We start from the raw sequence: 57,671 nt of genomic DNA on the forward strand, positions 1-57,671 counted from the left end.
GAAATTGTCCGTCTCAATCAAGATGAGCGGGTGGACGGGATTTTAATTCAATTACCCTTACCCAAGCATTTAGATGCGGTTTCCCTTCTCTACCAAATTGACCCGAAAAAAGATGCTGATGGCTTACATCCTCTCAATTTAGGCGGTTTAGTGCGGGGTGAGGACTGTATCCGCAGTTGTACTCCTGCGGGGGTCATGGCACTGCTGAAAGAATATAATATTCCCATAGCCGGTAAGCACGCGGTGGTACTGGGTCGCAGTATTCTAGTGGGGAAACCTTTAGCTTTAATGTTATTGGAGGAAAACGCTACGGTAACTATTGCTCACTCGCGCACAGAAAATCTGGCAGAAATAACCAGAAGTGCCGATATTTTAGTACCTGCGGTCGGTAAAGCCAATTTAATCACTAAAGATATGGTAAAACCTGGTGCGGTGGTGGTAGATGTGGGGATTAATCGTGTCGCTGACCGTTTGGTGGGAGATGTGGACTATGCTGGGGTTTTAGAAGTAGCTAGTTATCTTACTCCTGTCCCCGGGGGTGTCGGTCCGATGACGGTGGCAATGTTATTAAAAAATACCTTGTTAAGTTACGAACGCAAGTTATAAATCCGCAGCTACCAGCTATCAGCTATTCAGTGATTCGGCTCTCTTGGGTTCGGTGGGTAAAATCTATTCTAAAATACAGTCTTGCTGGCGAGTGCGTGGAACGAACCACAAAGACACAAAGGACACAAAGATTGATCGCTTCTATATAAGTTAAACTTATCACACAAAGAATAAGAGGGCCGTAATTCTACCGATACAATCCTTGATTTTTTTTTAACTATGTTGGTAGAATTTTGCAAAACTGAATAAACTAGGAGCTTTTCGGTCATGATCTTTATTATCCCGATTATTCTTGGCGCGGCGGCCTTAGTTACTGCTGGTGTGGGTGTTAGTGCGGGTGCTAATGGTGTCTCCAAGCTACAAAAGGCCGAAAAAATTGGCAAAAGTGCCGAACAAAGATATAAAAAAGCCAACAAATCCCTAGAAAAAAAGTTTCAAGCTACCCAAAAATTCGCGGAAGAATACGGTCAACTGCAAATTAATGTCAAAATCAACACTATCGGCAGATTTATTAAGTTTATTAGCAGAATTGATCAAAGAATCGGTCAAAGACTTGGTCAAAATTCTTCCCAATCCCATCAACGCTTCTTAGAAGGGTTTGAGGGATTTTCTGCCGAACAATTCAAGGAATATAAAGCAGAAGTGTTAGACGCGCAAAGTTTGGCTGTGGGGGGTTTAAAAGTAGTGGGAGTCGCTTCGGCAGCCAGTCAGGGAACCCTAGGATTAATTGGTCTTTTCGGTACTGCTAGTACAGGAACAGCAATTAGTGGACTTAGTGGGGTAGCGGCTTGGAATGCTACCTTAGCATGGTTAGGAGGTGGTTCTTTAGCTGCCGGTGGTGGTGGTATGGCCCTGGGAACAGTGGTTTTAGGAGGTATTACCGTCGGACCTGCTTTAATGATTGGTGGTTTTGTCTTAGGAGGAGAAGGGAAAAAGGCCCTAACTAAAGCTATCGAATACGCCAAGGAAGTGGATAATAAAATAGCTCAGTTAGATAAAAGTAAGAGTTTTTTAGGACAAGTTCAGCGCAGAATTAAGGAGTTACAATACCTCGTTAATAGTCTGAATAGTAGAGCTATTCAGAGTTTAACTGAACTGGAGTCACGAGCTAATTTTAATCCCCATCTAGAGGAAGATGTGGCCAAGTTTCGGGAGGTACTACTTTTAATTAAAGCTTCATCGGAAATCATGAAACTACCCATCCTAGACAAAAAGGGAAAATTAACCAAAGCAACGGAAAATCTCGGAGAAAAGTACCGCCTTCTCTTAGAAAACTAATAATTATTCTTGAAAATCTATGAATGTTATCAACTGGTGGATTGATATTTATCCTCTGGTGATAATCAAAAACTTTCCTTGATTTTAGAAGAAATTACTATCTTATTTTGCTCTATTTCTTTGAGAAATTTCATTCAATTATCGACGGGAAAAGCCGCGTTAAAGGATGCTAATCACTGTTGGGAATTTTAATTAATTATCTGTTAATATCTAATACTAAATCTGGTTAGTAAAAACTGATTATTTATTCTCCCTTTTGCCTGAGTGCCTGTCCTGATATGTAGCCTATACTCGACGGATTTAGTATTACTTATATCAAGACAAAAAAAGGTGGGACTTGCCCACCTTTGTCACTAAACTATTGTCCTTGCTCCACTGCTGCCACCATCAATAAAGTCTTGAGGACAGAATCAGGATTAAGACTGATGGAATCGATGCCTAATTCCACTAAAAATTGAGCAAATTCGGGGTAATCACTGGGAGCTTGACCACAGATACCGATTTTGCGATTATGGGCTTTAGCGGTTTCAATGGCCATTTTCACCATGCGTTTAACTCCCTCATTCCGTTCATCAAAAAGATGGGCAACTAGGGCAGAATCCCGATCTAATCCTAAGGTTAATTGGGTCAAATCATTAGAACCGATCGAAAATCCGTCAAACACCTGAGCAAATTGGTCGGCAAGAATTACATTACTTGGTAACTCACACATCACATAAACTTGCAAACCATTAACCCCGCGTTCGAGACCATTTTTCGCCATTTCTTCGAGGACTCTCATCCCTTCTTCGGGGGTACGACAGAAAGGAATCATCGGAATCACATTAGTTAATCCCATTTCTTCCCGGACCATTTTCAGCGCCCGACATTCCAAAGCGAAAGCCTCGCGATAATTAGGATCAGTATAACGGGAAGCGCCGCGCCAACCGATCATCGGGTTTTCTTCCTTGGGTTCAAAGGGTTTGCCCCCCAATAAATTAGCGTATTCATTGGATTTAAAATCAGACATCCGCACAATTACATCTTTGGGGTAAAATGCGGCTGCAATCATGGCAATTCCCCGGGCCAATTTATCGACGAAAAATTGGGGTTTATCCTCGTAGTGTTTGGTTAATTCGGCGATTTGGTCTTTTACGTCTCCTTCTTCCAATTCGTGGAATTTCAGCAAGGCGCTGGGGTGGGCCTGAATATGGTTAGCGATAATGAATTCTAGACGGGCTAAACCGACCCCTTGGGCAGGAATATCGGCAAAAGCGAAGGCTTTTTCGGGATTACCGATATTCATGAGGATTTTTGTCCGAGTTTGGGGCAAATTGTCCAGAGGAGTTTCGAGAATTTCAAAGGGTAGCAATCCGAGGTAAACTTTCCCTTCATCCCCCTCCGCACAGCAAACGGTGACTTCCTGACCGGTTTTAATCGTTTCCGTGGCATTATTGCAACCCACGATCGCCGGAATGCCCATTTCTCGTGCGATAATAGCGGCATGGCAAGTACGACCACCCTGATTAGTAACGATCGCGCTTGCTTGTTTCATAATCGGTTCCCAGTCGGGATCCGTGCGATTGGTGACGAGAACTTCTCCCGGTTTAAAGTTGTTGATTTTATCTACACTGAGGATGACTCTGGCTTTTCCTTGACCGATTGCCGCACCTACACTCCGTCCCACCGCTAAAACTTGACTTCTTTGCTTAATCTCGTAGGATTTAAGGATATTAGCGGCTTTTTGCGATTGTACGGTTTCTGGACGGGCCTGAACGATAAAGAGTTCTCCCGTGATCCCATCTTTTGCCCATTCGATGTCCATGGGGGTGTAAGTTCCGCGCACTTGCGAGTAATGTTCCTCGATTTGGGCTGTCCAACGGGCTAAAGTAAGGATTTCTTGGTCACTAATGCAGAATTGATCCTGTTCTAGCTTGTTAACTCGGATATTCTTGGTTAGACGCGATCCTCCGTCATCGTAGATCATCTTGATGGCTTTACTGCCGAGGCGTTTGTCGAGGATGGGTTTGTAACCGTTTTTAAGAGTGGGTTTAAAAACCAGATATTCGTCGGGGTTAACAGCGCCTTGCACGACATTTTCCCCTAAACCGTAGGCTGCCGTGATTAAAGCGGCATTTTTGAACCCTGTTTCCGTATCGATGGAGAACATCACCCCGGAGGTGGCTAGATCTGAACGCACCATTTTTTGGACACCGACGGAAAGGGCGACGGCAAAGTGATCGAAACCGTTATGATGACGGTAGGAAATAGCGCGATCGGTGAATAAAGAGGCAAAACATTTATGGCAAGCTTCTAAAACTCCCCTCACCCCTTGCACGTTGAGATAGGTTTCCTGTTGTCCGGCAAAACTCGCTTCTGGTAAGTCTTCGGCAGTGGCGCTCGATCGAACGGCCACATCGATGAAATGATAGAGATCATCGCCATAACGTTCACAGAGTCGGCGATAGGCAATAGCGATCGCATGACTTAAATCATCGGGGAACGGTGTATTTAAGATTAATGTGCGTGCTTGTTTACCTTTTTCTTGCAGGTTCTGCACATCGTTTTCGTCTAAATCTTGGAAAATTTGTCTTAATTGTGCGTCTAGTCCGGCTTTTTCGACAAAGTGACGGTAAGCGTAAGCGGTGGTGGCGAATCCTGTGGGGACATTAATCCCTTTCGGGGTTAATTGTTGGATCATTTCGCCTAATGAGGAGTTTTTCCCACCGACTAATCCCACATCTTTGCTGTCTACTTCTTCAAACCACAGAATTAATGCTTGTTCTCTAGAGGTTCTCGCAACATCTTGTAATAGCATCATCAGTATTTTTACCTCTGTACTTTATACTTTCAGTTTAGCGAGATACCATCTTCAAAAATCCTTGAGTTTGATATTTATTTACAAAACTATATAATAGCAAACTCAGCCACGATCACTCTATCTCTAAATGGGTTAATTGTCTAGGTACTTAACACAAAAATTAATAAACTAATCAGGAGTCTCAACAGTAACTTTCCTCAATGATAGCCTTAGTTATCTCAAAATAGTTACAGCAGTTATCTCAATGGTGAGATAGGAAGTTTTCGTTTTGGGGAGTCGGTCGTCGCGGGTTTTTTGAAGAAAGTCGGGTAAATTTTCAGGATAATTTATGGTGAGTTGTAAAGTCATATCTCGTGCTATATTTATCTCATTTTTCTAGGTTGGATTTCACCTAGTTTAGCTCCATCCAACCTAGATTTATTTATAGTTGTGTAATGGTGACATCAACAGTTTTAACCGTAGTTCCCAAACTGGATAAAGGAGGTTGAATTTCCTGTTCATTTCCCACCACAAGAGTCACAATTTGATTCGGTTGTAGATATTGTTGGGCCACTCGTTGAATATCGGCAATTGTCACCCCTTTTACCGCTTGTTGATAACGGAAGATAAAATCTTGGGGATAACCATAGTATTCATAGGTCATCAATCGCGATAAATTTTGAGCGGGTTTCTCAAACTTAAAAACAAAAGAATTGAGAATAGCATTTTTAGCATCTTCTAATTCTTTTGCGGTAACGGGTTGATTGCGAAGGCGCTCGATTTCGCCTAAAATTGCCTTAATAAAAGGTACGGTAGCATCCGTGCGAGTTTGACCTCCGGCAATAAATAAACCGGGATAATCATAACGACTATTCCAGATACCATAGACAGAATAAGCTAATCCTTGACGGGAACGCACTTCATTAAATAAACGACCACCAAAACCGCTTAAAATCTCATTTAATACCGTTAAAGCGGGATAGTCTGGACTATCCAAACGACCCCCAAGATGACCTAATAAAACGCTACTCTGGGTTAATTGGGGTTGATTGACAACAAAGACACCTTGAAGATTTTTTTGGGTTGCCGAAGGGGTGACAATTTTAGGGGTAGTGGCGGGATTTTTCCAATCGCTAAAAGTCTTATTGATTAATGCTTTCATCGACTGAGAATCAAAATCACCGACAATTCCTAAAATTATTTGGTCGGGACGGACATAGGTACGATAAAAATCAATTAAATCCTGACGGTCAATATTAGCTAAAGTGCTATATTCTACAGTACGAGCGTAGGGGCTATTATCACCATAGACTAGCTTTTTAAACTCCCGACTAGCAATATCACTGGGATCATCATTACGTCGGGCAATCGCCCCTTTTTCCTGAACTTTGGCTAATTCTACCCTCTGACTTTCAAAAGCTGGGGAACGCAAAACCTCGGCAAAGAGATTAAAAACTGCTTCTAAATCTTCACTAAGAGCGTTAAAACTAGCAGTTCCAGCATTAAGATCGATCGAGGTTTCTACGAGGGCTGCTCTTTGTTCTAATAATTGATTTAAGACATTAGAAGAATGTTTGTCTGTGCCACCACTACGCAGCACGGTTCCAGTAATATCGGCTAATCCGACTTTTTCCCCCGGTTCTAATCTTCCTCCCGTCCGAATCATCGCCGTACCACTCACTAAAGGCAAGCTCCGATCCTCCACTAAATAAACCACCATACCATTATCTAGTTGATAGCGCTCGTATTGGGGAACTGTAACTTCAGGAAGGGGAGGAAAAGTTAAATCGGTAAAATGTCGCGGGGTTTGGGCAATTGCCGGGGAACGAAAAGCTAGGACACCTATCAGGGTGATCAGGATTAAACCTAGCCATTGTAAGCGTTTTTTCATGATTTGAGTGAAAATTATCGAGAGGAATAGATAAGAGGGAGCAAAAGGCAAACCTGGCCGCTTTTTGCTTTTTACGGTAGTCCTCAAGAAGTAATGATGATAGAATAGTCGCTAAAAATCAAGTGTCTCTCCGCTATGCCTAATTGTCCAAAATTCCCTACGGATCGGGGGGGATCTAGTATTTTATCCATCACTATAATTCCTCTTTGGATTTATCATTACTTGTTTAGCACTACCAATTTCCATCAGATTCTTGAGTATTTTCGTTCCCCCTACAAACCCATTCTAAACTAGGGGTCGGCATTGCTGCTCTGGCAGCGCCCTGAGCATTCAAACTCTCGAACTTGTTTTTATAGGGACTCGAACCATCGACGCGCTGATATTCTGGGATTCTCGTAGGCCATGACCCTAACTTATTTGTCACTATAAGTCAAGCTCAACCTCTTACTTATTGCCAAAAAAGCTTGATTTATTTTTTTCTGTTGGACGTTGCTCAATCAAGCGGTGCGGTTAGCGTCGTCTGGGGCTTGATATTGTTTTGTTTTAGCCTTAACCTTAAACTCTAGGACAAACATTGACGCTAAAATTTCAAAAATAGACCCATATATAGCGTTTTTCAGTCTGCTGAGGTACAAAAGTTATGGGTTTTAGGCAAAAGGCAAGAGGCAAAAGGCAAAAGGGAAGAAAATAGGTGTACCTCACTAGCTTAGGAAACGCTATATATAGTTAAAGCCGTCCGACCCTAAGCTTTCATGACGGGGCTTTAAACCCAGATTTTCGGTAAAATCTCTAAGCTTTTAAGTGAACAGAAAATCTCCAGACGGCAAATGTTTGCACAAACGAACCTCCTTGAGGTATGGCCAGGGGCAGTAGAAGCTGATGGGCAAATCGCCATTTCGGGCGATTACCGACCTGAACAAGGAAATTACAGATTTTTTCAAGCTAGGATCAAAGATTTTGTATCGAAAAATACAAAAACGGTCAAAGTGACTGTTTAGGATGGATTTTTTGAGAAGCTTAAGAACTGATCCATACATCAAAGGAGTTTTCCATGCCCGAAACGCCACAAGAAGTCTTGAAAATGATTCAGGACAACAATATTAAGATTATTGACCTGAAATTTATTGATATGCCTGGTATCTGGCAACATTGCTCGTTCTACTACGATCAAATCGATGAAAGCTCTTTCAGCGATGGTGTTGCCTTCGATGGTTCCAGTATTCGCGGTTGGAAAGCAATTAACGAGTCTGATATGGCCATGGTTCCCGATCCCACCACTGCTTGGATCGATCCCTTCTACAAGGAACCCACCCTAAGCATGATCTGTAGCATCAAAGAACCGAGAACCGGTGAATGGTATAGCCGCGATCCTCGCTCTATTGCTCAGAAAGCGATCGATTATCTTAGCACTACCGGTTTAGGTGATACCGTATTTTTTGGACCGGAAGCAGAATTTTTCCTCTTTGATAGCGCTCGTTTCGATCAAACCGCCAACTCCGGCTATTACTACATGGATAGTGTCGAAGGTCGTTGGAATAGCGGTAAAGACGAAAAAGACGGAAATCTTGCCTATAAACCCGCCTACAAACAGGGTTATTTTCCCGTTAGTCCCACCGATACCTCTCAAGACATTCGCACGGAAATGCTCTTAACCATGGCCGACTGCGGAGTTCCCATTGAAAAACATCACCATGAAGTCGCTACCGGTGGTCAAAACGAGTTAGGGATTAAATTCTCTACCCTAGTACGGGCCGCCGACTACTTGATGACCTATAAATACTGCATCAAGAACGTGGCTAAGAAATACGGTAAAACCGTCACCTTTATGCCTAAACCCATCTTTGGTGATAACGGTTCTGGGATGCACGTTCACCAGTCTATCTGGAAAGATGGTCAACCCCTGTTCGCTGGGGATAAATACGCCGGACTTAGCCAAATGGCACTGTACTACATCGGTGGTTTGCTTAGACACGCTCCCGCGCTCTTAGCTTTAACTAACCCCACCACCAACTCTTACAAGCGTCTCGTCCCCGGTTTTGAGGCCCCTGTAAACCTAGCCTACTCCCAAGGTAATCGCTCCGCTTCGATTCGGATTCCTTTATCGGGAAGCAACCCGAAAGCCAAACGTTTAGAATTCCGTTGTCCTGATGCGACTTCTAACCCCTACCTCGCTTTTGCCGCCATGCTCTGTGCCGGTATCGATGGGATTAAAAATCAAATCGACCCCGGGGAACCCCTTGATGTGGATATCTACGAACTAAGTCCCGAAGAATTGTCAAAAATACCCTCTACCCCCGGTTCTCTAGAAGCAGCTCTAGAAAGTCTCGAAAAAGATCACGCTTTCTTGACCGATTCTGGTGTTTTTACCGAAGACTTTATCCAAAACTGGATCACCTACAAACTCGATAACGAAGTTAACCCGATGCGCTTACGTCCTCACCCCTACGAGTTCTCTCTCTACTACGATGTCTAAGGTTTGATTGACTAATCATTAATCCTAGGGTGGGCTTTTGTCTGCCCTTTTTTTCGGAATCAGCAAGGGAGTGGGGAGCGGGGGAGATGGGATAATAAATAAAAGCTGAATCCTGAATACTGAATAGTGACTCCTGAATACTGAATACTGAGTAACTGCCCAATCAAACAACAATCTTAAGCTTTATCCCCTCAGTCCTCAACAGTGATACAATTGCCGTCATAGCTAGGGGTGTCTGGGATAATCAGGCTGAGAAAGACCCTTAGAACCTGAGACTGGGTAATTCCAGCGTAGGGAAGCTGTTTACAGAGGAAATAAAATTATGAGACAAGAATGGGTTGCCCCCCGGCGCGGACAGGCAAATGTATCGCAAATGCACTACGCCCGTCAGGGGATAATTACCGAAGAGATGACGTATGTGGCAAAACGGGAAAATCTCTCTCCCGAATTGATTCGCAGCGAAATCGCCCGAGGAAGACTGATTATTCCCGCTAATATCAATCACCTCAACCTCGAACCCATGGCGATCGGTATTGCTTCTAAGTGTAAAGTTAATGCTAATATCGGGGCTTCCCCTAACTCCTCGAATATTAACGAAGAACTGGAAAAATTACACCTAGCAGTGAAATACGGCGCCGATACGGTGATGGATCTCTCCACCGGGGGCGGTAATTTGGACGAAATTCGCACCGCGATTATCAATGCTTCTCCTGTCCCCATCGGTACTGTACCCATCTATCAAGCGGTGGAAAGCGTTCATGGCAATATTGAAAAACTCACCGCCGAAGATTTCCTCCACATTATCGAAAAACACGCCCAGCAAGGGGTAGACTACATGACGATTCACGCGGGAATCCTCATCGAACACCTGCCTTTAGTTAAAACTCGTCTGACCGGGATTGTCTCCCGGGGCGGTGGTATTATTGCTAAGTGGATGTTACACCACCACAAGCAAAATCCTCTCTACACCCATTTCGACGAAATTATCGAGATTTTCAAGCGTTATGACGTTTCTTTTAGTCTCGGTGATTCCCTACGTCCCGGTTGTACCCACGATGCTTCCGATGCAGCCCAATTAGCGGAATTGAAAACCCTCGGCCAACTGACGCGCCGCGCTTGGGAACACGATGTACAGGTGATGGTCGAAGGACCGGGCCATGTTCCCATGGACCAAATTGAGTTTAATGTGAAAAAACAGATGGAGGAGTGTAGCGAAGCACCTTTCTATGTTCTTGGTCCCCTTGTCACTGATATTGCCCCAGGGTACGATCATATCACTTCGGCGATCGGGGCGGCTCTGGCCGGTTGGTACGGGACGGCGATGTTATGTTATGTCACTCCGAAAGAACATCTCGGTTTACCCAACGCTGAAGATGTGCGAAATGGCTTAATTGCCTACAAAATAGCGGCTCATGCGGCAGATATCGCCCGTCATCGTCCGGGAGCGCGGGATCGTGATGACGAACTCTCCATCGCTCGTTATAATTTTGATTGGAATCGTCAATTTCAGTTATCCTTGGATCCCGATCGCGCTAAGGAATACCACGATGAGACTTTACCCGCAGATATTTATAAGACTGCGGAGTTTTGTTCGATGTGTGGACCGAAATTCTGTCCGATGCAAACTAAAGTCGATGCCGATGCGATTACGGAATTAGAGAAGTTTCTCGCTAGTCAGAATCAAGACAATTTAACCCCGGTTTAAAGGGGAGTTATTGGGAGGGCTGATTTGATTTCAGCCCTATTCCTAGGATAGAAGTCAAAATTATGGGAATAACCGCCGATTTTTTGACTAATTGACCCGTTTTTCTAGATATTGACCGATCATCAATTCTTGACCAGCGCGAGAGATAATCGTTTGTCGGGTGCGATATTGTTGACCGATGAGTTTAATTTCTTCTTCAAAGACAGAACCGGCGTATTCTGTTCTCAGACAGAGAGTAGAGGGGTTAGGAAAGGTATAAATAGCGCTAACGGGTTTATCCGTCGCAAATCCCCGATCGCGATAGAGAATATTATCTAAAATACCGAATATAGTGGAACCGTTGGAGGGTTTTTTACTCTGGGGACGGAGATAATTACTTTGCCAAGTCACTTCCGTGCCACCTAATAAGGTTGTATCTTCCAGATTATGTAAACGGGCAAGTTGAATTAATGGTTCGCTGCCTTGGGGTAAATATTTAATCTCGATGGCGCTGATAACTTCTTGGGGTTCCGTTTCTTGGGTGAGGGTGTAATAACGTCTCTGGGATTGCCAGCGTCCTTCTGTCTGCTTAAAAAAGGCTAAAGCCGAGGTTTCCAGCGATAATTGGGCGGTTTGAATTAATGTCATAGAAATAAAACCTTTCCTGTTTTTTGGTAGAGCAGATTTGTTATCCTTTGTCAAGAGTTTGCCAGAGAACTGTTACACATCTTAATACAATTATAACCTTGCCTGGAAATTAAGTGGTAGGGGTGTTGAGGGAAATAATTCGGTAAAAGTCGCATAGATACAGCAGTTACAGGGAAAAAACGGGATAAGATTGCTAAAACCTGTGAGCTTATCCTAGTTACTTCCATTTACCCTTATCTATCGATTAATTCTGTCAAATTGGCTACAGTGAGTACGAGGTTCTTCCTCCAACCCCTTTTTTACCTGTTACTTTTCATCCGATCTGCCCAGTCTTGCTATTGTTAAAAATATAGAACCTCCGAACCAGGTCTCAACTCCGTGCAGTTAAAACAAGTCATCATCGCTCACAAGGCCAACCATCCCCAAAGTAAAGCATGGGCGGAAAAATGCGCTAAACAATTAGAAGCCCGTCAGTGTAAAGTTTTAATGGGACCCAGTGGCTTTAAAGATAATCCCTATCCGGTATTTTTAGCCTCAGCATCGGGAAAAATCGACCTAGCCATCGTTTTAGGCGGAGATGGAACCACTTTGGCCGCCACTCGCTATTTAGCTCACGAAGACATTCCAATTTTAGCGGTGAATGTCGGCGGCCATCTGGGATTTTTAACGGAACCTTTTGAGGTTTTCCAAGATACAGAGACGGTCTGGGAGCGTTTACAATCGGACCACTATGCGGTACAACAACGGATGATGTTAACGGCCAGAATCTATGAAGGGGATAAAAGAAACCCAGAGGCAGTGAGCGAGGCATTTTATGCCCTGAATGAGATGTGTGTGAAACCCGCTAGTATCGATAGGATGCCCACCTCGATCCTGGAAATCGAAGTGGACGGGGAAATAGTAGATCAGTACCAAGGAGACGGCCTATTAGTGGCCACTCCCACGGGGTCCACCTGTTACACCGCTTCCGCTAATGGCCCGATTATACACCCCGGCATGGAAGCGATCGCTGTCACCCCGATTTGTCCCTTGAGTCTCTCCAGTCGGCCGATTGTCATTCCCCCGGCATCTCTGGTCAGTATTTGGCCCCTGGGAGACTACGAATTAAATACTAAACTCTGGATGGATGGCGCTTTAGCCACTTCCATTTGGCCCGGGCAATGGGTGGGAGTTACTAAAGCTGAAAAATTCGCCCAATTTATTATCCTGCGGGAAAGTTATTCTTTTTATCAGACTCTACAGGAAAAATTGCAATGGGCCGGGGCGAGAATTCATTATGATGGCAATCGTCATAATTAGGACTGGCTCAAGAGCTTCTGGGAGTGGTGTCTGGGGGATGATTGAGTATATCTTCTAAAATTGGTCATTACTTCCGATTTTATCAGTCAATCTAGGCTTTTGGGGGGTAGAACCCCCCAAACCCAGAAGCGCATTTGCTGATTGTCGGTATTTCTGCAAGAGAGGGTCAAAAGTTGTCAAAATATTTGACAAAGTTGCCACTTTATGGTAAGAAATTGGGTCATTATTATCCCTTAAATTTTAAATTTCATCCCATCCAGTTAAGCCAGAAGACATAACATAACTGGTAACGGTTGCTTCAAAAAAGTTAGCTTTGGTGTGGCCTTCTTTTTTGGTATCGGAGAAGCGTTCCAGATGGGTATAGGGACTTTTTTTATACTTTTCTTCCCTGTATAAAGGCTCAAGTCCGATCGCTTTTAGTCGAATATTAGCGAGGTATTTGGTGTACTGTTCGGTACTGTATTCGGTAATACCTAAAATGTCGTTGCCAACAATGTGATTTGTCCAGCGACATTCGTGTTTAACGGCACTATCGAACATCTCATAAATCTGTTCAACAGAATGGGGAAAAATTGCCATGGCTTCGGGGATAAGTTTTTGATACAAACGGACGTGACTTAATTCGTCCCGGTTGATCATTTTGAAAACGTCAGCACTACCGGACATTAGCTGTCGAGAAGCGAGATTATAGAAGAAGATAAAGCCGTTATAAAAATACAAACTCTCCAGTAAATAGTCGGCAAGAAGAGCGATAAAATAGCTTTCAGTAGTTTGTTTGTCGATGTATTGCTGGTAGAGACTAGCGATAAATTCACAGCGATCCTTGAGAACTTTATCGGTACGCCAAAAGTCGTAAACTTCACCTCTGCGATCCGATGGAATAATCGTTTCAATTAAGTATTGATAACTTTGATTGTGCATGGCTTCTTGGGAAATTTGTTCCGCCATACAAAGACTAATTTCTGGCGCAGTGACGCTACCTTTTAGGTGGGGAATATTACAGGTTTGTACGGAATCAAGAAAAGTTAGATAGGACAAAATACCATCATAAGCATATCTTTCTTCATCGGTAAGATGCCCGTATTCAGTCACGTCTTGAGTGATATCTAAGCGTTGGGGGATCCAGAAATTTTCCCGCATTTGTTGATATAAACCAACCGCCCAGGTGTAGCGGACATCGTTTAATTGCATCAGGTTGGTGGTGTTACCAAACCAGATTGAACGGTTTTCGATCGCATCATCTCCCGACGGATTGAAGATCGGGGAAATGGGCATCGAATGGCAAGAATTAACTAAATGTAAGGACATGATTACTTGGATATTATGGCACTTTTAGGTTATAATAGGTTTTCGGTAAAAAGTCAAATGGTTTGATTAGGAATAAATTCAAAATCTAGGGCTTCTGCCAAAGTAAATGGGCAATCGTTCGGGAATTTATCGAGGTTTATCCCTGTTTCAATAGCGGCTTTTTTTCTGGCTTTGTTATAGCATTTTTTAAAAATTTCTTCTGTTAAAAAAATCTTAAGACTAGGGCTAGTTTCTAAATCTTCTTCGATTCTTTCGCGATGCTCAAAAAGGGTTAATTCCCAGCTTCTGCTTTGTTTTTCTGGCTCTTGTAAGTATTTTAGTAAATGCCATAAAATCACGGTCAGATTGCTTTTTAATGCTTTCTGTTGACTGATAGACATAGATTTGATTTCTTCAATTAAATTCTCTAAATCTAAATCGGAAAACTGGCGATTTTCCAGTAAATTAATTGTTTTCTCTAACCAGAGATAGTAATCTTTTTCGTATAAGTTCTTTTCCATAATTATCCCCATTATTTTGATATTTCAGGAAACCAATCCTCATTTAAAGCCTGTTCTATAGTGCAAATTGGAGCTAAACCGACCAAATTTTCAGCCATTCCAGATAGATCCAGAAATAATTTACGAGCATTTTGATAACAGGGGGAGAAAATTTCCAATAAATAGGGCTTTAAACTGGGACTGTCTTCAATAATTTGTTGAATTCGTAGGCGAAAGTTACGGATTTCATTTTTCCATCCTCTTTGATTATATTCTAATTCCGACTGCCAGTAAGCTAGTTTCAGCAAATGTTCTAATAACCGAGTTAAATAACTTTCTAAACTTCGTTTCTCACTTTTCCCCATACTACTAATTTCATCAATTAAATTTTCTAAATCCAACTCAGAAAATTGACGATTTTCTAGTAAAGATATAGTTTTCTCTATCCAGAGATAGTAATCCTGTTCGTATAAATCACTCTTCATTGCTTAATCCTCTCCGAGAAACTCAGGAAACCAATTTTCATCTAAAATTTGGTTGATTGATCCAATAGGTGTAGCACTTAAAAGTCTTTTATCGATGCCAGAACCTTCGACAAATAGATGGCAAGCATCCTCGTAACATTGATCGAGAATCTCGGTGAGATAAGATACTAAGTTTGTATTATAAGTTCCATCCTTTTTGTTGCTAATAATTCTTTTTATTTGAATGCGAAAATTTAAAATCTCACGTCGCCACTTGTTTTTATTGTAATCGCGCTTAGATTGCCAATAAGTTAATTTAAGTAAATGCTCCAAGAGTTTAGTTAGTAAACTCTCTAACTTCTGACGTTCTCTTCTGGACATATCTTTTATTTCTTCAATTAAATTTTCTAAATCCAACTCAGAAAATTGACGATTTTCTAGTAAAGATATGGTTTTATCTAACCAGAGATAGTAATCCTGTTCGTATAAAGTCTTATCCATAGCTGTGATTAGGTGATGAATAAGACTTATCTTAACCTTAATTAGCGCAACTAGAACAACTATCGTCAGACTCTCGAAAATTGTCCTTTTGTACGGTACGGACATAATAAATCGCTTTACACCCCAATTCCCACGCCATGATTAGAGTATCAAAGATATCCTTGGCTGTGAGACAACGGTTGGGTTCTGCGGGAAAATAAACCCCTTCATTGAGGTTGAATAATAACTCCATAGAAATCCCCGTATCGATCCATTCTTGCATAGTAGCGATCGCTTTGACCACTTGTTGCTGTTCGAGGTTTTTATTCTCTGGATAAAACCAGAAAGCTTCTTCAATAAAAGGCGGTGCGATGGGAACAGTTCCCTTTGCCCATTTATCGTAGAAAAAGCGACTATAAACCGGCAAAACACTAGCGGTACATCCCTGTACCAAACTAGAGGAAGTATTAGGAGCAATGGCGGTAATATGGGAATTACGGATGCCAAATCGTTGAATATCTTCGGCTAATTGTTGCCATCTTTGCGGTTGCACCGCGTTATTTAAAAACCATGCCACTGGTTTTGCCCCGATTAATTTGCCTTGACTCCATTCGCTACCCAAGAAAGCTTGATAAGCGCCGCGTTCTTTGGCTAATTCCATCGAGGAATAGGTACACCAATAGCCAATTTCTTCAAATAAATTACTAATTTCTGACAGGTTATTGTAGGATAATTTCCGTTTAGCTAACCAGTCAGCCAATCCCATCGCCCCTACCCCAATAGTGCGATATTTATCGTTGTGGCTTTTAGCATTATCAAAGGGAGGATTAGTAATATCGATAGTATTGTCGAGAATTCTGACAGCGATTTGACAATTAGACTCGATTTCTTCCCTGTCGATGTTGGCTAAATTAAGGCTAACTAAATTACAGCAATGAGCAGTTTTATCGGGGGTGACATTGCTAAAAGATTCGGTGCATTGTCCTGTGAGAATGCCGTTAAACATTCCCAGATGACGCTTGGGTTCTGTAAAACAGTAGGTGTCATCTCGACGACAGGTTAACTCTACCGATTCAATGCGGATAAACTGAGTGGCCGAACGTTGGGGTTCTTTTAACGTCCATTGTAAGCGATGGGTTTTAAGTCCCAATTGACCAAGTTGAAATAGTCCGACAGAATTAATCAGTAAACGATATTTTGGTTGACAGAGATATTCTTGATAATTTCCCTTTCCATTTGGCATCAATTTATAGCCACCGTCATCCATAGCAGTAACTTTGGAATCAACTCCTAAAGTCTGTAACATTAGGCGAATATCGAGCAAAAATTGCCGGTTAACAGAAGCAATCTGGAGAGACTCGTTAGAACCATTGCGGGCAACTGTTCCATCGGCATCAAGTAAACCAGCTAACCATTCTAAACGAGATTTAATTGTGTAACCATTGAGAGGAACTGTAAATTTACTGGGAATATCTAACGGGAGTTTACAGACGATCCGATCTTGTTTACTGTCATGATAGACCGCTAGGGTATCGGTTTCTTTTCTCCAAAAAGTACCTTTTTCAATAGAGCCATTTCCCCGATATTTGTTACGAATAGCCAATAAGGGAAGTAACTCTTTTTTAACTCCGTATAGGTCAACTTCTGGTATTCCATTGTTTCCGTAACTCCCATCTCCAGAAAAGAATCCTGCGGTGTAGGCGTAGGGAAAGTCAAGATCATTTTCTGACTGGATGAGAGGCAGCTGGTATTTAATTAATTTATCCCCTTGTTTGAGGTCTTTTGCCTCCACAATTTCCACGGTTCCCTTGTAGTTTTTCTGAACGTAAAACTTATGGTAGTAAGTACATTCCAAGTTCTCTCCGTTAGAGAAATTGACCTTTAATAAAGGCTGGTTTTCTCCAGTCTTTTTAACTAATACTTCTGACCACTCCAATCCATTCCAGACATTAACATATTCTCCCACCAAATCAGCGATTGCTATTTGTCCTCGATCCGTGAGAATTTTTGTTTCTCCCGCAACGCATAAATTTACACCGGGGATATAGCCATCGTGTTTATTAGGATTAGCTCGATTGATGGTATCTTTGAAGGCAATGTAGGGCATTCCTGTTTCCACTTGGGAACGCATGATACTTTTAAATAAGTCCCGGGCATTGATTTTTTTATAGAGGACAATCTCTCTATCTAAATTAGCCTCTACTAAACGATAAGCCTCTTCAAATTCTTCCCCCCATAGTTCCGCTAATTCTATACCTAATTTAGTGCGAACTTCGTAGGGATCTACTAATGTCCACTCGGCTTTAGTTATCACCCGACGCATGAATTCATCGGTGATAACTAATTGGGGAAAAATATCATAAGCTTTGCGTCTTTGATCACCGTTTTCTGTCTGCATTTCCAGAAATTCTGGCACGTCTAAATGCCAGATGTCAACACCGATGGTAACAGCCCCGGCGCGTCTTCCCCCCTGATTGACTGCAATAGCTGTATCGTTGAGTAATTTAATCCAAGGAATAATCCCACCAGAAGCATTAGCTTTGCCCATTACCCAGCTACCAGTGGCGCGAATTCTACTCACATTCACCCCGACACCGCCACCATTTTTGGAGATGCGGGCAGCATTAGTAATCTCGCTGAAAATACTTTCTAAACTGTCGTCAATGGAGAGGATAAAACAACTGGTTAGGGAACCTTTGGGAGTGCGTAAATTGGCTAAAATTGGGGTGGCAAGAGAGATTTTTCTTTGGGCAATCGCTTGATAAAATTTCTTCGCCCAGGGTAGTCTATTAGCCGGTTCTTCCACAATGGCAAGCAGTAAGGAACAGGTTAATAATGCCTCTTGGGGTAACTCATTTTTGAGTAAATAACGGCTAGTGATTAACAATGCGCCAGCGTAATCATAATCGATATCCCAATCGGGATTAATCCAAGAACCAGCTTCTTTTAATTCTGCCTCGGAATAGATGAGAATCCTTTCGTCGTATAGGCGATTTTTAACTTGAGTTTTGACGGTTTTCTCGTAATTTCCGTACTGATAACCCCGGGCTACTAAGGTATCTTTCCAAAGACTCCAAATATGCAATCTTCCCGCCACATAACGCCAATCCGGTTCCTCTGGACTACACATTTCTAGGGCGCAATTGATTAAATTATCCTGTATTTCCCTAGTGGTAATCCCATCCCGCAGGCGTGTGGTTAAACCCGCTTCTAAGGCGATTGAATTGACTTTTTTACCTTCACAAGCCCACTCTACCACGTCGCGAATTTTGCCGATATTTAAGCTTGTGGTGGAACCATCACGCCGAATCACTTTAATTCCATGGCTGCCCATATTAGCTAAAGGGGTAGAACGAAAGGGTATTACTTCGTTATTTTTGTGAATGGAAACAGCAGTAGTCAAGGGCTTCGATTGCATAATTGGGAAATTGCGGCGTTAAAAAAACTTGACAAATTAATCTATTTGTACTAGAGTATTCTATCAGATTTTCTAGGAAAACACAACATCTAGCGTGTTAAATAATTTTATAACTCTATATGTAGTAGAGCGAGGATTGTTTTGTTCCCCAAAACAGTGTTTTGGATGACATTTTCCGCAAAAAATTCTCGATTTTCCTGGGAAGAAAGATAGTTCCTTTGTATGCTTGACAAAAAGCTTGTTTTTTGATAACAAAAACAGATTGACAAAATATTTCCGATCCCATTGTGCTTGACTACTGAGGAGGTTGTGGTGAGACTTTATTTGTTCTTAACTTTTCGATAATTTAAGACAAGAGTGGATTAAAAGTCAAATTTCCTCTGAGAACCTCTGAGAGAGTAAATTTTCTCTTTTCGCTATTTAGTGTCTTACCGCTAGAATAATAGGACAAAAACGCTATATATAGCGTCTAGCCAGTAGAGGACAAGGATGAAATATTTAGAAGAATGGCGTGGTAGCGGGGTGGACGCGGAGTTAATTGATCTCAATGTCACTGGTTTAGCGGGGTTATCTCCCAGTGAATACCTACTCTACTCCCAAGAATTACCGCGACGCAATGATGGCAGGGTTAGGGATAGTATTCTCAAGCGTTATGAACATACCAGTCAAGGCGGTTGGTGGTGTTCAGGAATTGACTTATTAACGGGTAATTATGACACTTGGGGCTGTTTTAAGCCCGATTTTCCCCGTTTAAGCTTCGATAAGGCTAAACCGATTAAGTACGAACATCCTCCCCAAACCCCTACGGGAGTCTTTGCTTTGCGGGTTCCCCTGAAAATTTGGCAAAGGATAGCCCAGTCTATCAATGTTAATATTTTACCTGAAGAAGTGGATAATAAGCAAGAGGATCTCGGTTTTTGGTCGTGGGTAATTAAACATCCAGAGATACCTATTTGTCTTACGGAAGGGGCAAAAAAAGCGGGGGCTTTACTAACAGCAGGTTATGTAACAATTGCCTTACCCGGGATTCACAATGGTTATCGTACTCCCAAGGACGAATTAGGTAGGAGAATCGGCAAATCTCATTTAATTCCGCAGCTAGAAAAATTAGCTAACTCTGGACGAAAGATTTATCTAGTTTTTGATCAAGAAACTAAACCGAAAACCCAACAAGCGGTTAATTTAGCTTTACGGAGAATGGGTTATCTATTCAGTCAGGCTAACTGTGAGGTAAAGGTAGTTGCTTGGGATGCTGCTGACGGTAAAGGGGTGGATGATTTACTAATCAATCGAGGAGAAGATTACTTTCAACAAGTCTATCAAAAAGCTACTTCTTGGGAGATTTGGAAAGCAACGAATTTAAATAGTTTAACTCTCCCACCTCATCTAGAGTTAAATAGCCGTTACTTGCCAGATATTTCTATCCCTACATCAGCGCAGTTAGTGGCGATTCAATCGGCTAAAGGTACGGGTAAAACTGAGTTTTTAGCCAAGATAGTTAAACAAGCTATTGCCAATCAACAAAAAGTTTTAGTTATCGGTCATCGGGTTAAACTGGTAGAGGAGTTATGTCAACGCTTTGGTTTAAACTATATCAGCAAAATTAGGGATAATCCTGCGGCACAAATTTACGGTTATGGTTTATGTATTGACTCTCTCCATCCCCAATCACAAGCTAAATTTCAAGCGGAAGATTGGCAAGGCTCTATTATTATTATCGATGAGATCGAACAAGTTCTATGGCATGGTTTAAATGGGGATACTTGTAAAACTAATCGTGTAGCAATTTTAAAGTCTTTAAAGTCTCTGCTGCAAACTGTGGTCAGCAGTGGGGGAAAAGTCCTAGTTGCCGATGCTGATTTAAGTGATATTTCCCTAGATTATTTAACTTCTTTAGCTGCAATTAAATTAGAAACTTTCTTGATTAGTAACGAGTGGAAACCTAGTTATCAGGAAGCTTGGCGAGTTTATAACTACTCTGATAATACTCCTCACCAGCTAATTAAGCATCTAGTAAAACATATTAAAGAGGGAGGAAAACCTTTTGTTTGTCTATCAGCACAAAAGTTAACCAGTAAATGGGGTACAATTACCCTAGAATCCTATCTCAAAAAACAATTTCCCCACAAGAAAGTTCTGCGAATAGATTCAGAGTCATTGCAAGATTCTAGTCACGCTGCCTATCAAGCGATTGGCAATTTAAATCAGTTGTTACTTAACTATGATATAGTTCTAGCTAGTCCCGCGATCGAAACGGGAATTAGTATTGATATTCAGCAGCACTTTTCCTCGGTTTGGTGTATAGCACAGGGAATTCAAACTCCCACTTCTATCGCTCAATTTTTAGGGAGAATTAGAGAGAATATTCCTCGTTATATTTGGTCAGCAGTGTACGGATTTAATCAGGTGGGTAATGGTTCCACTTCTATCCCCAAACTTCTCACCTCTGGACACCGATTAACCGAGGTTAATATTCGCTTACTACACCAATCAGATTTAGAATCTCTAGAGGATTTAGATACAAGTTTTCAAGCGGAATCTCTCCTCTGCTGGGCTAAAATGGCCGTGCGAGTCAATGCTTATATGCTTAATTATCGTCAGTCAATTCTAGGGATTTTACAAGCAGAAGGTCATAGAATTAAAGAACGAAATCAGGAAGAAGAACTAGACATAACTAATCAGTTAACGGCAGCAATTGAGGAGATTATGGAACATAATTATCGTTCTGAATGCGATGCGATTGCCAACGCAGCTGAGATAACGGAATCAGAGTGTCGTCTGCTAAAAAAACAGTTAGTTAAGTCAGTAAAAGAAAGGAGAATTATTAGAAAATATGACCTATATAAACGCTATGGAATCCCCGTCACACCGCAATTAGTGATTAAAGATGACCAAGGATGGTATCAAGAACTACGTCTACATTACTTTTTGACAATCGGGCGACAATTTTTGTGTGATCGAGATGCTTTAATTGCGCGTAAACTGATAGAATCAGGTCACGGAAGTTTATTTATTCCCGATTTTAATAGCAGTCAATTAGGAGTGATTATCGGGACGTTAGAATTGTTGGGAATTCCCGTATTATTAGCTAACCCTGAGAGAGAATTAAATAATCATGATGCCGATTTACAAAAAATGGCGGAAATCGCCATTAAAAACCGTAACGAGATTAAAACTATCACCAAGATTAACCTCTCTAATACTTCCCGTCCTCTGACGATTATTCGTAATTTTTTAAACTTGTTAGGTTATCAATTAACCAGCAAGGGCAGCCAGAGAATTGCTAAAAAATACCTAAAAGTTTATCAGATTGTTGCACCTTATGATGGGAGAGAACAAGTGTTTCAACAATGGTTATTTAGAGACGAAAAATGTGCGGGAAGTTCTGAGATTTGGTATGAATAAGGTTCTTAAGTACCTAAGCAAAATTAATTACACATATCTAACCACCTCTTGCCTCTTGCCTCTTGCCTATCTTCACTAGGAAATTAATTTTGCACGACTACTTAGGGACTTCTTATACAAATAATTAGGGTTTCCTGAATAAATCTAAAAACCTTGTTGGATAAGGTTTTTAGACTTTTTTCCCCCCAAAAAGTGCCGACCATTGGAGTGATCGGGGAAAAATTCAGTTACTTTTTCTCTGAAAATTAGGTAGTTGACCACCTGAAAATGGGTAAAACCCCACACCCTACCCCCACGAAAAACTTTTTCAGCAGACCCTAATTAATTAGAAGAAGTCTCTAGGTTATTTTTCGGGACATTCAAAACAGGATTTTGGTCAAAGAAACCCCAAGACATAATCTTAAAACCAGCCGGATGTACGGTCATAATTGGCCATTCTTCGGGACGAGGAATATGGGTAACACCGTAGGTGTACCAGATAACTAAATCCTCATTGTCGAGAGATTCATTATCAGCAGTATATTGCGGTAAACCTCGGCCTTTTTTGCCTTGATTGGGATAATCTCCCGCTGCATAAAGCTCGTTCGCTTTGTAACGAGTTGCCCAAAAATGATGGGTAGCAAATTCACCCCGTTGATGAGAATCTGCTTGGAAATTGGGATAATAAATTGAATTTGTCGATGGCATTAACATATAACTTGTCGGCATTCCTAGGGAGTTTTTCTGATTCTTATTCATTACCATCCAAGCGCGACTTTCAGCTAAATTCACATCACGAATTGCCTCGGATTCTTGCTGAAGATTTCTTTCTGACATAGTGAAGGCATTACCAAAGGGATTCTTTTCTGGTGATCGGGTAGAAACCTTCATTTCAGTAACAGAATTTTTAACCCCATCCACATCAAAATCGAGACGAAAATTTAAGAAATGCTGATGATTAATTGCTTCCACATTTGCCGCTACTAATGTCCCAAATTTATCGCCATGCTCATGAGAATTAGTGAGATTAGGAGTCGCTTTAGCTAACATAATTCCCGTTAAATCGCTGCGCTGTTCTAAAGTACCATCTTCATGAAAAATCCAGTTAATTCCATAGTCATAATTACCAATAGCAGCCACGGTACTAACTACTAATTGACGGGCGCGGCGACCTTCAAAAGTTTCCGTGTTAAAATCATAATGTCGCCAGAGAATTCCCGCATCCTTTTCGTAAATACCGATAAGATTTTTCCCGATATAAGGTTCCCCATTATCATCAGCAAACAAGGCATTTAACAAGACAGTATTTTCGGGAACATCATTACCTTTATCCAAGGGAGTAGATAGCCAACCAAAACGATATTCTCCCACATCAAAAGCACTACGAACCGCCCATTCTCGCGAGGTATTGGAGTAGGGAACTAGCATTTCTGACAGTCCTGCACGATATAAAATCATTCTATCTTTACCGTTATCATTGTAGGTAACTAGATAAAGAACTAACCCCTCTCTTGGGTGCATGAGATAACGAAATTTCCAATTTTGCCAGCTAACTTCGTTACCCTTAATCTGAAAAGTTGTCCCTTGCGGTTGTCGAATTCTTAAAGGTTTTAGGGCTTTTTGAAGGGGTGAAAGGGTTTTTTCATCGTAATCAAAATTGGCTTTTGAGAAAGGTATAATACCAGTATCTTGCACTTCAAATACTTGGCGATTATTTAAATCTACCGTCACCGATAAACCTTCGATCGGTGCGCCATAATAATTACTGCGATCCTTGCCTTTATAGTAAGTAATCCCGCGAATTAAGCGCTTTCCCGATGCTTGTTCTTTCTCGCTCATCATCCCAGGGGCCCAACCATCAATGATGACGTTTTCAAAGTCAGCAATCCCGCGTTTTTTCATAGCTTCTTGCCAACGAAGATCAGCTTTAGCTACTTGATCGAGAATTTCGTATTCTTCATCTAACAATGGTGGTTGTCCTGTCGATACTTCTTGCCATGAGATAATTTTACTCGCTTTGGTATCGACAATAGCCTCATAGGTTTTATTCAGTCTGGGTTCCAGAATTACTAAAAAAGCCTGACGAGCAATAGCATCTCCTTTTTTAAAGTTTAAAACAGTTTGCTTATCGGGTTCTTGTAAAGAAATATTAGGAAATCTGGCGAACTCCGTCAGGGATTTGTCTTTTTTCACCACAGTTACCGCCATTTTAATCTCATTTTCTGTGAGGGGGTCGAGAGGATGGCTAATCCCTGGGGATTGGGCGAAAGTTTTCCCAAAAATTAAGATCACTCCGCAGCTGATTACAAATAAAATCGTCAGTGGCCGCCACCATGAGTATTTTTTCAGCATAGAAATCCCTCGATAAGGCTAAAAGATGGTCAATCCTAGACATGATAATCTGGGATGTCATAATTAACCTTATATCTTGTGAAAAAATTAAGATCGATGTCGGCTGTATTAGCGCAGCTTGATGCAGATTAAATTGTTAATTTTGACACAATACAAGGCGTTGCTCAATCAAGCTATGAATACCAACTGTGCATCCTATCTAAAAGTTAGTTTGCCAGAAGCTTCCTATCTCAAATCAGCAACGCCAACCCCTGCCAACCGAAACCGATAGCAACTCCTCAACCAGCGGCCAAAACAGCGATCAAAACCAGATTAAATCCAGTTAATCGAGTTTAGACTTGATAGGGATTACCCAAGCGATCCACAAAAACATTGTAATTTAAGGGTAAACGCCCTGGATTAAGCCGCGGTTCCGCCGCGTAACCGATGGGAACGACAACAGCGATCGCCAGATCGGGATGATCGGCAGCACCGATCACAGCTTTTACCTTATCCTCGATCCAACCGTTGAGAAAACAACTAGATAAACCGAGACTTTCAGCAGCTAAAACCAGATGAGTAGCGGCAATCATCGCATCTTTAATCGCATATTCCCGGGTTTTTTCGCCCAAATCCTTTTGAAATCCCGGGATTGCCTGTTTAAAATATTTTACCGTGCCTTCGCTCCAGGCACCTGTACTGAGAGCCTGTTCATAGATAGGAGTTAGATCTCCTCCTCCTGCGGCAGCATCGGCAGCGAAAACAAAAGTAACCGGCGCTTGGATAATTTGCTTTTGTCCCCAAGCGGCCTCGGCTAAAGCGGCCTTTTGTGCCTCATCTTGTACTAAAATAATTCGCCAATCTTGGATGTTGAAACTACTAGGTGCAGCAACGGTTAATTCTACCAGGGTTTTCAGCAGTTCTGGGGCGATCGGATCGGTGGTAAAATTTTTAATAGAACGACGTTGATTAATCGCCGTGGGAACATCGAGAGGCAAGGTCATAAAGTCAATGGATCAAGTTAAATACTTCTAATTATTATAAGGTCAAGCTATCAGCCTCAGTCTTAGGTGTGAAAAAACAGAAATAGTAAAACATCAGGGTTAAATTGTGGCAGTCAGGAAAAGATCGACTATACTGTTAAACTTAAACAGGTCATAACCCAATGACCATCTAGCTATAATCATGTCACCGCCACAAAAATCATTTTATGCTTTCTGAGCCGGAACCGAGGGACACTCTCACCACTGCCACCGTCAATATGGGCGATCAAAGTGCCGATATTAAGCCAATTTTAGCCTTAAAAGAGTTGGTCGCCAGTTTATATCGTGAACAAAACAAAGTTCAAAATCTCTTAAGTTCCCTCGGTTTTGCCCTGCGGAGTTTCAATAATTTAAACCAATTCCTCGATCTTACCCCCTTGATGGCCGCACGAGTGGCAGACGCGGAGGGAGGGGCGTTGATTTTGAGCAAAAATAACGGTCAAGTGGCGCTTGATCAACTGCATTGCCAAGATAATCAAATTAATGGGGAACTCCGCCGACAATTAGAGGCAATTATCCGACAATTAAACCAAGAAGCGACACTTGAGAACAAAAACAATCGATCGCTTCTCGATAGTCTCGACCATAAAATCCGGCAAACTCTCGGACAGGGTACGCAGGTTTATAGTACACCTGTTTTGGTAAAAAATAGTGAGCGGGGACGTTTATACGTTTTCAGTCGCGATCCCGATTATGGTTGGACACCCACCCGTCGTAAACTGCTGCAGCTAGTGGCCGATCAAACGGCGGTGGCTATAGCTAATAATGAATTAACGATCGAATTACGGGCCAAGGAACGTCAGGATCGAGAGTTAGAAATCGCTTCCGAAATCCAAAATCGTCTTTTACCCCGGCAATGTCCGAAAATTCAGGGGGTAGAATTGGCAGCCCACTGCAAAACTGCTAATCGCGTTGGTGGCGATTATTATGATTTTATCCCCTGCAACTACGATCAATTTAAACCGGCAACGGAGGCGGAAATGGAAGCCAGTACCGCCCCTTGGAGTATAGTCATCGGTGATGTTATGGGTAAAGGTGTCCCGGCAGGATTATTGATGACCATGACCCGGGGAATGTTGCGAGCGGAAGTGTTAAATCGTCACTCCCCGGCCCAGATTTTGCGTCATCTCAATCGGGTTATGTATGCCGATCTCGATAATTCTCATCGTTTCGTGACATTATTTTATTCCGAGTATGATCCCCTGACGCAGCGTCTTGGCTACAGTAATGCTGCCCATTATCCCACCCTCTGGTGGCGAGCTAAACGGGGAGAGTTAGAGTCTCTCGACACGGAAGGAACATTAGTTGGTTTAGAGGCCGATTCTATCTATGATGATGCCCAAGTGCAATTAGAAGCGGGAGATACGCTGATTTATTATACCGATGGCTTTACCGATGCAGTCAACTCGAAAGGGGAAAGATTTGATCAGAAAAATTGGCTATCGGCAGTTAAAGAAGCCTGTCAACAGTACACCGATCCCGAACAAATTCTCGAATATTTATTTGGGACAGTTGCCGCTTTTACTGGGTTGGAAAGTGACGGTAGCGACGATATGACTTTAGTAGTTATGCGAGTGAAATCGGAGGAGTAAATCATCGGTTTCTAGGTCATAAATTAGCTTAATTCTGCTCTTGCCAAGGGGCAAATAAAGGCAATAAAGCTAACCCAGGTAAAGCGGCAATTACCGTGATTAAAAAGAACCACTGCCAACCGATCACCTCGGCTACAACTCCGGCGGGAGCCACCAAAATATCGCGACTAAAGGCCATTAAACTTGATAAAAGGGCGTACTGAGTAGCGGTAAAACGAGCATTACAAAGACTCATTAAAAAAGCCACAAAAGCGGCAGTTCCTAAGCCACCGCAGAAGTTTTCAATATTAATAGCTAAGACCATAAAAGGATAATTTTGCCCTAAATTTGCTAAAATAAAATAGGCTAAATTACTAAGAGCTTGCAAGACCCCAAAAATCCAGAGCGATCGATTAATTCCCCAACGACTTAACAGGGAACCACCTAATAAAACTCCCACCATAGTTGCTATCATGCCCATGCCGCCTTGGATCGCTCCGATATCGGTTTGACTGAAACCAGTTTTTAAGAGAAAAGGAGTCACCATATTATTAACTAAAGCATCCCCTAAACGATAGAGAACAATAAAGGCGAGAATGCCGATTCCTTGACCTATTTGATAGCGTTGAAAAAACTCCCAGAAAGGCAACCAAACCGCCTCTAAAAGAGTTTGGGGATGATCATCTCTAGGGGTAGTAGCTGGGGCGAAAAAAGACCAAATAATCGTTAAAGCCATCAATCCAGCCAGGAAAAGATAGACTAGAGGCCAGGGAAAGTGATCGGCTAAAATTAAAGCGATCGAACCAGTTAAAATTAAAGCCAAACGATAACCTAAAACCCCGATCGCCACCCCAGCACCCATCTCCCATTTTTCTAAAATATCTGTGCGATAGGCATCGTAGGCAATATCTTGGCTGGCACTAAAAAAAGCGATCAGTAAAGCATTAATTGCCAATAATTCTAAAGATCGTTGCGGTTGTTGAAAAGCCATGCAACCAATCGCTAAAGTTAAACAAATTTGAGCGATGAAAATCCAACCGCGACGACGACCAAGCAGCGGGGGAAGATAGCGATCGAGTAAGGGAGACCAAAGAAATTTGAGAGAGTAGGGGAGGGTGACTAAACTAAATAAACCGATCGATTTCAGATCAACTCCTTCGGTGGTCATCCAAGCTTGCAGGGTGCGACTGGTGAGCAATAAGGGCAATCCGGAAGCGAAACCTAAGAATAACAAAGCCGCCATTTTTTGACTGCGGAACACTTGCAAATAAGCGGAAATTTCTTTGATCATAGAGGGGATAGGAGGATAGATTAGATTAAAGAATATAGTTAATTGACCCAAAAAGAAAGAGATTAGTTCTGACCGGCATCGCCCCATATTAGCCATTGCCTGGAGATCAAAAAAAATTCCCGAAAAAATTGCGGTCTTTCCCCCAGCGGGGGCTAGAGGCAGTAGAATAGATGAGATTTTGATTCAGTAGTCTTGAAAAATTGCGGTATTCTCCTTAAGATATATGCTTGATTCCCCCAACTAAATCCCACCCCTATTTACCTTTCCGGGATAAGGACTGCCATCCCCATCTTCCCTGCCGACTCCTGTGATTAAAGTGGACTCCTGTTTTATCTCATACCTATTGTCTCATCCCTCCGACTCGGAAGCGACCGGTGACAGTGCCGCCATTACCGTCGAGGTGCGTTTGGCCCAAAGCCAAGATATCAAAAGCTTGGCGGAGATTCTCACCGATAGTTTTTTTCCCACGGCCAATTATTGGTCTTTTCTGCGTTCTATCTTTAAATTAGGCATTTACGAGGACTTACGGGGACGATTGCGCGGTGATACCCCTTACTATCACTGTCTGGTAGTCAGTCAAACCAGTGTCACCGCCACGGGTTCTCAGGAAGTTATTGTCGCTACGGCGGAAATCAGCTTAAAATCCAGTTCTTTTTTAGCTGTTCCCATTCCTTATATTTCTAATTTAGCCGTTAGTCCCGATCGCCGGCGTGCCGGTCTGGCCCGGAGATTGCTGCTCAAGTGTGAACAGATCGCTAGAGAATGGGGTTTTGAGGAACTTTCCCTCCATGTTCTCGATAATAATCTAGCAGCCCGGTCACTGTACTTAAGTAGCGGTTATCGTCTCCAAAAAACCGACGGTTGGTTGGTCAATTGGTTATTTAATCGACCACAAAAGTTATTTCTGCACAAAAAAATCAGCCAATGAGGAGATAGGAGGCAGGTTTTAGGGGTTGGGGTGTTGGGGTTTTAGTTCAATTTCCCCACTCCGCCACTCCCCCGCTTCCCCGCTTCCCCACTTCCCCACTCCCCCACTTCCCCACCAGCAAAGCCTAGATATTTCTCCAAAATTGCGATGCAGAACGATTATAAGGAAAAATTCTGCTATATTATCTGCTAACTCTCTAAAAAACCCGATTAGTTTAATGATCTTTTCCGGTTATCTGGGAAAAAAAATAGTTCATCTCTTTAAAATATGGTTTTAGGGAGATACTTAGTGACTGTGTGAGGCAATTTGTGGTTAATAAGACAAAATCAAGGCTTAAAAGCGGAAAATCAAGCAAATTAGCGGCTAAACCAGTGAAAAAGCGGCGATTGTCGCGTAAATGGTTCCTGACAGTCCTAGGCTTAACCAGCTGCGCCCTAGTTTCCGCAACGGTGGGGGCTATGTTGGCCGTGTCTCTCTCCTCCACACCTTTGCGACAAGCGGCTCTTAGTCCCGAAGAAGCCGCCGCTTTTAACAATCAGCAGGCCATATCCTATGAAAATCTGCAACTTCCCGCCCTCAACCGTCCCGTTAATATTCTGGTAGTCGGCGCGAAAGTGTTGACATCCGATGTCAAGGAGGCACAAACCCCAGATCTGGGTTATCATGCCCCGGTTAATTCCTTGGAGGGTTTAACCGATACCATGCTGTTACTGCGTTTTGACCCCCAAAGACAGAAGTTAACCATGCTTTCCATCCCCCGGGATACCCGCACCGATATCGAGGGTTACGGGGAGAAAAAAATCAATGAAGCTAACGCTATCGGGGGACCTGCTTTAACGGCGGAAACGGTTAGTCATCTTTTAGACGGAGTCGCTATCGATCGCTATATTCGCATTAATGTGCAGGGTGTGGAAAAATTAATTGATGCTTTGGGGGGGGTGACGGTATATGTTCCCAAAGACATGAAGTACCAAGATTTTAGTCAACACCTCTACATTGACCTGAAAAAAGGGGAACAACACCTTAACGGCGAGAAATTCCTCCAGTTTGCCCGTTTTCGTTACGATGCTAACGGCGATATCGGTCGTATCCAACGACAACAGCAATTAATGCGGTCTTTAGTAGAACAAACCCTAAAACCAGCAACTTTACTGAAAATTCCCGATATTATCGAGGTTATCCGCACTCATATCGATACTAATCTCAGTTTAGAGGAGTTACTCGCCCTAGCCGGTTTTGCCTCTAAAACTCAGCGCACTGATGTGCAAATGCTACTGCTACCCGGAGACTTTAATGGTGATGGTCGGCAAGGGATCAGTTATTGGCTACCCAATCAAAGTAAAATTCAAGAGCTAGTGGCTCAACATTTTAACCACGGCTTTTTTATGGCTGACATCGAGGAAACCACGCAACCGACTCGCATAGCTGTGGAAGATAGCATCGATAATCCAGAAGCGGTGCAAACTCTAATTAGATATCTGCGCTCATTGGGTTATGAAAATGTTTTTGTCTCTAAGTCTTCATCGCCAATTCTAGAAACTACCAAAATTATTGCTCAAAAAGGGGATAATTCCCTCGCTGCTTCCCTGCATAATAGCCTTGGTGTCGGGGAAGTTTTGGTGGAAAGTACAGGGAATCTCGCTTCTGATGTGACGATTAAAATCGGTCAAGATTGGCAAGAAAAATCAGCTAATCTTTCTGAGCTATCCCCTGGCAACTAAGAGAAAAATCAAGTTTATCTGAGTTAGGAGTTACCCATTGACAAAAAACTCATCCATTATCAGTTATCATTGATTAGTGATTGGTCACTGTTTACTGTTTACTCTCCCATGACTCCTTTTGTCGAGAAACTAAAAACTCCTTTAACTAAGCACAAAATCTCGGTTCTGCAAATTAATTTGGGGAAAAAATGTAACCTTGCTTGTAGCCATTGTCATGTGGAAGCTAGTCCAGTTCGCTCCGAAGAAATGACTCCAGAAGTGTGCGAACAAATTATCGAACTGATCGCAAGATTCCCCCAAATTAAAACCGTCGATCTGACTGGCGGCGCCCCAGAAATGCTCTACGGTTTTAAGCCGATTGTGGAAATCTCTAGAAAAGCTGGGAAAGAGGTAATCGTGCGCTCGAATTTAACTATTTATTTCGAGAAAGGATTTACTGATATTCCTCAATATTGCGCTGGCCATCAGGTACGGGTGGTGGCTTCTTTACCCTGTTATCTTGCCGATAATGTGGATAAAATGCGCGGTCTGGGAGTCTATGATCGATCGATTGCTGCTTTACAATGGTTGAACCGTCTCGGCTACGCTCAAGAGCCGAATTTGATTGTAGATTTAGTCTATAATCCCCAGATTCCTAAGTCAGAGAATTTTTCTCTCACACCGGATCAGGTATCCCTAACACGGGATTACAAAAAGTTCTTGCAAGAACATTTTAATATTTCTTTTAACAATCTGTTGACTATCATTAACCTACCTATTGGAAGGACGCGCTTCCATCTGGAACACCGGCAACTCTATCAACCCTATCTTCAATTCCTCGAAGACCATTTTAATGGCGATACTGTCGAACATTTGATGTGTCGTAATCAGCTTTCCATTGATTATTTGGGTAATATCTATGACTGCGATTTTAATCAGATGGAAGATCTGGTCGCTTGCACTGGTCAAGACCAAAAATTAACCCTGTCGGATTTATTACAAGCGGATAGTTTAGATCTAATTGCAGAGGTACAAACCGCTTCCTATTGCTACGGTTGCACTGCCGGCAGCGGGTCCAGTTGTGGGGGAGCTTTGATTTCAGTCTGAACAAGTGTACTGGATTGACAGCGCATCTCGACAAATTTAGTACAAATGCTCGGACTAGCTTTCCCTGCTGCCAACTCCGGCGCTGTCTTAACGAGTAATCTTAGATAGTCAAAAGTTTGGCTAATAATTAGGGACCAGAAAAAACCGCCGATTCGATATCTTGGCGACTAAGGGAGTATTTAAAAGCGCGATTGATATCACTGCCGTCATTTGCTGCCCGAAAGTAACGAACGGTGATTTCTTCGATGTCGAGGCAGATTTCCGCTTTCCATGTCGGTTTTTCCACAGTCCAACAGTGGATATTCTCGCTATTTTTCCGACAACCTAATTTAACTAGCCATGCTTCGATCGCCGGTAAGGGATGATTATAGAGGGGAGTATCAGCAGTGGGAATCTTCATCGCATCTAAATCAAAAATAATTGGGCTACAGTGACGGCATTCTCTCCTCGAAGCATAGCAATAATCACCGCTAGTAACAAGCAGCCCAGCAGGGTGAGTGCCAAGATAAACAAAGCAAAAATTTCTCCCGAAGATAGGGGACGATCGGTAGGATCGAGATAGGCGCTACGATTAGCTATGGGTTGATCGCCATCGGGGATGGTTTGGATGACATTCCAGCGCGAGTAACCTATCTGTAAATCATACAGGGAACGGCGATCGGGATTACTCAGGGTGGCATAAGCTTCGTTAAGACGCTGGAATTTAACCGTTGCCACTTCGGGGCTGAGTTCGGTAGTATCGGGGTGGTATCGTTTGCTGAGTTCCCGATAGGCGCGTCGCACTTCGATCACCGAGGCACTCGGATGTAGTCCTAGAATGGCATAATAAGTATTGGCAAAGCGCGAGTTAGCGGCAATGACTCGCGAGGTAGTTTGGGAATTATCGCGCTCGAAGGTCACAAGATTTTTTACCGAAAAATTGGGTTTAAAGCCTCGCCCTTTTAGGGCGACTTTATCTGATGTATGATATTAAGAATAGCGGGCCGGGTAAGCAACCGCTTAAAAAACCCAGTCATCGCAGGATGAACGCACCGTTCGGCAAAAGCTCACGGCCGAAGCCTTGAAAACTAGAGTTATGGGGTTCTATGGGGGAATGCTCCTATAGGTAAAAGCTCTAAGCGTCAAGTACCAGAGAAACCAAGTATTTTAGAGGTTTTGAACTGTATCGTAGGGCATAGGAAAACAGGCTTCTGTAAGGGAGCGAAAGTCTGAGGAGAGAACCACCTCTGGGTGGGATTTCGCCAGGAATCTGGTTCAAGTGGACTCGTTGAGCCAGAAATTCTCAGCAGTGATGCTAGAAGAATCCACGTCCGTTTACGGCGTGGGGTATGTCAAACTAAAAATTGTTTTAATATTTTAACCCTGTTGATCATGAAATCTCGTTATCGGCTGCGTCTTCAGATCTGTCTTGTCTTTCTTATTGTTGCTCTGACGAGTTTGTCTCCTTGGCTAACCCCTAGTGCCTATGCGGGAATCGATGACGATCGCCTTGATGGTAATATTTTTGTGGTCTATGCGGGTAATGGTTCCCTCGTACCACCGCGTTTAAATTTAGCGGAAACTTTTCAACGGAAAATTCCAGCTATAATCGTCTATTATCTGGATGATAGTAGTGATTGTAAGCGATTTGCGGCGATTGTCTCCCGTTTTCAAGAGTTTTACGGTCGCGCCGCCAGTATTATCCCCGTTACTGTCGATTCTATCCCCTTAAAGTCTTCCTATCGTCCCGATGAACCGGGTTACTATTATCGCGGTGGGGTTCCCCAAACGGTGGTTTTAGACCAACAAGGTAAAGTGGTTTATGATGGTTTGGGCAATGTTAAATATGAAGATGTGGATGATGTCTTAAGAAAGGTTTTTGATCTTTTGCCTCGATCGGAATCGGTAGAGTTAAAAAGACGCTCTTTTAACGAGTTTAACGCTGAATTGCGCTAGTTACCCCTTTTTTATCCTCAATTGAACCAAAAATAATCATTTAGAGATGCTGTCAGCAGCGTCTCTATCTTGTTTTTAGGAACAATAAAATTATTTACTTATTGCTTTTATTATCATTTAAGATTTATTTGAACCGATAAATGCTAGGCAATTCAGATTTTATCTGGAGTAACACTTGAAAAATATTGGCAATAGTGCCAGACTGGAAAAAGTTTGCTAACCTAATTATACTGAGAATAATAATCATTCTTGTAGGTGTAGGAGACAGCAATGAAAATCAAGCAAAATTTCCTAACAGCAGCGATATTACTGGGTTTTTCTGGTCCGGTACTGGCTAATAGTCTCGAAAACCTCTCTAGTAACCCCATGGCACAGGTAACAAGTGTCAATCAATTGCGGGATGTTTCTCCCACCGCCTGGGCGTTTGAGGCCTTAAGAAGTCTCGTGGAGAGGTATGGTTGTATAGTAGGTTATCCTGACCGCACTTTTCGCGGTGAACGCGCTTTAACTCGTTGGGAATTTGCCGCCGGGTTGAATTCCTGCTTAAATACCCTGGAAAGATTGATTCAAGAAGGAGTAGCGGTATTAAAAGAAGATCTAGACAGAATCAAGCGATTAGTCAAGGAATTCGAGACAGAATTAGCGGCATTAGGGGCTAGAGTTGATAACTTAGAGAATCGAGTCGCTTTTCTGGAAAATAATCAATTTTCCACCACTACTAAATTAACCGGGGAAGTGGTGATGGCATTATATGGGGTAGCCACAGGAGAAAAAAACGGTGGTGAAGGAATTCCCCAAGTACCAGCTTTTGGTTATCGGGCCCGTTTAGAATTAAATACTAGCTTCACAGGCAAAGATTTACTCTATACCCGTCTAGCAACGGGAAATATTGCCGATTTAGCCGATACTACCGGAACTTTTGCCAGTACCTTAGCCTTTACCCAACCGGACGGCAACGATTTATTGGTAGAAGTTTTAAACTACAGTTTCCCCCTAACGGAAAATATCCAACTCTGGTTAGAAGCGACGGGAGGTGCTAAAGATGACTTTACCAATACCCTCAACTTTTTGGATGGAGATGGTGCTAGTGGGGCGCTTTCCGCTTTTGGTACTCGCAATCCCCTTTATTTTGCTCCCGGACAAACTGGACTCGGTTTACAGGGTAATTATGGGGCTTTCCAATTCAGCGCCGGTTATCTTGCCGGGGATGCTAACGATCCTAACCCGGGAGCGGGTTTATTTAACGGTTCCTATACTGCCCTAGGGCAGCTGGGTTATGTTCCAAACGATAATTTTGGCATTGCTTTATCCTACTTTCATGGTTATAACCAATTAGACACGGGGACGGGAAGTCAGCGCTCGAATTTCCGATTTTTCACCGAAGAACTATTCGGGGAGGCTGTCCCGACCATTAATAATAGCTTGGGTTTACAATTTACTTGGCGAATTGTCGATGGTTTTGTCCTCGGTGGTTGGGGTGGTTACACAAAAGCTATCACCCTTAGCACCTTAGATGGACAACTAGAACGCGGGGATTTAGATATCTGGAATTGGGCGGTAACTTTGGCTTTTCCTGATTTATTTAAGGAAGGAAATACGGCCGGTATTATTGTTGGTATGCAGCCTTGGGTATCTAGTTCTAGTATTAGATTAAATGATGGTAGTTCCACTAATGATCCCGATACGTCCTTTCATATCGAAGGATTTTATGAGTGGAAACTCACCGATAATATTGCCCTCACTCCGGGGGTAATCGTGATTACTTCTCCTAACTCAAATAACAACAATTCCACCTTAGTTATCGGTACTATCCGCACGACTTTTACTTTCTGATTTGTCTAGGCAGCCAGTCAGAAATAAAGATAAAGTATGACGGGATTTGACCTCATCTCTCGACGACTGGCTGCTGTTCCTGCGTTTCGCACTCTCAACTAACTAAATTAAGGGGGCATTTATGGTATTTTTAGAGGCAATTTAGCCGACTTTTGTGGTTTCTTTTTCAGTGGATTTAGAGGGTTTTAGTTTATGCTTGATGGTTGAAGCTGCGCTAGAGCCGAAGGTGACGATACTCAAACTGTTATTTTTTGTACTGTAGATTTTTTGGTTATTTCCTTAGGATGTCTGAACAATTGACCTTCATTTTGGTAGAAAACTTCATAATCTGGTGCCAGTTCAAGACATAACTGTTTCCATAAACTAATTCCTTCTTGTTTAAAATCCATTTCAGCTTGCTGATTAGGAAAATCTGATAAAGGTGGATAGTCTTGATTTAAAGTCTTATCGTAAGTATCCTGCCATGGGTTTAAACGCTGAATAGTTTCTTTACTTAATGGTAATTCTTCAGGAGTAATGTTATCAATTTCATCTACTCCCCAAAGTGGGTAACTTCCATAATCTGCCCAAAGTTTGATTCTGATTGCCATAACTATCATTCCTGAATCAGTTTATTAATTAATCGAGCCGTAGGTTGGGTTGAGCTATCATTATTGCTCAGGTATTACCCATCGGCTCAAAAGGCGAAACCCAACAAAAATTGTGAAAATATTCGAGGAAGTTGTTGGGTTTCCTTGCGTCAACCCAACCTACGTTCTAATGCTCCGAGTAACAATTCCATAACACCCGATATTACTATCGATAATGGATCAGAACCAGAAATAGTCTATTCTCTTGAAGGATTTTCCCATCAGGAAATGAAACTATTAACAGACCTATCACTCTCTAGCATTCGGAGTAAAGCCAGTCGAGGGAAGGTGATTACAGCCAAGGATGGTTTTACCTACCTTTATGACAAAAATCCTGAGATATTAAAGTGGCTCAGAACTTAACTTTAAATGACTCTAACAAAGGGGCGATCGCGCCTCTTTGAACTAAATTTGGTTTTTCTTGTGTTAAGTAGCTGGTTATAATTAGGGTTTGGTTAATTTTTTAGTATTTTTGCTTAGGGTAAGTCCAGATATTCTTGTTCTGTTAGGGCAAATTCTGGATCAATGATTTTTACTTCATTATAGGTGAGTTGATAGAGTTTGTAAACTAAGTGATCAATCTGCTTTTCTAATTCGCTTGTGTCAGCAGTAGGATCAGATTTTTTAGCGGCGAGAATTTTGTCAACTAAATTGATAAAAGCTGATTGGTTTTTAGTTTTCTTAATTGGTAAAGACGACAATTCATAAATTCTAATCTCAGGAAATGTTATATCTTGCCTGTTATATTTTTTCCTAAAATAGAATGCTATTAACTTTGAGTTAATAATTCCTAAAAGATATTTTGTAAGTGACTGATCATGTGGTTTTACTATTTGCAATAGCTGGCTAGTTACAAAATCACCATTAGTGTAACAAGCAATAAGCTTTTCTCCAACAATTCGCCTTACCAATATTCTTTCTCCTTCAAAGAGAGAAATATCTCTTGGAGCAGCAAGATTTGAGCCGTATTTGAGCCATCTATTTTTCCAAGAAATCAAATATGTGTTGATATCTTTTCCTTCTAAATATGGTCTATATGTGTTATCTACCTTAAAGTCAGCTTCAAATATTTTATTTTGGGCATCTTCTTTTTTCTGTTTTGGATTTCCCTTACCTGTCTCATAGATTTTTATACCAAATTTTACGATGGCAATCTCTGCTAATATTTGACTGTCACTTTCTATCTTATTTCTTAAAAGAATATCGTTTTTATTGGCATCAATATTAATAATTTTTAAATCATCTTGCGCCCAGTTATCCTGACTCATGATACACTTAGTAACAAGAGGATAATTGTCTTCTACACTGGGAACTAAAATTTCAGTTTGATTTGTAGTAGCCGTTTTTTTCTGAATTAATGTGATTACTGGTAAGACTGTAGCATCTTCAAAAACTTTGGTTTTAGAATAATCAACTATTTTTAATATTTTTAATTTGAGAAGTATTCCCCTAATTAATAAATTTTTCTGGTTGTTTAACCATGTATTTGGCGTGATATAGCCAATTAAGTCTTTACTTAATTTTGTAGCCAATTCCCAAAACAAGATATAAGCATCAAATTGATACTCTGCACCTTTATAGGTATTCAAATAATAGTTAAATTCAGATTTTCCTAATCCCCATTCTCTACCTCCTATATAAGGAGGATTCCCAATCACCACATCAAACCCGACAAAATCCCCGTCATCATTCAACACTTCAGGAAACTCAAACCGCCATTCTAAAGCATTATCATACAGCCTACCGCTTTCAATATCTGCAATTTCAGCAGTTAGCTTATCAATCTCATTATTTAACTTAGTTACTTTTTTCTCCCGCGCTTTTTGCTCCGTCTTAGTCTCCTCAAACAATAAACCCTGATTTTCCAGATTATAAAGTTCCCCTTGTAATTGACGTAACTTCACCTTCTTAGGATCACTAATTAATAAATTAGCACTAAAACCAGCCTTAATCTGAGCAATCAGCGTTTCCATCTCCCGCTTTTGTTCCTTATTTTCCGCATTGCGATAAGTCTGTACCGCATTGCGATATTCCTCAATACTAAACTTCTGCTTCTGTAAAACCTGTTTAACATCCACATCCAAAGCAAAGCGACTAATCAAAGAATTACCACACTTGATATTAATATCAATATTTGGCAAAGTTTCTAAATTGCCATCCTCTCGATAATAAGCATTCTTTAAAAGCTCAATCCATAACCGCAACTGACAAATCGTCACGGAATTAGGGTTAATATCCACCCCAAATAAACACCCTTCGATAATCGTCTGTTTCTCATGAAATAAGGCTTGCTGTACCCGTTGCTTTTCTTTATTATTCGGATGATAAGCAAATAAACTCCCCTCATCATCATAAACCAATAACTTATCGTTTCGCACCTCTACCCGATAATCTTTTAGCGACTTACCCGAACTATCTAATAAAACCCGTAACTCACTCTTAATCGCGATTATCTCATTCAAAGCTGAAACTAAAAAATGTCCTGAACCCACGGCCGGATCGCAAATCTTCAGGCTATTAATAATAGTATTCGCCTCTCTTTTGTCCTCAATTCGTTCATATAAATTATCCAAACTTTGACAATTCCAGCCTTTTACTTCATTAAACTTCTGCACGATCGCTCTTCGTATCGTTTCCCGACACATATACATGGTAATAAAACTCGGCGTATAAAAAGAACCGTCCTTATAACCATTAATCTTTTCAAAAATTAACCCCAACACCGAAGCATTAATTAACTTTTCGCTATCTTCTTGAGGATTTTCTAACTCATCTCGATCGAATTTATAAGCATCCAAAAACTCAAACAAATAAGCCAACGCATTTAACTCGCCTACTCGCTTATTACCCTGATTATCTTTTAGCACCGTACCTGCAAAAATGGGTAAAGTTCGCTCCCGCAAATTGCCAATAAAAATCGTTTGGTCTTCCGTCTCCGTTGGTAGAAATAGCGAACTATTTAAATAAGGTACATGAGCAAAAATCGTTTTAACCTTAGCCTCGCGCTTATTTTTCTCCTTGGCTAACACATCAAAAAACAAACTATCGAGATCACTATAACTGGGAACTTTCGCCAAATTGAGAAAAGCAAAATCTCGATCGCCTTGATGATATTTAATTAATTGCGCTTCCAATAGTTTGAGAAATAAAACCCGATTAATCCAATTAATTGATAACCGCAACGCCACATTAAAAAGCCGTTCTTCATCTGTAGTTCCAAACTCTTCAGTTAATTTTGAAGTCTTATCTAGACTATCCAACCGACTAATCGCATTTTCAATTAGGGAACCATCACAGCGATCGCCTTCTTTCATTCGTCCGATTAACTTCTTCCCTTTTTCCTTAATTTCCGTCAAACCAATAATATACAAAAGCTCATTATAAAAAGGCTTATTTAAAGTATTACTGTCATTAACAAAAGGTAACTTAAGTAAATGTTCTGGTGAAAGAATCTTGTAAATATCAAGCAAATCTAAATTTTCCAGATCTCGCAGATCAAAATGAGTAAACTTAATTTGCTCAATAACTTTAGTGATCGCTGGTTCGGCAATTTGTTGATAGAAAAAATCCGTTTTTGTACTACTCAGTCTCCCTGCTTCAAAATCGCAAAACTGGTTAACTAGAGCCTTATTAGCAAAAAACAACTCCTCAAAAATCTTCGCATCGAAAATAAACCACTCATAAATATTTGTCACGATCAAGTGTTTAATCTCAAGATTTTTATCCGTCACCCTTTCGCGGAGAAAATATAAAACTAACTGCTGAAAAGCCTTGGTATTGAGATTATCCAGTCTTGGCATTTCTGCATTTATTGTCCGAGTAGGCTTCTTAGTCTCAAAAATGACCCCCACTGGACTTTTAACATCCTGGTTATTATGAATCACCAGATCAATGCGCTCTTTTGTATTGATAAAATAGCGATCGGTATAATAGGTATTTTTTAAAAAATCTATCAGCAAATTTTTATTAAACTCTTCCGACTTTTTGCTGTCACATTGCTCCAACAAGCGCGCCAAATTAGCTTGAAAAACCTGAATTGTTTCAGCCTCAGGCTTGATTTTTAAGTACACCCGATTTAAGGCTTGCTTGAGTTCTCGCTTATTGACGATCATAAAAGTTTACCTCTAGGGAAACTACCGATTTTATTATAGCATTGCCAAATGATCGGTTAAAATAGAAGGATAAAAGTTGCAATCGAGGTAATCCGTCGAAGTAAGGAATTTCTAACAGCAATGGGGAAAAAATCCCCCGTCACAGCCTAGCTTGACGGGGGGAGTATGTCACTGTTGCAATGCTTTTAAGAAGCGTCCCATAGTGGCAAATAAACCCGACTTTTTGGCTTTATTAGCAGGATTAGAACTATCATTAGGATTATTACTAGAAGCTTTCAGAATCAGATTTTCTAAAGCTTCGCCCATGGGTTTAGTGGATTGTTCGGAAATTAACTCGTAACCGTCTTCTTTTTCTAGCCAAACTTGCCACATGGAAGGATAGGAACGATAAACGATCGCTGATTCCAAGGGACGAAAATAATAACAACTTTCTAGGGTACTTAAAAATCTTTCTCGCAATTGTCGGGCTGCGTAACCGATACCCACTACCGATACATCTTCCAATTGAGGAATTAGAAGAACTACGGGGCGATCTTCGGCAAGGTAACAGAGTTTTTCTACGGAATTAATCTCCACCGAGGAGGGACAAACAACTAAAAAAACTTCATCTTCGGGCTTAATTTTGTTTTCGACAGGAATAAAACGACTACCTAAATCTCCCAGTTGAAAAACTGTTTCTCCCCAATCCCGTCGAGCTAACATGGCGGCCCCGGTATCGGGAAAAATTACCCTTAAACCAGAACCATAACTGTCAAAAATAGAGGCAAAATCAAGGGCTAAAGCTTGCGCTTGTAGAGCAATTTCTGGGATAACTAATTCCACTTGTAGGCGTCTAGCTCCCGATTCTAGAGCCAGTTGGGTGGCGGCTTTCGCTTGCAGGATGGTTTCTTCTAGGGAATTGGGTAGGGTCATTTCAGTTATCAGTTATCAGTTATCAGTTATCAGTTATCAGTGACTACCTCTGGTCGTCGGTGACTTAAAATCAGAAAGATTTTAATTTTTATAAAAGGTAGGGTTGATTCATAGTAGGGTTGATTCATAGTAGGGTTGATTCATAGTAGGGTTGATTCATAGTAGGGTTGATTCATAGTAGGGTTGATTCATAGTAGGGTTGATTCATAGTAGGGTTGATTCATAGTAGGGTTGATTCATGAATCAACCCTACCCTTAATAGATGAAGTGTGACGGGATTTGGCATCATCCCCAGCATTAAGATAACTCCTATAAAATACCTTTAGTTTTTAACAGGAAAGTCGGTAATCGGGGAAAAGGTGAAGAGAGAAAGCTTAGGAAAGCTGATAGGGGCCGTGACGTTGGGCATAATAATCGAGAATTGCCGTGACCAGAGTGCGATCGCTTTCCTGAAAAGTCTCAGTATAGTTAATTTCGAGACTACCGATCTGACTTTGATGATAATCGAATTGTTGGAACTGCTGGGCAGTTAGATGGGTTTCCACACCCTGAACCTGTTGTAAATGGCTGGCCAACTCTCGATAGATAGCCAAGGGCATTTGCGGATAAATAATGGTTTGTTTTTGTTGAATAGCAATCGATCGCACGGGTTTTATTCTCCTGATTCGGGAATATTATAGCTGATCGAGGCTTGCGGTGCGGCGGCGGGTTCGGGGACAACATCCCCTAGGCGACGGGTAATAGTTTGACCGTATTGTTCTAGGACAATATAGGGATTGTCGGGATCGGTGTTGATCGCTTTAACTAAAATTAAACCATTAGAGAGGGTAGAACCGGGGATAACTCGACGTTCCGTGGCTTCTCCGGTGGCTTTCACGATCGCCATGGCACTGGTGGGCAACCGGATGATGCCCAATACTTGCACTTCTTCGGCTTCCGTCGGTTGCGGTGGTGGGGGAGGTGCTTTAACTATCGGTAGTCTAAGAGTGGGCGGTGCTTTCACTATCGGTAGTCTAAGAGTGGGCGGTGCTTTCACTATCGGTGGTCTGGGAGTGGGACGATTGCCCCTTGCTGCGGGTGCGGCTGCGGTGGCCGCTGGAGTCCCAGCCGGGGGTTTTCCCGCCACTGTAATTGTAATATTTGGTTGTAGGGAAAAGGGGGCAAAGGGATCCTTATTCCTGGAACCGCGATTAATTTCTGCCCGTTTTTGGTCGGGATCGGTAGCGGGAATAAATCCCGATGCGCTTGGGGGGGTCGATTCGGTGGCTGGTTGCACAGGACCGCTAAAGGCAGGAGGTTGGGCAGCTGGGGGACTAGGAGAGGGGGTGGGGGTGGGGGTTTCTTGGGTGGGTGGTGGGGATTGATTAGCTTGGTTAGAAGCTGGACATCCCACCAACAATAAAGCGACACTCCCCACCGATAGGACTAGCGGCAATTTTTTCATGGGGAGACAAAGACAAAATGGCCTTGAAGGACAACCTTGTATATTAACATAACATTTGTTTCCCAGAAATCTAGGCTGATTATAAGGGGAAAGTCAGGAACTTTGCCCCTAGTCCAATTTTAATATTGACTACCAGATTTGCGATGACCGATGGCGGTGACACCGTTACTATCCAAAACTTGACCCCGCTCGACCGTGGCATAGACTAACCAGCGATCGCCGCAGAGTTGTCGCTCTTGGACCGTACACTCCAGGTAGGCGAGACTTTCGCTTAAAATCAGACCGCCATTTTCCCCGACTTGGGTTTCTAATCCTGTAAAGACATCGCCGCCAGATTTGATGCGATTGGAAAAATGGCGGCGTAAATTGCGCCCTTCCTTGAGAATATTCAAGATAAAGACGGTTCCCGAGTTAATTAGGCGATCGGCGGCTTGTTCGTCAGCAACGGCGATAATTAGCCCCGGGGGGTTAAAACTGGCTTGGGATACCCAAGAGGTCAAGAAACCAGCATGATCCTCGCCCTGACGAGTGGTGAGAACACAGAGGGAACCGACGATCCGACCAACGGCCTGGGCAGTGCGATCGATTTGTGTTTCGGTCATTCCCTGTTGGGGAACCCGCAATTTTTTGGTTTTTTTCAAGGTCCTGGCGAAGGTTTCTCCAGCTAAATAACCTGCTTGTAAACTGCTTTCTGTGGGGTTAAAACGCACGCGCAAAGACTCAAAACCGAGGCGATAATTAGCATCTTTGAGTTTAGTTTCAATTAAATCTACCGCTTCTCCACTCCAACCGTAGGAACCAAAAACCCCAGCTAATTTAGTTTTTGCTGCCGTGGAAAGAACGATTCCTAAAGCGGTTTGAATCTGGGTAGGAGCGTGACCAGCTAAGGTGGGAGAACCGATAATAAATCCGTCACAATTTTCGATCGCTTGACTAATTTCGGCGGGGGTGGCAAACTCACAATTTATTGATTCTACGGCTAGATCATTTTCTAATAATCCTCTTTCGATCGAGCGGGCCATGGTGGCAGTATTTCCGTAGGCAGAAGCATATAATAAAGCCACTTGTAGGGGTCGAGTTTTTTGTTCTTGACACCAATAGCGATAATCGTGGGCAAGACGACTAAGACTATAGCGAATTATCGGACCGTGGGCGGGTGCATAATATTGGGCAGGAAATTCTTTAATTTTGTCGAGGGCTGTTTCTACTGGTTTTGATTGTACGGCATGAAGACAATCAAAATAATAACGACGATCTGCGTCTAATTGTTTCCAATTTTTATCCAAAATATCGTCACTGCACAGATGCACACTAAAGAATTTATCGCTGTATAAAATTTGGGTTTTTTGGTCAAAAGTGCAGATACCATAAGGCCAGCGCGGGGTAGGAACATTAATAAAACTTAGTTGATGACCTTGCCCTAAATCAAGGATTTCATCGGTTCGTATGCCCAAAATTTGGGCATCGGGAAAGGCATTTTTTAGGGTATTTACAGCCGATTTAGAACAGAGGATGGTGATTTGATGGGTTTGGTCTAATAATGCCTTTAAAGTGACGATGCGGTTAGGATTAACGTGACTGAGAATCAGATAATCGAGACGATGTAAGGGGACATATTGACGAATTTCTTCTAAATAAATTTCGGTGAAGGATTCTCCAGGGGGATCGATTAAGGCGGTTTTATCGCCACAGATAAGATAGGAATTAGCGGTGGTTCCCCGTTGACGAGCATATTCTATTTCAAATTTTAATCTGTCCCAAGTACGCGAGCGAAAAACCCAAGTTTGATCGGCAATTTCGGCGGTTTGAACATCGCGGGGGCGATTATTAATAGCAGGATTGGGAATTAAAGTATTAGTGGTCATAATTGTTAAGTTGGTTATTAGCTGTACTGATAACTGATAACTGATAACTGATAACTGATAACTGATTAAGTTTTGCTATTTATTTCAGTTAATTCTTTAACTAAATGTTGACGATAACGCTCGGAAACTTTTTGCTCGGGATCGATACCTTCAAAGGTGGGAGGAAGCCAAACTCTTAATACCATTAATGTGCCGAGAACTATTAGAAAAGCACAGGCGGCTAATACTTGTGTCCAATTAGTTTCTAGGACTCCTCTGACAATTAATTCTCGCAAAACTGAGACGATAGAAACTTCCACGGCAACACCGATAGAAACTCGTTTTTCTTGCAAATAAATAATTAACAATCGGAACAATTCTACTAGAATTAAGAGGAATAAAATATCGGCGGTAACAATCCGAAATTGAATCGGTGGCAGCAGAGACATAAACATTTCTCTGACTTCTAACACCATGAAGCTAAATAAACCAATACAGAGAGAAATGACAATTAAATCTTGAATCATTTCTAAGACTTGCACTACCCGCACCATCATTGGGGAAGGATTTTTAATTGGTTCGTACATTTTATTTCTCCTAAGATTGATAGAATTGGATGTTTCAGTTATCAGTGAGCAGTAAACAGTAATCAGTGAAAATAAAGCGGTAACTTCCTACTTAACACTATCCACTGAAAACTTAAATCTGAAAACTGATAACTGTTAACTGTTAATAATGGTTGCCAACTTTGCGATGATGGACAGCAGTTAAGACATCTAAACGAGCAACTCGTCCAGTATTAACGGTACAATAAACTACCCAATGATCGCCGCAATCTAAACGACTGGTGACTTCACATTCTATGTAAGCTAAGGCATCGCCTAAAATTGGTGATCCATTATTGGCAGTATAGGTTTTAATGCCTTCAAAACGATTGGCACCGGGAGAGAAACGCTTGAGGAAATGTTTCATTAATTTCTGGTAATTATCCTCAGCCAAAACATTTAAAACAAAGGTATCGCTAGGCTGTAAAAATGATACCATTGCCCGATCTTTGGCCACTGCAATCGCCACACCTAAAGGATTTAAACTTGCTTGCGTCACCCAAGAGGCAATCATAGCACTGGATAAATCGGCTTTTTGGGAAGTAATTAGGTATAATCCAGTGCTAATACGTCCTAGAGCCTTTTCTAAGTCGTTGTTAATCGATTTAATTTGTTTAATCGTTTTTTCTCGGCTTAACCATTGGCCGAGGTCGGTTCCTGCTTCATCGGCAATAAAATCGAGGGATTGATTGGTATTATCTTTAACTAAAAGAGGAGGAAAAGCTTCGATCGCCCCGATTTCCTGTAATTTATTTCTTAAGGGGAAAATTGGTTCATCTTCCCCACCTCCTGACTCAAATAATCCTACCGCTTGTTTGCCATTGACTGAAGCAAGAATCGTGCTTAAAATCATCTGGTTAGTCGGGGAAGATTGGGGCGGCATTCCGATGATAACTCCCTTAGACTGATTGATTAATTCTCTGACTTCGTGGGGATCAGCATTATTCATATCGACTAATTCTGTCACCACATCAGTTTTAGTCAAACCCTGACTAATCATGGTAGCTAAATGTTCGCTTTGTCCGTAATCTTGGGTAAAGAATACAGTCACTAAAGTATCAGCAGAAGTTTGTTCTTGACTCCAAGTTTGATAACGTCCCACCCAATCAGCAATATGGTGTTTTAATAGGGGTCCGTGACCGGTGGCAATGAGATTAATCTCGAATTTCTCGATTCTTTTAATTGCCCCTAAAACTGAACGAGCATTCGGTCGCATCAGACAGTCATAATAGGTTTGAAAATCGGCTTCTAGCAGCTCTTTTTCTAGATCATAGGTTTGATCATCACAAAAGTGCATTCCGAAGGCATCACAGGTAAAAAGGGTGGCAGTTTTAGCATCAAAAGTGAAGATAGTATCAGGCCAATGAAGATTAGGGGCCGCAACAAATTCTAAAACATGACCATTACCTAAGTCTAAAGTATCACCACTTTTAACGATTAACTGTTTAAAGGGTCTGTGTACCATGTTTTCCAGGAATTGCATGGCAACTTTTGCACCCACCACGGTAACTTCTGGGACTAATTCTAAAACTTCTTTGACTAAACCACTGTGGTCGGGTTCGGTGTGACTGATAATTAAATAATCAAGATGATTGATGTTGATTAGTTTAGTTAATTCCTCCAGATAAAGGCGATCGAATTTTCGGTGAGATGTATCAATGAGAGCGGTTTTTTCCCCTTGAATAACAAAAGAGTTATAAGTCGTACCGTTTTCTAAACCAAACTCGATATCAAAACGATCGCGGTCCCAATCCAAACAGCGCAAGGTAAAAGTATTTTCGGCGATTTCTTGGATTTGTGTGGTTAAACGGCTGGTTTTAGCGGGTTTTGGAGTGATTAAAGCCACCATAATTTCTATCTCCCACAGGATTTGATTCGGAACTGCATTTGCTTAATTCTTATGGTGACTTGCTTTCAGCGATTTGTAAAATACCAATTACTCAAGTCAATGATTAGCTAGATTTATATAACCTTTTATCTATGGTTGCGCCTATTAAACCCCCACCAGCTAGAGAACTAGAATTTTTTGGCAAGAGCAGATAGACTATATCTAGAGACTCGCAACGAAGAAGAGACCTAAAATGCTTAAGGTGGACTGGAAACGTTGCCATCAAAGCCTAGAAACCTGAAGAGAATAGGCACTAGCAGCGGAGCATCTACGAACAAGAGAAAGATTAACGGCCTTGTGGGAAATCTCCGAGAGCTATTATTGCGATTAGAAGAAAAACTCCCTGATTACTTCCCATTTTAGAGAATATCAATCTGTTTCCTATCCGATTAGGGTCCGTCGTTCTTTTACCGGTGATTTTGATTTTTAAGTACCCTCTCCCCACTTCCCCAGAGTTGTCTGGGGGTGAGTCTGAAACTTCTCTACCCAACTAAGATTCGGTTCGACTCTCAGAAATGCTTTGTTTAATCCTTGTCGGGGACAGAAAAATTCCGTCTTCGTACCTTGCTCTTATTCCTACCCAACCCGATTTTGGAGCCTATTTTTTTCTCTCTTATCTTCGCTCAAAAACCCTATATATATGGGCGCACGGATTCCCATTATACATAAAGTATAAAGCAAGTCTCGCCATTTGTCAAGGGTTTTTAGGAAATCTCCCCTTTCCGGTACTCCCCACGCCAGCATTTTTGGGGATTAATCCTGTTCCTCTAGCCATTTTTGCCAGAGATCTGGACGACGTTCCTGAGTGCGATCGAGTTGTTGTTGATAGCGCCAATCGGCGATATCCTGATGATTACCTGAGCGCAAAACCGGCGGCACTTGCCAACCGCGAAAGACTGGGGGCCGGGTATATTGGGGATAATCCAATAAACCCGCCTCAAAACTCTCCAATTTCAACGATTCGGCCTTACCTACCGTCCCGGGTAACAACCGCGTCACCCCGTTAATAATCGCTAAAGCAGGGATTTCACCACAAGTTAGGACAAAATCACCTAAAGATACCTCTCTAGTCACCAAATGCTCACAAACCCGCTCATCTACTCCTTCATAATGCCCGCAGATGAGAATTAACTGCTGATAACTACCGGCCCAAGTTTTCAGTAAAGCTTGATTGAGAGGTTCCCCCTGGGGAGTCATCAGCACGATCTCCCGGGGTGGTAAAGTTTCTAAAGACTCGATCGCCTCAAAAATTGGCTCTGGTTTTAATAACATTCCCACACCACCACCGTAGGGTTCATCATCGACGCGACGGTGTTTATCGTGGGCAAAATCTCGGAGATTGACCAAATTTACCCTAGCGATGTCGCGTTCGAGAGCTTTTGCCAACAACCCCGACTGCAGCGGTGAAGTAAAAAAATCGGGAAAGAGAGTAATAATGTCAAACTGCACGGGGAAAATTAAGGCCTAGACTGGAATAGTGTTTAATGTATCATTTTGTCACGGCTCGATCGGTTAAAATCTTGCTAATTTTGCGCTAGTCTATCTCGATAACATGGTAGACTATGCTGTACTGTCTAGGGGTTTTTCTGGCTCTAGCTTGAGTGATCGAAGTCTAGCCTAGACTTAAAGTTAACTAAAAGTCCGTCATTGCCAGTGGATCGAAGAAAATTGCTAAAATCGCCTCTACTATTGCTTGATGTCCCGAAAAATATTCCTAAACCGCATTTTTTTCCGTAAACCGTTCAGGGAAAATAACATCAAGATACCTGTCCATCTTCCCGAAACACCTTCCATCCCTAAAAATGTCTATTCGTTCAGTGACATGATCATCGAGCTAGAAACCCAAAACCACCAAAATCCTACCCCCATATCTCTCAAAACGGCGATTTTAGTCATTGGAGGTGCCGAGGATAAAGTCCACGGTAAAGAGATACTGCATACCTTTTGGAATCGCGCTGGGGGTAGCGAAGCAGTGATCGCTATTGTTCCCTCCGCTTCCAGAGAACCGGTGTTAATCGGCGATCGCTATCAGAAGATTTTCGAGGAAATGGGGGCAAAATACGTCAAAGTTATCGATATTCGTGATCGCGTACAGGGAGAAGACCCCCAATTCCAGGCCTACATCGAAGAATGTACAGGTGTATTTATGACTGGAGGCGACCAGCTGCGTTTATGCGGTTTGCTCTCCGATACCCCCCTGATGGAAAGAATCAGACAAAGAGTGCAACAGGGAGAACTGACCTTGGCTGGAACTAGCGCCGGGGCTGCCGTTATGGGTCATCACATGATTGCCGGGGGCAGCAGCGGGGAAGCACCCAATCGGGCCCTAGTGGACATGGCCATGGGATTAGGTCTCATTCCTGAAGTCATTGTCGATCAACATTTCCACAATCGCAACCGCATGGCTCGGTTAATGAGCGCTATCTCTGGTTATCCCGAACGTTTAGGAATTGGCATCGATGAGGATACCTGCGCTATGTTTGAACGGGATGGCACGATGACGGTAATCGGCTGCGGTACGGTAACGGTAATTGATGCCAGGGAAATGTCCCACACCAACCACCATCACGTCACCGCCAACGAACCCCTGAGTCTGCATAATCTGCGGGTGCATATTCTTTCCTACGGTGATAGCTATCATCTCAAAAAACACCAAGTGATCGCTAAATTAGGGTAAAAAAACTCCTGAAAAACTGTTCATCGTGAACAGTTTACCGATCTCGGAAACCCAGACAATAAACAACGGCTTCTTTGTGCTTCTCAACAGCGAACACCAGCTATATCGTCACTAACCCCGCCCTAAAAGGGACGGGGTTTGCCTAAACCAATTTAGGCGACGCAAGTAGAGACTACCGCACCGAGACGCAATCTGGCACAGACCTCCGAATGCTTCCCTAGTTCGGATTCTCTCTAAGCTTTATTGGTAAAGCGTTGTTAGACAAGACATCTTGATTGTGTTGCGGTAAGGGACTTTAACTTCACTCTTAAGGATTATCTCCATGGCAAGAGTTCCTGTTATCTCAAAAGACGGAAAACCGTTGATGCCCACTAAACCCAGTCGGGCCAGGCGGTGGATTAAGGAAGGAAAAGCTATCGGTAAATTCAACGACTTAGATATTTTCTATGTCCAGTTAACCGATGAACCTTCCGATAACAAAACCCAACCGATTGCTATTGGTATTGACCAGGGTAAATTATTTTCGGGAATTGGCGTTCAATCCTCTCTTTTTACTCTTTGGAAGGCTCACTTAGAACTTCCTTTTAAACGAGTAAAAGAGCGCATGGACAATCGCTGCTTAATGCGAAGAGGACGTAGAGGAAGACGGATTAACCGCCAACTTCCTTTTAATCTAAGAGCGCATCGACAAAAACGATTCTTAAATAGAAGACAAGGAAAATTAGCTCCCTCAATCAGAGCTAATCGTCAACTTGAACTTCGAGTCGTTTCCGAACTAACCAAAATCTATCCAATTACCGATATTTATTTTGAGTACATCAAAGCCGATGTTGATTTAACTTCTGGTAGAAAAGGGGCTAAGTCTGGAAAAGGTTTCTCGCCGGTTATGGTTGGACAAAAATGGGCTATTGAGCAACTGTCTCAGTTTGCAACAGTCCATACTCGCTTTGGTTGGCAAACCTCTAATCTCAGAAAACATTTGCGACTAGAAAAGTCTAAAAATAAAGCAGAACAATCACCAGAAAGTCATGCTAACGATGGAATTGCTCTTGCCTGTTTTCAATTTTTAGATTATTTGCCATTTCACAATTCTAATGGTCATGGATATGATTGGAAGGGTTATGTTAAAGTAACAAACGCTCCCTTTGCTGTCATCAAACGTCCTCCTATTAGTCGTCGTCAACTTCACCTGATGGTTTTTTCTAAAGGTGGTAAACGACGTAAATATGGTGGCTCTACCACAAGACATGGGTTCCGTAAAGGAGATTTAGTTTCTTCTCCCAAAGGGATTGGTTATGTAAGTGGAGATACCGAAAAACAGCTATCTGTAAGCGATACCAGTTGGAAACGATTGGGACAAATAGCTGTTAGCAAGATTCAGTTAATTCGTCGTTCTAACGGTTTAATTGTTTCTCACTAACTTGTATAAAGCCGCCCTCCGCTATCGCTAAAGGGCGGGGTTTCAGACCCATTTTTTCGATGAAAATTCTCAGAACCCAAACCCTGCGCGGTCCCAACTACTGGAGTATTCGTCGCGACAAGCTCATTGTTATGCGTCTAGATCTCGAAGATCTCGCAGAGAAGCCATCGAATGAAATCCCAGGCTTTTATGAGGGACTAATCGATGTTCTCCCCAGTTTAGTCGAACATTACTGCTCCCCCGGTTATCGCGGCGGTTTCTTTGAACGAGTCCGCACTGGCACTTATATGGGCCACATTATCGAACATATCGCCCTGGAATTGCAGGAATTGGCGGGAACTCCCGTCGGGTTTGGTCGCACTAGAGGCACCTCAACCCCAGGAGTCTATAACGTGGTGTTTGAATACGTTGAGGAGCAAGCGGGACGTTATGCGGGTCGGGCTGCCGTGCGGTTGTGTCAATCGATTGTCGATACGGGAACCTATCCTCAGGAAGAATTGGCCCAAGATTTAGCCGATTTACGCGATTTATGCAATAATGCCTCCCTCGGTCCGAGTACCGAAACCATCGTCAAAGAAGCACAAGCTAGAAATATCCCCTGGTTACTCCTGAGCGCTCGTGCCATGGTGCAATTGGGCTATGGCGTTCACCAAAAGCGCATTCAAGCCACTTTAAGCAGTTTTTCGGGGATTTTAGCCGTTGAGTTGGCCTGTGACAAGGAAGGCACGAAAACTATCCTCAAGGATGCCGGCATTCCCGTCCCCCGGGGTACGGTGATTCAATACTTGGATGAGTTGTCAGCGGCAATCGAGGAAGTGGGAGGATTTCCCATCGTGATTAAACCCCTCGATGGCAACCACGGCCGCGGCATCAGCATCGACATCAAAAATCAGCAGGAAGCAGAGGAAGCCTATGATCTAGCCAGTGCCGCCTCGAAAACCCGCAGCGTGATCGTAGAAAGGTACTATAAAGGCAGTGATCACCGAATTTTAGTCATAAATGGCAAAGTCGCCGCCGTGGCCGAACGGATCCCCGCTCACGTCGTCGGTAATGGGCGCTCAACTATAGAAGAATTAATCGAAATTACTAATCGGGATCCCAACCGGGGTGAGGGTCACGCCAACGTTTTAACTAAAATAACTATTGACAAAACCGCCCTTAATGTGCTAGGGAAACAGGGCTATGAATTAACCAGCATTTTACCCCAAGGTGCGATTGCCTATCTGCGGGCCACGGCTAATTTAAGCACCGGCGGCATCGCCGTGGATCGTACCGACGAAATTCACCCCGAAAACGTCTGGATCGCCCAAAGAGTGGCAAAATTAATCGGTTTGGACATTGCCGGGATCGATGTGGTGACAGAGGATATCCGCAAACCCCTGCGAGAAGTGGACGGGGTAATCGTAGAAGTCAACGCCGCTCCCGGTTTTCGGATGCACGTCGCCCCCAGTCGCGGTTTACCCCGCAATATCGCCGCCCCGGTTATCGATATGTTATTCCCCCCCGGGACTCCCAGTCGCGTGCCGATTCTGGCAATTACGGGAACTAACGGCAAAACCACCACTAGCCGCTTAATTTCTCATATTTGCCGACAAACGGGGAAAGTAGTCGGATTTACCACGACGGACGGCGTATATATCGATGATTATCTGGTAGAAAAGGGCGATAACACCGGTCCCTACAGTGCCAGTATGATTTTGAAGGATCCCACAGTCGAGATTGCCGTATTAGAAACGGCCCGGGGTGGTATCCTGCGATCGGGTTTAGCCTTTAATCAGTGCGATGTGGGAGTGGTGTTAAATGTGGCCGCTGACCATTTGGGTATCGGTGATATCGACACCATTGAACAAATGGCAAAAGTAAAAAGCGTTGTGGCCGAGGTGGTTAGCGCCGAGGGTTACGCGGTTTTAAATGCCGATGACCCCTTGACCGCTAGTATGGCCGAAAAAGTCAAGGGAAGAGTGGCTTATTTTTCCATGAGTGCCGATAACCCGATTATTCACGACCATATCCGTCGCGGTGGCATGGCCGCCATTTATGAGAATGGCTATCTGTCGATTCTAGAGGGAGAATGGACGCTGAGAATCGAGGAAGCGGTCAATATTCCCGTGACTATGCAGGGAATGGCCCCTTTTATGATTGCTAACGCCTTGGCCGCCTGTTTAGCCACTTTTGTGCAGGGTATCGATATCGAGTTAATTCGCCAAGGAGTGCGGACTTTTAAACCTTCCGTGGCCCAGACCCCCGGCAGGATGAACTTGTTTGACTTGGGACACCATCACGCTTTAATCGATTATGCCCATAATCCGGCTGGATACGAAGCCGTCGGCGGTTTTGTCGGCAATTGGTCCGGGGAAAAAGTCGGCGTGGTCGGCGGACCTGGCGATCGACGCGATGATGATTTAATTTTATTAGGGAAATTATCAGCCCAAATGTTCGATCGAATTATTGTTAAGGAAGATAACGATACTCGCGGTCGCCGCCGGGGGGAAGTGGCCGATTTAATTCTCCGGGGAATTAGCCAAGAAAATGCCAGTTTGCGGCCGGAAGTTATTCTCGATGAAACGGAGGCTTTAGAGAAGGCTTTAAGCACGGTTTCTGAGGGTGGTTTAGTGGTAATTTTCCCGGAAAGTGTCACCCAGGCGATCGATTTGATCGAGAAACATCGACCCCTGACCGATAACCGGGGTTAAAAGTTGGGAAAAAGAGCTAGAAAATAAAGTAGGGAGATTCTTAGCTGTTAGCCGCCGATACTCAAGCAATTCTCTTACTTTGTGCCAATTTTGGACAAAATCGCCCTACAGAACCCTCGCCCTTCACCTTGAGCGAGTATAATAGTCTTGCTAGTTGGCTACGGCAACAGCAATTAACTCCCACAGACCTGCTTGATCGCAGTTTACAAGAAAAATTACCAGATATCACGATTGCGCGCACTGGATTCTGGGCGTCTTTTTTCCCTACTCAATCGGGGTTTTTTGCTGGGATTACCCCTAGAAACATGGCTAAACCAAGGACTTTGGATTATCGGACGGGGAGAGGATATTTATAAGTTGGATGCGACTAGAATATAATATTTTAGTCGCTTTTTTTCATTATGAAGCTATCATTCAACACTTCTGGGAATGTCCCTACAGTTTAGAATATCTGCTCGCTCTCGATTGGGTTCCTCCAGAAAATGAATAAAGGAAAAAACGAAATGCTGAAAAAATTTCTACGTTGGCTGATTATTGGGGGAACCTTATTTTTTGTTCTCAGTAACCTTAAAAATAACTGGGATAACGTTACCTCAGTTAGAATTGAAAATCATGGTTGGTTATTTCTTTTCTTGGCACTTGTAACCACCATTATCGCTCAAATTTGGGCAGGATGGGTGTGGACATGGATACTCAAAAGCTATCAACAACCGATTAAAACCTCCGCAGGAATTGGCATCTATATGATTACCAATTTAGGAAAATATCTACCTGGTAATATCGGTCACTTTTATGCTCGCATCGTGGCAATTAATAAAGCAGGGAGTGATTGGGGAACTGCTAGTTTAAGCGTTTTATTAGAACTTTTACTACTGGTATGTGCAGCCTTAGCCATAGCAGTAATTGCTAGTGGTTTAGGTTGGATGAAATCTAGCTCAAGTCTAGGGATACAGATATTAGTTTTAGGATTAATTTTAATCGGCATTCATCCCAAATTTTTAAATTATCCTCTCAAAATCCTTAGCCAAAAGAAAAAGATTGCTCAAGAACCAGTTTATCTAACTAAATATCCTCTCGTCCCTCTCCTCGGTGAAACTGGATTTTTATTGTGGCGCGGCGCGGGTTTTATTTTAGCTGGGATGGTATTAAAAATGATCACCCCCGCTCAGATTTTACCCCTACTAGGAACCTTTAGTTTTGCTTGGTTATTGGGTTTAGTTGTCCCTGGAGCGCCGGGAGGATTAGGAGTGTTTGAAGCTACAGTAATCGCACTTTTAGACACAGAAAAATTTCCCGCCGCTAACGTACTTGTCACCGTTGCTATCTATCGTTTAATTAGCATTCTCTCCGAAGTCATTGCCGCCGTAATCGGGACAAAATTAGTTAAAGATAAAGCCAAGTTTTTTAGTTAGCTTAGGGATATTAGTCGGGTGTGTTAGCCCAATGTAACGCACCCAGAAGAAAAGTTTTGATCATTGTTAACTGAAGATAATTTTCTCAACTCCTAACATCTATCTCCTCACTCCTAAATTCTGATGTAACATAGGATCAATAATCAGCAAAAATATGGATACTCCCACCTAGAGAGGCCGAAAAAATGACGATTGCCAAAAGCGACGAAACTGCCACCTCTCCGGCACTGATAGAAGAAGATTTCGAGGACTTCTGGGAACCCGCCCCACCCCCCACAGACTTAATTTTTGATGATGGTGAACCCTTGGAAAGCAACCGACACCGCATTGCCATGAATGTGCTGATTCGCTCCCTACAGCAAGGTTACGGCGAGCGAGACGACTTCTACACCAGTGGCAATATGTTTATTTATTTCAGCCGCGAACAGGCGAAAAATCGCGATTTTCGCGGGCCCGATTTCTTCGCCGTCCTCAATGTTGATGGCAAGAGAGAGCGACAGGGTTGGGTAATTTGGGAAGAAGAGGGACGTTATCCCGACGTTATCGTGGAATTAACATCTTCTAGTACCGCTAAGACCGATAAAGTGCGAAAAAAAGCCATTTATGAGGGAACCTTCCGCACACCAGATTATTTCATCTACGATCCTTTTGATGCCAATTCTTTACAAGGATGGCATTTAGGGGCCGACCAACGCTACCATTCTTTAGAACGAAACGAGCGCGGCTGGTTATGGTGCGAAACTTTAGGCTATTGGTTGGGAACTTGGGAGGGGACTATTGACCGAGAAACGGCAATTTGGGTGAGATTTTATGACCCAGAAGGCAAATTAATCCCCTTGCCAGAAGAAGCGGCCCAGGAACAAGCGGCTGCGGCACAGGAGCAGGCAGCCGCAGCACAGGAGCAATTAAATGCTACTCAGCAAGCTCTGGAAGCGGAAAGACAGCGTTCTCAACAGCTGGCGGCTCGTTTGCGAGAAATGGGGATAGAGCTATAGTATAGCTGTATTTGTTTAGGTGAGGAGGTAAACTGCTCCTGTTCCTCCTCGTTCAAAGTCGGTTAATTTCCCCTTTCACGGTTGAGGAAGCCTGCAATCCCAGTGTATTTGAAATCTAGCGCGACACCTGTTTGCTGCTGTGATTACCTTTCGACCAGTCGGTAATTATTGATCAGAGTTTTCTTGGATTCTTCCTTAAACAGTAAACAGTGAACTGAAAACTCAAATCTGATAACTGATAACTGATAATTGATAACTGTCTCAACTAGGAAATTTATTTGGCACGACTACTTATATGTCTAATCTATCTTTTGGCGCACAACCTCCTCTAGAATTTATACCCCCTGACCTTAATCCCTTGCTTTTAAAGGGATGTCAAATCTTTTTACCTCTCTGGTTACAAACTAAAACCAATTTAAGAGAAATTTCCGCCGCCAATCTAGAAACTTTAATCACATTTTATCAAAAAAGTCAAGAGAAAAAAGTCCGTTTACTGCTGGCTTTTCGTCATCCTAGTATTAACGATCCCTACTGTATGGCCTATCTTTTGTGGAAATTAGTACCCAAAAAAGCCCAAGAGTTAGGAATAAAATTACCGGCACCGACTCACGCTCATTTTATGTACGATCGAGGGATTCCTTTATGGGCTGGAGAAAGGGTAGGATGGTTATATTCTAAGTTGGGTGGCACACCAATTCAACGGGGAAAAGCCGATTTAATCGGATTGCGTTCGGCTCGTCGTTTATTATTAGAAGGAGATTATCCTCTAGCTGCCGCTCCAGAAGGGGCAACTAACGGACATAATGAGCTTGTCAGTGCTATTGAACCGGGTATTTCTCAATTAGCTTTTTGGGGTGTGGATGATGTCAGAAAAGCTAAACAACAGCAGGAAGTAATTATTTTACCCATTGGTATTCAGTATTTTTATCTAACTCCAGTCTGGCAAGAAATCGAGCAAATTTTAACTAATTTAGAAACCGATAGCGGTTTACAACCAATCCCGAATTCATCCCTAGAAGAAAAGGTTTTATACGAGCGTCTTTTTCGGTTAGGAGAAAGATTATTATCCTTAATGGAGGATTTTTATCGAGATTTCTACTATCAATCTTT

42 protein-coding genes and 1 riboswitch (2 of these 43 cut by a window edge) are annotated in these 57,671 nt (G+C 42.5%); of the genes, 20 read left to right on the forward strand and 22 right to left on the reverse strand.

All coding sequences use genetic code 11. From position 1 onward, the window contains the following. Together folD and myaer_RS02560 are read left to right on the forward strand one after the other, a co-directional pair. Positions 1 to 606, forward strand: the 3' portion of a protein-coding gene (folD, locus tag myaer_RS02550) for a bifunctional methylenetetrahydrofolate dehydrogenase/methenyltetrahydrofolate cyclohydrolase FolD (RefSeq protein ID WP_004160794.1). 252 nt of this gene lie to the left of the window's left edge; 606 of the gene's 858 nt are visible here — the last part of the coding sequence; its start codon lies off the left edge, out of view; its stop codon occupies positions 604 to 606. 267 nt (positions 607 to 873) lie between these two features. Then, positions 874 to 1,884, forward strand: a complete 1,011-nt coding sequence (locus tag myaer_RS02560) for a hypothetical protein (protein ID WP_046660831.1) — start codon at positions 874 to 876, stop codon at positions 1,882 to 1,884. Positions 1,885 to 2,242: 358 nt separating this feature from the next. On the opposite strand, the gene ppsA is transcribed toward myaer_RS02560, so the two are convergent. Continuing rightward, positions 2,243 to 4,684, reverse strand: coding sequence for a phosphoenolpyruvate synthase (ppsA, locus tag myaer_RS02565; protein WP_046660832.1), 2,442 nt, complete (start codon positions 4,682 to 4,684; stop codon positions 2,243 to 2,245). Between the two features lie 421 nt (positions 4,685 to 5,105). Further along, positions 5,106 to 6,554 carry a M16 family metallopeptidase gene (locus myaer_RS02570; protein ID WP_046660833.1) on the reverse strand — a complete coding sequence of 483 codons (1,449 nt, stop codon included), beginning with the start codon at positions 6,552 to 6,554 and terminating at the stop codon, positions 5,106 to 5,108. Positions 6,555 to 7,381: 827 nt separating this feature from the next. On the opposite strand from myaer_RS02570, the gene myaer_RS21495 reads away from it, so the two are divergent. The 3 genes from myaer_RS21495 (at position 7,382) to thiC (ending at position 10,732) form a co-directional block, all read left to right on the forward strand. After that, positions 7,382 to 7,552 (forward strand): hypothetical protein, encoded by a 171-nt coding sequence (locus tag myaer_RS21495; protein ID WP_174236410.1) that lies wholly within the window; start codon positions 7,382 to 7,384, stop codon positions 7,550 to 7,552. A gap of 53 nt (positions 7,553 to 7,605) precedes the next feature. Next, positions 7,606 to 9,027 (forward strand): type I glutamate--ammonia ligase, encoded by a 1,422-nt coding sequence (gene glnA / locus myaer_RS02575; protein WP_046660834.1) that lies wholly within the window; start codon positions 7,606 to 7,608, stop codon positions 9,025 to 9,027. Between the two features lie 217 nt (positions 9,028 to 9,244). Next, a riboswitch (TPP riboswitch) is annotated at positions 9,245 to 9,341 on the forward strand. Between the two features lie 8 nt (positions 9,342 to 9,349). Further along, the gene (thiC, locus tag myaer_RS02580; protein ID WP_046660835.1) at positions 9,350 to 10,732 is read left to right on the forward strand and encodes a phosphomethylpyrimidine synthase; all 1,383 of its coding nucleotides are present in this window, start codon (positions 9,350 to 9,352) and stop codon (positions 10,730 to 10,732) included. 87 nt (positions 10,733 to 10,819) lie between these two features. On the opposite strand, the gene myaer_RS02585 is transcribed toward thiC, so the two are convergent. Continuing rightward, positions 10,820 to 11,359, reverse strand: a complete 540-nt coding sequence (locus tag myaer_RS02585) for a phycobiliprotein lyase (protein ID WP_046660836.1) — start codon at positions 11,357 to 11,359, stop codon at positions 10,820 to 10,822. A 378-nt stretch (positions 11,360 to 11,737) separates the two neighbouring features. Between myaer_RS02585 and myaer_RS02590 the strand changes: the two genes are divergently transcribed. Beyond that, positions 11,738 to 12,658, forward strand: a complete 921-nt coding sequence (locus myaer_RS02590) for an NAD(+) kinase (RefSeq protein WP_046660837.1) — start codon at positions 11,738 to 11,740, stop codon at positions 12,656 to 12,658. Between the two features lie 240 nt (positions 12,659 to 12,898). On the opposite strand, the gene myaer_RS02595 is transcribed toward myaer_RS02590, so the two are convergent. The 5 genes from myaer_RS02595 to myaer_RS02615 are packed head-to-tail and all read right to left on the reverse strand — an operon-like array spanning position 12,899 to position 18,807. After that, a complete protein-coding gene (locus tag myaer_RS02595; RefSeq protein ID WP_046660838.1) occupies positions 12,899 to 13,966 on the reverse strand; it encodes a ribonucleotide-diphosphate reductase subunit beta in 1,068 nt (355 codons plus the stop codon). 53 nt (positions 13,967 to 14,019) lie between these two features. Further along, positions 14,020 to 14,466 (reverse strand): DUF29 domain-containing protein, encoded by a 447-nt coding sequence (locus myaer_RS02600; protein ID WP_046660839.1) that lies wholly within the window; start codon positions 14,464 to 14,466, stop codon positions 14,020 to 14,022. 11 nt (positions 14,467 to 14,477) lie between these two features. Continuing rightward, positions 14,478 to 14,930 carry a DUF29 domain-containing protein gene (locus myaer_RS02605; RefSeq protein ID WP_046660840.1) on the reverse strand — a complete coding sequence of 151 codons (453 nt, stop codon included), beginning with the start codon at positions 14,928 to 14,930 and terminating at the stop codon, positions 14,478 to 14,480. A gap of 3 nt (positions 14,931 to 14,933) precedes the next feature. Then, on the reverse strand, positions 14,934 to 15,410 hold the full coding sequence (locus tag myaer_RS02610) for a DUF29 domain-containing protein (RefSeq protein ID WP_046660841.1): 477 nt from the start codon (positions 15,408 to 15,410) through the stop codon (positions 14,934 to 14,936). Between the two features lie 37 nt (positions 15,411 to 15,447). Further along, positions 15,448 to 18,807, reverse strand: coding sequence for a ribonucleotide reductase N-terminal alpha domain-containing protein (locus tag myaer_RS02615; protein WP_046660842.1), 3,360 nt, complete (start codon positions 18,805 to 18,807; stop codon positions 15,448 to 15,450). Positions 18,808 to 19,296: 489 nt separating this feature from the next. On the opposite strand from myaer_RS02615, the gene myaer_RS02620 reads away from it, so the two are divergent. Next, on the forward strand, positions 19,297 to 22,212 hold the full coding sequence (locus myaer_RS02620; RefSeq protein ID WP_046660843.1) for a plasmid replication protein, CyRepA1 family: 2,916 nt from the start codon (positions 19,297 to 19,299) through the stop codon (positions 22,210 to 22,212). A 321-nt stretch (positions 22,213 to 22,533) separates the two neighbouring features. Here myaer_RS02620 and myaer_RS02630 read toward each other — a convergent pair whose 3' ends face one another. Both myaer_RS02630 and myaer_RS02635 read right to left on the reverse strand, forming a co-directional pair. Further along, on the reverse strand, positions 22,534 to 24,543 hold the full coding sequence (locus tag myaer_RS02630; RefSeq protein WP_046660844.1) for a primary-amine oxidase: 2,010 nt from the start codon (positions 24,541 to 24,543) through the stop codon (positions 22,534 to 22,536). Positions 24,544 to 24,875: 332 nt separating this feature from the next. Continuing rightward, positions 24,876 to 25,526 carry a nitroreductase family protein gene (locus myaer_RS02635; protein ID WP_046660845.1) on the reverse strand — a complete coding sequence of 217 codons (651 nt, stop codon included), beginning with the start codon at positions 25,524 to 25,526 and terminating at the stop codon, positions 24,876 to 24,878. A gap of 206 nt (positions 25,527 to 25,732) precedes the next feature. Between myaer_RS02635 and myaer_RS02640 the strand changes: the two genes are divergently transcribed. Further along, positions 25,733 to 27,157 carry a PP2C family protein-serine/threonine phosphatase gene (locus myaer_RS02640; protein ID WP_046660846.1) on the forward strand — a complete coding sequence of 475 codons (1,425 nt, stop codon included), beginning with the start codon at positions 25,733 to 25,735 and terminating at the stop codon, positions 27,155 to 27,157. Between the two features lie 28 nt (positions 27,158 to 27,185). On the opposite strand, the gene myaer_RS02645 is transcribed toward myaer_RS02640, so the two are convergent. Next, positions 27,186 to 28,427 carry an AmpG family muropeptide MFS transporter gene (locus myaer_RS02645; RefSeq protein WP_046663581.1) on the reverse strand — a complete coding sequence of 414 codons (1,242 nt, stop codon included), beginning with the start codon at positions 28,425 to 28,427 and terminating at the stop codon, positions 27,186 to 27,188. Positions 28,428 to 28,734: 307 nt separating this feature from the next. Here myaer_RS02645 and myaer_RS02650 point away from each other — a divergent pair, with 307 nt between their 5' ends. The 3 genes from myaer_RS02650 to arsS all read left to right on the forward strand — a co-directional run bounded on the left by myaer_RS02650 (position 28,735) and on the right by arsS (position 32,162). Then, positions 28,735 to 29,355 (forward strand): GNAT family N-acetyltransferase, encoded by a 621-nt coding sequence (locus myaer_RS02650; protein ID WP_046660847.1) that lies wholly within the window; start codon positions 28,735 to 28,737, stop codon positions 29,353 to 29,355. 308 nt (positions 29,356 to 29,663) lie between these two features. After that, positions 29,664 to 31,076, forward strand: coding sequence for an LCP family protein (locus tag myaer_RS02655; RefSeq protein WP_046660848.1), 1,413 nt, complete (start codon positions 29,664 to 29,666; stop codon positions 31,074 to 31,076). 108 nt (positions 31,077 to 31,184) lie between these two features. Continuing rightward, entirely contained in the window at positions 31,185 to 32,162 is a 978-nt protein-coding gene (gene arsS, locus myaer_RS02660) for an arsenosugar biosynthesis radical SAM (seleno)protein ArsS (protein WP_046660849.1), read from the forward strand. Positions 32,163 to 32,289: 127 nt separating this feature from the next. On the opposite strand, the gene myaer_RS02665 is transcribed toward arsS, so the two are convergent. Both myaer_RS02665 and myaer_RS02670 read right to left on the reverse strand, forming a co-directional pair. After that, the gene (locus tag myaer_RS02665) at positions 32,290 to 32,562 is read right to left on the reverse strand and encodes a DUF3143 domain-containing protein (RefSeq protein WP_046660850.1); all 273 of its coding nucleotides are present in this window, start codon (positions 32,560 to 32,562) and stop codon (positions 32,290 to 32,292) included. Between the two features lie 5 nt (positions 32,563 to 32,567). Then, on the reverse strand, positions 32,568 to 33,062 hold the full coding sequence (locus myaer_RS02670; protein ID WP_002779886.1) for a J domain-containing protein: 495 nt from the start codon (positions 33,060 to 33,062) through the stop codon (positions 32,568 to 32,570). Positions 33,063 to 33,533: 471 nt separating this feature from the next. Here myaer_RS02670 and myaer_RS02675 point away from each other — a divergent pair, with 471 nt between their 5' ends. Both myaer_RS02675 and myaer_RS02680 read left to right on the forward strand, forming a co-directional pair. Then, positions 33,534 to 34,097, forward strand: a complete 564-nt coding sequence (locus myaer_RS02675; RefSeq protein WP_046663582.1) for a thylakoid membrane photosystem I accumulation factor — start codon at positions 33,534 to 33,536, stop codon at positions 34,095 to 34,097. Between the two features lie 270 nt (positions 34,098 to 34,367). After that, on the forward strand, positions 34,368 to 35,930 hold the full coding sequence (locus myaer_RS02680; RefSeq protein WP_046660851.1) for an iron uptake porin: 1,563 nt from the start codon (positions 34,368 to 34,370) through the stop codon (positions 35,928 to 35,930). 236 nt (positions 35,931 to 36,166) lie between these two features. Here myaer_RS02680 and myaer_RS02690 read toward each other — a convergent pair whose 3' ends face one another. From myaer_RS02690 to trmD, 9 genes are all read right to left on the reverse strand, one after another. Next, positions 36,167 to 36,520, reverse strand: a complete 354-nt coding sequence (locus myaer_RS02690) for a hypothetical protein (RefSeq protein ID WP_046660852.1) — start codon at positions 36,518 to 36,520, stop codon at positions 36,167 to 36,169. A gap of 515 nt (positions 36,521 to 37,035) precedes the next feature. Beyond that, a complete protein-coding gene (locus myaer_RS02700) occupies positions 37,036 to 40,671 on the reverse strand; it encodes a DUF7149 domain-containing protein (protein ID WP_046660853.1) in 3,636 nt (1,211 codons plus the stop codon). A 168-nt stretch (positions 40,672 to 40,839) separates the two neighbouring features. Then, positions 40,840 to 41,583 carry a DUF1995 family protein gene (locus myaer_RS02705; RefSeq protein WP_046660854.1) on the reverse strand — a complete coding sequence of 248 codons (744 nt, stop codon included), beginning with the start codon at positions 41,581 to 41,583 and terminating at the stop codon, positions 40,840 to 40,842. Positions 41,584 to 41,957: 374 nt separating this feature from the next. After that, on the reverse strand, positions 41,958 to 42,230 hold the full coding sequence (locus myaer_RS02710; protein ID WP_046660855.1) for a hypothetical protein: 273 nt from the start codon (positions 42,228 to 42,230) through the stop codon (positions 41,958 to 41,960). A gap of 5 nt (positions 42,231 to 42,235) precedes the next feature. Then, the gene (locus tag myaer_RS02715; protein ID WP_046660856.1) at positions 42,236 to 43,027 is read right to left on the reverse strand and encodes a hypothetical protein; all 792 of its coding nucleotides are present in this window, start codon (positions 43,025 to 43,027) and stop codon (positions 42,236 to 42,238) included. 119 nt (positions 43,028 to 43,146) lie between these two features. Next, positions 43,147 to 44,892 carry a diflavin flavoprotein gene (locus tag myaer_RS02720; RefSeq protein ID WP_046660857.1) on the reverse strand — a complete coding sequence of 582 codons (1,746 nt, stop codon included), beginning with the start codon at positions 44,890 to 44,892 and terminating at the stop codon, positions 43,147 to 43,149. Positions 44,893 to 44,957: 65 nt separating this feature from the next. Further along, positions 44,958 to 45,458: a phosphate-starvation-inducible PsiE family protein gene (locus myaer_RS02725; protein WP_046660858.1), complete on the reverse strand. Its 501-nt coding sequence runs from the start codon at positions 45,456 to 45,458 to the stop codon at positions 44,958 to 44,960. A 142-nt stretch (positions 45,459 to 45,600) separates the two neighbouring features. Continuing rightward, on the reverse strand, positions 45,601 to 47,325 hold the full coding sequence (locus myaer_RS02730) for a diflavin flavoprotein (RefSeq protein WP_046660859.1): 1,725 nt from the start codon (positions 47,323 to 47,325) through the stop codon (positions 45,601 to 45,603). Between the two features lie 792 nt (positions 47,326 to 48,117). Then, positions 48,118 to 48,813 carry a tRNA (guanosine(37)-N1)-methyltransferase TrmD gene (trmD, locus tag myaer_RS02740; protein WP_046660860.1) on the reverse strand — a complete coding sequence of 232 codons (696 nt, stop codon included), beginning with the start codon at positions 48,811 to 48,813 and terminating at the stop codon, positions 48,118 to 48,120. A gap of 373 nt (positions 48,814 to 49,186) precedes the next feature. Here trmD and myaer_RS02745 point away from each other — a divergent pair, with 373 nt between their 5' ends. The 7 genes from myaer_RS02745 to myaer_RS02775 form a co-directional block, all read left to right on the forward strand. Then, a complete protein-coding gene (locus tag myaer_RS02745; protein ID WP_046660862.1) occupies positions 49,187 to 50,041 on the forward strand; it encodes a cyanophycinase in 855 nt (284 codons plus the stop codon). A gap of 322 nt (positions 50,042 to 50,363) precedes the next feature. Further along, positions 50,364 to 51,461, forward strand: a complete 1,098-nt coding sequence (locus myaer_RS02750; RefSeq protein ID WP_046660863.1) for an RRXRR domain-containing protein — start codon at positions 50,364 to 50,366, stop codon at positions 51,459 to 51,461. Between the two features lie 59 nt (positions 51,462 to 51,520). Continuing rightward, the gene (gene cphA, locus myaer_RS02755) at positions 51,521 to 54,154 is read left to right on the forward strand and encodes a cyanophycin synthetase (protein ID WP_046660864.1); all 2,634 of its coding nucleotides are present in this window, start codon (positions 51,521 to 51,523) and stop codon (positions 54,152 to 54,154) included. 361 nt (positions 54,155 to 54,515) lie between these two features. Then, entirely contained in the window at positions 54,516 to 54,644 is a 129-nt protein-coding gene (locus myaer_RS22255) for a hypothetical protein (protein WP_268807307.1), read from the forward strand. Then, positions 54,637 to 55,566 carry a lysylphosphatidylglycerol synthase transmembrane domain-containing protein gene (locus tag myaer_RS02765; RefSeq protein WP_046660866.1) on the forward strand — a complete coding sequence of 310 codons (930 nt, stop codon included), beginning with the start codon at positions 54,637 to 54,639 and terminating at the stop codon, positions 55,564 to 55,566. Before myaer_RS22255 ends, myaer_RS02765 begins: the two co-directional genes overlap by 8 nt. Before the next feature lie 185 nt (positions 55,567 to 55,751). Further along, a complete protein-coding gene (locus myaer_RS02770; protein WP_046660867.1) occupies positions 55,752 to 56,561 on the forward strand; it encodes a Uma2 family endonuclease in 810 nt (269 codons plus the stop codon). 295 nt (positions 56,562 to 56,856) lie between these two features. After that, a protein-coding gene (locus myaer_RS02775; RefSeq protein WP_046660868.1) for a 1-acyl-sn-glycerol-3-phosphate acyltransferase crosses the window boundary here: on the forward strand, positions 56,857 to 57,671 show its 5' portion. The gene runs 559 nt beyond the window's last position; the window shows 815 of its 1,374 coding nt (coding positions 1-815); it begins with the start codon at positions 56,857 to 56,859; its stop codon lies off the right edge, out of view.

Source organism: Microcystis aeruginosa NIES-2549, from assembly GCF_000981785.2.
GTDB classification, from domain to species: Bacteria; Cyanobacteriota; Cyanobacteriia; order Cyanobacteriales; family Microcystaceae; genus Microcystis; species Microcystis aeruginosa_C.

What these genes read in the sequence shown, in the direction of transcription:
- myaer_RS02560 (WP_046660831.1), top strand. Translation starts at nt 874, where the DNA reads ATGATCTTTATTATCCCGATTATTCTTGGCGCGGCGGCCTTAGTTACT.
- ppsA (WP_046660832.1), bottom strand. Translation starts at nt 4,684, where the DNA reads ATGATGCTATTACAAGATGTTGCGAGAACCTCTAGAGAACAAGCATTA.
- myaer_RS02570 (WP_046660833.1), bottom strand. Translation starts at nt 6,554, where the DNA reads ATGAAAAAACGCTTACAATGGCTAGGTTTAATCCTGATCACCCTGATA.
- myaer_RS21495 (WP_174236410.1), top strand. Translation starts at nt 7,382, where the DNA reads ATGTTTGCACAAACGAACCTCCTTGAGGTATGGCCAGGGGCAGTAGAA.
- glnA (WP_046660834.1), top strand. Translation starts at nt 7,606, where the DNA reads ATGCCCGAAACGCCACAAGAAGTCTTGAAAATGATTCAGGACAACAAT.
- thiC (WP_046660835.1), top strand. Translation starts at nt 9,350, where the DNA reads ATGAGACAAGAATGGGTTGCCCCCCGGCGCGGACAGGCAAATGTATCG.
- myaer_RS02585 (WP_046660836.1), bottom strand. Translation starts at nt 11,359, where the DNA reads ATGACATTAATTCAAACCGCCCAATTATCGCTGGAAACCTCGGCTTTA.
- myaer_RS02595 (WP_046660838.1), bottom strand. Translation starts at nt 13,966, where the DNA reads ATGTCCTTACATTTAGTTAATTCTTGCCATTCGATGCCCATTTCCCCG.
- myaer_RS02600 (WP_046660839.1), bottom strand. Translation starts at nt 14,466, where the DNA reads ATGGAAAAGAACTTATACGAAAAAGATTACTATCTCTGGTTAGAGAAA.
- myaer_RS02605 (WP_046660840.1), bottom strand. Translation starts at nt 14,930, where the DNA reads ATGAAGAGTGATTTATACGAACAGGATTACTATCTCTGGATAGAGAAA.
- myaer_RS02610 (WP_046660841.1), bottom strand. Translation starts at nt 15,410, where the DNA reads ATGGATAAGACTTTATACGAACAGGATTACTATCTCTGGTTAGATAAA.
- myaer_RS02615 (WP_046660842.1), bottom strand. Translation starts at nt 18,807, where the DNA reads ATGCAATCGAAGCCCTTGACTACTGCTGTTTCCATTCACAAAAATAAC.
- myaer_RS02620 (WP_046660843.1), top strand. Translation starts at nt 19,297, where the DNA reads ATGAAATATTTAGAAGAATGGCGTGGTAGCGGGGTGGACGCGGAGTTA.
- myaer_RS02630 (WP_046660844.1), bottom strand. Translation starts at nt 24,543, where the DNA reads ATGCTGAAAAAATACTCATGGTGGCGGCCACTGACGATTTTATTTGTA.
- myaer_RS02635 (WP_046660845.1), bottom strand. Translation starts at nt 25,526, where the DNA reads ATGACCTTGCCTCTCGATGTTCCCACGGCGATTAATCAACGTCGTTCT.
- myaer_RS02640 (WP_046660846.1), top strand. Translation starts at nt 25,733, where the DNA reads ATGCTTTCTGAGCCGGAACCGAGGGACACTCTCACCACTGCCACCGTC.
- myaer_RS02645 (WP_046663581.1), bottom strand. Translation starts at nt 28,427, where the DNA reads ATGATCAAAGAAATTTCCGCTTATTTGCAAGTGTTCCGCAGTCAAAAA.
- arsS (WP_046660849.1), top strand. Translation starts at nt 31,185, where the DNA reads ATGACTCCTTTTGTCGAGAAACTAAAAACTCCTTTAACTAAGCACAAA.
- myaer_RS02665 (WP_046660850.1), bottom strand. Translation starts at nt 32,562, where the DNA reads ATGAAGATTCCCACTGCTGATACTCCCCTCTATAATCATCCCTTACCG.
- myaer_RS02675 (WP_046663582.1), top strand. Translation starts at nt 33,534, where the DNA reads ATGAAATCTCGTTATCGGCTGCGTCTTCAGATCTGTCTTGTCTTTCTT.
- myaer_RS02680 (WP_046660851.1), top strand. Translation starts at nt 34,368, where the DNA reads ATGAAAATCAAGCAAAATTTCCTAACAGCAGCGATATTACTGGGTTTT.
- myaer_RS02690 (WP_046660852.1), bottom strand. Translation starts at nt 36,520, where the DNA reads ATGGCAATCAGAATCAAACTTTGGGCAGATTATGGAAGTTACCCACTT.
- myaer_RS02700 (WP_046660853.1), bottom strand. Translation starts at nt 40,671, where the DNA reads ATGATCGTCAATAAGCGAGAACTCAAGCAAGCCTTAAATCGGGTGTAC.
- myaer_RS02705 (WP_046660854.1), bottom strand. Translation starts at nt 41,583, where the DNA reads ATGACCCTACCCAATTCCCTAGAAGAAACCATCCTGCAAGCGAAAGCC.
- myaer_RS02715 (WP_046660856.1), bottom strand. Translation starts at nt 43,027, where the DNA reads ATGAAAAAATTGCCGCTAGTCCTATCGGTGGGGAGTGTCGCTTTATTG.
- myaer_RS02720 (WP_046660857.1), bottom strand. Translation starts at nt 44,892, where the DNA reads ATGACCACTAATACTTTAATTCCCAATCCTGCTATTAATAATCGCCCC.
- myaer_RS02725 (WP_046660858.1), bottom strand. Translation starts at nt 45,458, where the DNA reads ATGTACGAACCAATTAAAAATCCTTCCCCAATGATGGTGCGGGTAGTG.
- myaer_RS02730 (WP_046660859.1), bottom strand. Translation starts at nt 47,325, where the DNA reads ATGGTGGCTTTAATCACTCCAAAACCCGCTAAAACCAGCCGTTTAACC.
- myaer_RS02745 (WP_046660862.1), top strand. Translation starts at nt 49,187, where the DNA reads ATGATCATCGAGCTAGAAACCCAAAACCACCAAAATCCTACCCCCATA.
- myaer_RS02750 (WP_046660863.1), top strand. Translation starts at nt 50,364, where the DNA reads ATGGCAAGAGTTCCTGTTATCTCAAAAGACGGAAAACCGTTGATGCCC.
- cphA (WP_046660864.1), top strand. Translation starts at nt 51,521, where the DNA reads ATGAAAATTCTCAGAACCCAAACCCTGCGCGGTCCCAACTACTGGAGT.
- myaer_RS22255 (WP_268807307.1), top strand. Translation starts at nt 54,516, where the DNA reads ATGCGACTAGAATATAATATTTTAGTCGCTTTTTTTCATTATGAAGCT.
- myaer_RS02765 (WP_046660866.1), top strand. Translation starts at nt 54,637, where the DNA reads ATGAATAAAGGAAAAAACGAAATGCTGAAAAAATTTCTACGTTGGCTG.
- myaer_RS02770 (WP_046660867.1), top strand. Translation starts at nt 55,752, where the DNA reads ATGACGATTGCCAAAAGCGACGAAACTGCCACCTCTCCGGCACTGATA.